The organism is Streptomyces sp. NPDC104226, assembly GCF_055584085.1.
In genome coordinates, this window is sequence record NZ_JBVJMS010000014.1 from 172,056 (window position 1) to 227,659 (window position 55,604).

The following is a 55,604-nucleotide window of genomic DNA, read 5'->3' on the forward strand; positions in this document are numbered from 1 at the left end:
TGTCCATCGGCTTCGAAGACCACAACAAGACCGACGGCAGCGCCCTGGTCATGATGGGGGCGCCCGCCATCCTCAAGGAGGACTGGTGCAAGGTCGACGCCAACAAGGACGGCAAGGAGGAGTCGACCGAGCTGGCGAGCACCGGAACCAAGGGCGGCATGGGTGCGAAGGGCACCGCCGAAGCCGCGTACAACGAGGCGGGCAACTGGGCCTTCGCCGCGTACGCGCAGAAGGCGCCGAAGGGCACCACCAAGGTGACCGAGGCGAAGGAGTACACGACCTCCTCCGGGCTCAAGGGCCACATGGCGACCGCGACCGTCAGCGGCCTGCCCAAGGAGAACAAGTGCTCCACGGACGGCAAGTCCGTGGCCTTCAGCTTCCTCACCACCAACGGTGACCTCTCCACCTGGGTCCTCTACGGCGCCGCCGGTGTCCCGGGCGAAGTGAGCAAGGAGACCTACGAGAAGATCCTGAGCAGCGTCCGCCTCCAGACGAGCTGATCTTCCCCGCGCCCCGCCCCTGGCCGGAAATCCGTTTGGATTTCCGGCCAGGGGCGGGGATAGTCCGGAGGTGAGCTCTCCCTCCCCCTCCCCCCAGGCCACCCGTCCGCCGGCCGCGCGCCGCAGACCCGAGTGGGCCGGCCGCAACTACACCCTGCTGACGGGTGCCGCGGTCATCACGAACCTCGGGAGCCACGGAGCGCTCATCGCGACCGCCTTCGCGGTCGTGCAGGCGGGCGGCTCCGCCGGCGACGTCGGCCTGGTGGCCGCCGCCCGTACGCTGCCGCTCGTCCTCTTCCTCCTCATCGGCGGAGCCGTCGCCGACCGGATCCCCCGCCACCACGTCATGGTCGCGGCCAACGCCCTCAACGGCGTCTCGCAGGCCGTCTTCGCCGTCCTCGTCCTGACCGGCGATCCGCAGCTGTGGCAGATGATGCTGCTCACGGCGCTGTGCGGCACCGGCACGGCCTTCTTCAACCCGGCCGCCGAGGGCATGCTCATGGCCACCGTCTCGGGCCCCCAGGCCACCCGCGCCTTCGCCCTCTTCCGGATGGCGATGAGCGGCGCCGGCGTCGGCGGAGCCGCCCTCGGCGGAGCCATGGTCTCGTTCATGGGCCCCGGGTGGGTCCTCGCCGTGGACGCGGCCGCCTTCGCCGCCGCCGGAGCCCTACGGGCCTTCCTCGACGTCGGCGACGTCGCCGAACGCGCCCCCGGCGGCGGGCTGCTGGCCGATCTGCGCGAGGGCTGGGTGGAGTTCAGGAGCCGTCCCTGGCTGTGGAGCATCGTGCTCCAGTTCTCCGTGGTCGTGGCCGTCATCGGCGCCGCCGAAGCGGTCTACGGCCCCCTGGTCGCCGTGGATCAGCTGGGCGGGGCGGCCCCCTGGGGCGTGGCCCTGGCCTTCTTCGGCATCGGCACCATCGGCGGGGCCGTCCTGATGATGGTCTGGAAGCCGCGCCGGCTGCTGCTGGTCGCCACCCTGTGCATGTTCCCGTCGGCGCTCCCCGCAGCGGGACTCGCCGTGCCGCTGCCTGTGTGGGGCCTGTGCGCGGCGATGCTCGTGAGCGGCGTGGGCCTCGAGCTGTTCGCCGTCAACTGGATGACGACGATGCACCAGGAGATTCCGGAGGAGATGTTCTCCCGCGTCTCCGCCTACGACTGGTTCGGCTCGCTGTCGATGCTCCCGCTGGCCACGGCGGTGGCCGGGCCGGTCGAATCGGCGATCGGCCGCTCGTCGGCCCTCTGGGGCTGCTCGGCCCTGGTGATCATCGCCACGGCCGCCGTCCTCCTGGTCCCGGACGTCCGCAACATGACCCGCAAGCAGCCCGCCTCCCCCGCCGGACGGAGTCCGGTCGAACCGGGTCAGACCGAGTCGGGGCAGACCGAACCGGGTCCGGCCTGCTCCAGCCCCGTGCCGTCCAGCCCCGCCGCCGTGTGAGGTGCGGGGTCCGGGGCAGGGCCCCCGAGCCGCCGGAGGGCCCGCTCAGCCGACGCTGAACGCCCCCTCCGGCGGCTCGGGCGAGGCCACCGCATCGGCGTCGGAGACCGGCAGGGCCCCCCGCATCAGCCGCGCGAGGGCCGCCCCCGCCTCCACCCGCGCGGGGAACGCGTCCCCCGCGCACACCCGCGAAAGCTCCGCCACCGGCAGCTCCCGGTCCGAAGCGAGCAGCACCGCGTTCCCGAACCGCCGCCCCCGCAGCACCCCCGGCTCCGCGATCAGCGCCAACTCGCCGAAGGCCGCCCCGAAGTTCGCGAGCTGCCCCCGCAGAAAGGCGAACGGCGCCCCGTCGGCGAGGTTGGCCGCGTACACCCCGCCGGGCCGCAGCACCCGCGCCACCTCCCGGGCGTACTCCACCGAGGCCAGCGAAGCGGGCACCCGGGATCCGCCGAAGACGTCCCCGACCACCACGTCCGCGCTCGCGTCGGGCGCCCCGGCCAGCCAGGCCCGCGCGTCGGCGACGTGCACCGTGATGCCGCTCCCGGCCGCGACCGGCAGGAACTCCCCGACCAGCGCGACGAGCCCGCCGTCGAACTCGACCACGTCCTGCCGCGACCCCGGCCGGCCGGCCGCCGCGTACCGCGGCAGGGTCAGCGCGCCGCCGCCCAGGTGCAGCAGGTCCAGCGCGGCCCCCGGCTCGCCCACGCAGTCCAGGACGTGCGCGAGGCGGCGTACGTACTCGAACTCCAGGTGCTCCGGATCGTCGAGGTCCACGTACGACTGCGGCGCCCCGTCCACGGTGAGCAGCCAGGCCCGCTCGCGGTCGATGTCCGGCATCAGTTTGGCGGTGCCCTGGGCCACGTCCCGGATCACCGGGATCTGTTCGTCACTCACCGCACCATTGTCAGGCCCCCGGAGCCGCCCACACCTCGCGCGCCTGCTCCACGTGCTCGGCGGCCTGCTCCAGCCCTGCCCGCGCGGCGGGATCGCGGCGCGCGGGGTCCAGTACGTTGCGTCCGAAGATCTTGCGGGCCTGCGCCGACGGGGTGATCAGCAGCACCTTCGCCCCGGCCTCGCGCAGGCGCGCGGCCTGCGACGCGGGCGAGGGGATCAGCCCGGCGCCGGTGGCCATGGGCGCGAGGATCACCACGCGCCCGTAGCCGGAGGCGAGATCGGCGTTGGTCGCGGAGCGGATCCCGCCGTCGACGAACCGGCGTCCCGCGACCGTCACGGGCGGCCACACCCCGGGGACGGCGCAGCTCGCCGAGACGGCGTCGACCAGCCCGGCCTCGCTGCCGCGCTCGAAGGCGGCGAGTTCGCCGGTCAGCGCGTCCACCGCCGCGACGACGAGACGCCGCTCGGGCCAGTCGTGCGACACCAGGCGGGCTTCCAGCACCTTGCGGCGCACGCCCTCCGGCTCCGTGTCGGCGGCCAGGGCGAAGGCGCCGATCCGGCGCCGGTAGGACTTCGCGTCGCGGGAGCGCACCATCGCGACGGCGTACCGCCCGATCAGGGAAGCGCCCAGTTTCGCGGGGAGTTCCCCGCCGGGGTCGCCGAGCTGGCGCTCGTACAACTCCTGCGGGGTGAGCAGTCCTGAGGTGAGCTGCGCGCCGACGACGGAGCCGGCCGAGGTCCCGACGACGAGGTCGGCGCCGGTCAGGTCGACGCCCGCGCGGGCGAGCCCGTAGAGCATCCCGGCCTCCCAGCCGACGCCGGTCAGCCCGCCGCCTCCGAGCACCAGAGCCGTGCCCTTGTCCGCGCCGCCGCCTTCGCCCGCGCCGCCACTCGCGCTGCCGTCCTTCACGAACCGCTCCCTCCCCGCATGCCTGTGGTGACGGCAGTCTGGCGCAAGCCGACCACCGCCACCACAGGGGGTACCGCCCGGCCGCTGCCGGGCGGCTCTACCCGACCTCGGTCACCGTCCCGGCCCCGACGGTGCGTCCGCCCTCGCGGATCGCGAAGCCGAGCCCGCTCTCCAGCGGGACGTCCCGCCCGAGCTCGACGGTCATGGTGACCGTGTCGCCGGGCCGGGCCGGGTCCGCCCCGCCCAGGTCCACGTTCCCGACCACGTCGGCGGTGCGGATGTAGAACTGGGGCCGGTAGCCGGTCGCCACCGGCGTGCTGCGGCCGCCCTCGCGGGCGGACAGCAGGTACACCCGCGCCGTGAAGCGGCGCCCCGGTACGACGCTGCCGGGCGCGGCCACCACGTCCCCGCGGCGCACCGCGTCGCGGGGCACGCCGCGCAGCAGCAGCGCGACGTTGTCGCCGGCCTCGGCGGACTCCATCGGCTTCCCGAAGGTCTCCAGTCCGGTGACCACGGACTCCACGGCCGCACCCGCGCCTCCGCCTCCGCCGCCGCCGAGCAGGGCGACGCGGTCGCCCATGGCCACGGTGCCGCGCTCGACGGCGCCGGTGACGACGGTGCCGCGACCGGTGATGGTGAGGACGTTCTCCACCGGCATCAGGAACGGCGCGTCGGTGTACCGCACGGGCATGGGCACGTACGTGTCCACGGCGTCGAGCAGGGCCTCGATGGACGCGGTCCACTGCGGGTCGCCGTCCAGCGCCCCGAGCCCGGAGACCCGTACGACGGGCGCTCCGTCCCCGCCGTAGCCGTGCGCGGTGAGCAGCTCGCGGACCTCCAGCTCGACCAGGTCGGTGAGCTCGGGGTCCCCGGCGTCGGCCTTGTTCAGCGCGACGACGATGTGGTCGACGCCCACCTGCCGGGCGAGCAGCACGTGCTCGGCGGTTTGCGGCATGACCCCGTCGAGCGCGGAGACGACGAGGATCGCCCCGTCGAGCTGGGCCGCACCGGTGACCATGTTCTTGATGTAGTCGGCGTGGCCGGGCATGTCGACGTGGGCGTAGTGCCGGGTGTCGGTCTCGTACTCGACGTGGGTGAGGTTGATGGTGATGCCGCGCCGGGCCTCCTCGGGGGCCCGGTCGATGCGGTCGAACGGCACGAAGGAGGCGCCGCCGCGGTCGGCGAGGACCTTGGTGATGGCGGCGGTCAGCGTCGTCTTGCCGTGGTCGACGTGACCCATGGTGCCGATGTTGAGGTGCGGCTTGGTGCGTACGAAGGCCGTCTTGGCCATGGTGTCTTCCCGTGTGATCCGAAGCTGGAGAACGGGACCCCCGAGCGAACCGACCCTCCCCCTGTGGGGTCCGCCGGACGATCCGGGAAGGGTCAGCTTCGTGCGCCGCCGAATGCGGGTGCGAGTGCGCCCGCGGCGAGCTGTGCGGGGACGGCAGCCTTCGGCGCGTCCGCGACTGCGGACGGCGCTACGGGGAAGGCGTGCCTGGACATGCGGTCGATCCTGCCGGAGCGGGCGCGGCAGGGCCAGTGAATTACGCGGAGGGGGGCCCGACTTGGCGCGCGGGGCGCTGCTGGATCCCCGCTGTCCTACGCCCCGCCGGTGTTCTTCAGTGCCTCGCGCACCGAGAGCGGGGACAGCGACTCGCGCTCGGCGGTGACGAAGGCGCGGACGGCGGCGGGATCCGTCTTGGCGTACTCGCGCAGGCACCAGCCGATGGCCTTGCGGACGAAGAAGTCGGGGTGGCCGCTCTGGCGGCGGCAGTACGCGAAGAGCCGGTCGGTGTCGGTCGCGGACTTGTACCGGAGCTGGTGGAGCAGGGCGGTGCGGGCCACCCACAGGTTCTCGTCCCCGATCCAGTCGTCCATGACGGCGGCGAGCGCCGGGTCCGCCGCCACGAGCGGGCCGACGGTGTGCGCGGCGAGCAGGTCGACGGTGTCCCACCAGGGGTCGGTCTCGATCAGGTGCCGGACCACGGGCAGGAAGCCGGAGGAGCAGCGGGAGACGTGCCGGCGCAGGTAGTCGACGGCGAAGTAGCGGTACTCACGCTCCGGAAGCTCCCAGCAGCGCAGCGCGACGGCCGTGCAGTCCGCTTCGGACGGTTTCGGGGTGTCCTTGGTCACGGCCCGGGACAGCTCGCGGCGCAGCGGGGTGGGGATCCCCAGGAAGGGTGAGACGTCCTTCATGTACGCGGCCATGGGCGCGGCCCGGCCCGCGTCGGCCGCGCCGCCGTAGGACTTCGTGAGGCGCGCCGCCAGCAGGTCGGCGAGGTCGCTGTCCGGAACCCGCGGGCGCCTCCGGTCGTTCGACTGCATGAGGCCCAGATTACGGCGCTCGGACAGGGGGGTCGGTTAGTCTCCCGGAATGTCCCTCCTCCTCGCGCCGTGGACGCGGCTCTCGCTGCTCGTCGTGCTGCTCCTCGCGGCCGGTGTCTGCGTCGTGCTGTTCGAGCCCCAGCGCCTGCTCTCGGAGGGCTGGCCCCCGGGGCTCCCGGTGGGCGCCGCCGTCCTGCTCTTCGCCGCGGCGTACGGGGTGTGCACGGCCGCCCTGGTGCCGCGCCCGCTGCTGAACCTGGCCTCGGGGGCCCTCTTCGGCTCCCAGTTCGGCCTGGTCGCCGCGGTCGGCGGCTCGGTCGTCGGTGCGGGGATCTCCTTCGGGCTGGGCCGGATGATGGGGCGCGACGCCCTGCGTCCGCTGATCCGCGGGCGTTGGCTGCAGGCGGCCGACGACCAGCTGGCCCGGCACGGCTTCCGTTCGATGCTCGCGGTGCGGATCTTCCCTGGTCTGCCCTTCGCCGTGGCCAACTACGCCGCCGCGCTGTCCCGCTGCCGCTGGGTCCCCTTCCTCCTCGCCACCGCGATCGGCGTGGTCCCGAACACCGCCGCGTACGTGATCGCGGGGGCCAGCGCCTCCTCCCCGACCTCCCCCGCGTTCCTCGCCTCGTTCGGCTTCATCGCCCTCTCCGCGGTGGGGGCGGCGGTCGTCGCCTGGCGCAAGCGGCACCGGCTGGCGCCCGTACGGAAGCCCGAGCCGAGGCCCGAGCGGCCCGTGTCCGCACGGGAACTGACGGCCGTACACCCCCCTGTGGTCACGGCCGCACCTCACGGGCCCTAGCATCGGACGCGAACTGCCCGACGATCACAAGGACGAGCGCACCCCGACATGAGCTGGTTCGAATCCCTAATCCTCGGTCTCGTCCAGGGGCTTACGGAGTTCCTCCCGATCTCCTCCAGCGCCCACCTGCGGCTGACCGCGGCGTTCGCCGGCTGGCACGATCCGGGAGCGGCCTTCACCGCCATCACGCAGATCGGCACCGAAGCCGCCGTACTGATCTACTTCCGCAAGGACATCGCGAAGATCATCTCCACGTGGTTCCGCTCGCTGTACACCAAGGCGCTGCGCTCCGAGCAGGAAGCCAAGATGGGCTGGCTGGTGATCGTCGGCTCGATCCCGATCGGTGTCCTCGGCCTCGCCTTCAAGGACCAGATCGAGGGCCCGTTCCGCGATCTGCGACTGATCGCCACCACCCTCATCGTGATGGGCGTCGTGCTCGGCATCGCCGACCGGCTGGCCGCGCGCGACGAGGAGGGCGGCCGGCACCGCGCCATCCGTGAGCGCAAGACCCTGAAGGAACTGGGCGTCAAGGACGGCCTCATCTTCGGTCTCTGCCAGGCGATGGCCCTGATCCCCGGTGTGTCCCGGTCCGGTGCCACCATCTCCGGCGGTCTGCTGCTCGGCTTCACCCGCGAGGCGGCCGCCCGCTACTCCTTCCTCCTCGCCATCCCGGCCGTACTGGCCTCGGGCCTGTTCGAGATCAAGGACGTGATCGAGGACCCGGGGCACATCGCCTGGGGGCAGACCATCTTCGCGACGGTCATCGCCTTCGTCGTCGGCTACGTGGTCATCGCCTGGTTCATGAAGTTCATCTCCAGCAAGAGCTTCATGCCGTTCGTGATCTACCGGATCCTGCTCGGCATCCTGCTGTTCGCCCTGGTCGGCATGGGTGTGCTCAGCCCCCACGCGGGTGAATCCGGCGGCTGACAGGGCGGTGGGATACCCCCCACCACGACGTACCGGGACGACAACACGCTGCCCTGCACCCCGATCGGGGTGCAGGGCAGCGTGGTCGGTCGTCGTGCTCTCAGGACTCCCGTGTGCCCTGCTCGGCCCGCGCCTGATCGATCAGCTCCTGGTACGGGACGCCGTCACCGGCGTCGTCCGTCCCGGTGGAACGGTCGAGCAGGCTGACGGACCAGGGAACGGGGCACGGCGGCGCGTGCTCGGGCTCCGGGCACAGCAGCCGCGTGATGCGCTCCTTGATTTCCTCTGCCTGTGCGGGGGTGGCATACAGGCCGAGGCGGATCTCGTGGACGCGTGGGGTCTCGGATGTCATCGGGTCGCTCTCTTCCCGGTGGGCGACGGGCGCGACTCTGGTGGTCCTACCAGATGCGCTTGGTGTCGCAGTGGCGCTTGTAGTGACCGGACGGGACGGGGATGTTGCGGGCCGCGTCCGTGACGGCCGCCTGCTCGGTGTTGCCCTGTCCGTCGGCCCGGTCGTATCCAACGACATTGTTGTCGCTGATGCGCACGATCTGGCACTGGACAGTGGCGTGCCAGAGCTTCTGTATGCCGAACTTCGCCTGCGAGGCCTGGGACACGGACACCGTGGCAGGGGAGTCTCTTCGGCACGTGCTACCACACGACTCTCGCGGCCGCACTCGCCGCGGCGGTGACCCTGCGCTCCGTCCCACCCGGGCCGGACCCCGGAGTCCCGATGCCCCGCGCGAACCGTACGGAGATGCTCGCCTGGGCCGACGAGGTCCGCACGCGCCCCGCAGCTCGTGACGCGTGGCGCGACCAGCTCGACCCCCTCCTGGTGATCGCCGTGCAGGATGCCGACCCGATGTTCCTGGACGCGATCCTGCACGCCGCCGAACACCTCGGGTTGCAGACCGCGCCCCTGCCCCGTTCGGCAACCGCGCTGCGCCTCGCCGTCGCTCGGGACCGCCCCGAACCGTGACCGCCGTACGAACGGCCCGCTCACCGGTTCGCGTGAATCGGAGGCCGCCCGGGAACGTTGCCGGGCGGCCTCCGCGTCGTTGTGGAGGGAGAGACCTGAAGACGAGCAGCAGGGGGTGTCCCATGGGTCGAGTGGTGTTGGAGCGGTTTCCGGCCGGAAGTCCGAGGGGGAGTTGGCCGGCCGAGGAGTACGCGGCGCAGCGGATGCGCGAGGGCGTGCCCGCGGAGGTGGTCATGGATCTGGCGAGCGACGCCTACCTCGTGGTGGTCCGTCCCCGGGAGGCGCGTTCCGGTCACTGATCCGGCGTCCGGACATCCGGGCCGCGCACGCCCCTTGGCCTTCGCGGCCCGCGCCCCCACACTGACCCGATGACGCAGCGTGTGGACCTTGCGGGCGTGATGGACCGACTGGCGATCGACGAGCTGGTCACGGGATACGCCATCGCCGTGGACGACGGTGACTGGGACGCCTACCGCGCCCTGTTCGCTCCGGGCGGGCGGGCCGACTACGCCTCGGCCGGCGGGATCGAGGGCCCGGCCGGGGAGGTAGCGGACTGGCTCGCGGAGACGATGAAGCTGTTCCCGGTGCGCCAGCACCTGATCGTGAACCGGCTGATACGGATCGCGGACCCGGGCGGCTCCCCCGGTGACACGGCGGAAGTCCGGGCCGACTTCCTCAATCCCATGCGGCTCGCCGGGGAGGAGCCCGACGACGGCGGGCCCCCCGTGACCGCGCCCAACTTCGTCGCGGCGGGCCGCTACACCTTCGCCGTCACCCGTACCGCCCGGTCCGGCTGGCGGCTCTCGCGGGTCACCGTCCACGAGAAGTGGCGGCACATGTCGTTCTGATGGTCCGACGGCCAGCGCAGTTCCACACTGGAAGCGGAGGCCCTTCATGACGCTCGTGGTCCCGGCGTTCCCGAAGCGGGTTCCGGGGTGGCGCGCGGCGGCGGCGGTCACCTCGGGGGCCCTGCCCTGCCTCGCCTTCCCCGCCCCCGCGCTGTGGTGGTTCGCCTACGTGGCCCTGGTGCCCTGGATCCTGCTGCTGAGGTCGGCTCCCACCGGCCGGCGCGCCGCCCTGGAGGGCTGGCTCGGCGGCGCCGGCTTCGTCTTCGCCGTCCACCACTGGCTGTTGCCCAGCCTGCACGTGTTCCTGTTCGTGCTGGCGGCGCTGCTGGGCCTGCTCTGGATCCCCTGGGCCCTGCTGGTACGGGAGTTGCTGGGCGGACGGCCCGGCGGGGCCCGGGCGGGCGCCGCGCTGCTCCTCGTGCCCGCGGGCTGGCTGCTGTCGGAGCTGGCCCGGTCCTGGCAGGGGCTGGGCGGGCCGTGGGGGCTGCTCGGCGCCAGTCAGTGGCAGGTGGCGCCCGCGCTGCGGCTGGCTTCGGTGGGCGGGGTCTGGCTGGTCGGCCTGCTGGTCGTGGCGGTGAACTGTGCGGTGGCACTGCTGCTCACGGCGCCGGGGGCGCGGGTTCCGGCGCTGGCCGGGGTGACGGGCTGCGCGGTACTGACCGGGGTGGTGTGGCTGTGGGCGCCCCGCCCGGAGGTCTCCGGGGTGCTGCGCGTGGCCCTCGTACAGCCGGGTCCGGTCGAGGACGGTCCGGACAGCGCGGAGCGGCGGTTCGCCGTCGGGGAGCAGCTGACCGCAGCCCTGGCCGGGCCCTCGGCCGGGCCGCGCCCCGACCTCGTGGTGTGGGGCGAGAGCAGTGTCGGCGAGGACCTGACGGCCCGCCCGGACCTGTCCCGGCGGCTCGCCGCCCTGTCGGCGCGGGTGGGGGCTCCGCTGCTGGTCAACGTGGACGCGCGGGCCGCGGACCGGCCGGGGATCCGCAAATCGGCGGTGCTCGTCGGTCCCGCGGGCCCGACCGGTGACCGGTACGACAAGATGCGCCTGGTCCCCTTCGGGGAGTACGTGCCGGCCCGCGAGCTGCTGGGCTGGGCCACCTCGGTCGGCAAGGCGGCGGACGAGAACCGGGTTCCGGGCGACGCACCGGTCCTGATGGACCTGCCCGGGCGGCCGGGCGTCCGGCTCGGGCCGCTGGTCTGCTTCGAGTCGGCGTTCCCCGACATGAGCCGGCGCCTGGTCCGCGACGGGGCCGCCGTGCTGATCGACCAGTCGGCCACGTCCACCTTCCAGGACGGCTGGGCCCCGGCCCAGCACGCCTCGCTGTCCGCGCTGCGGGCTGCGGAGACCGGGCGGCCCGAGGTGCATGCCGCCCTGACCGGGGTCAGTGCGGTGCACGGGCCGTCCGGCGAGCGGATCGGTTCCGAGCTGTCCACCTCGGCGCGGACGGCGCGGGTGTACGAGGTCCCGCTCGCCCGGGGCACGACCCTCTACGTCCGCTTCGGGGACTGGGCGGTGGGCGCGGCGCTGGCCGCCCTGGCCGCGTACTGCACGGTCGCGGGCGCCCGCTCCGTACGGCTCCGGCGGCCCCTGGGGCAGCCCCTCGGGGCGCCGGCCGGGGATCCGGCCGGGGCGCCCCCGGGGGAGTCGCTCAGGACGCCTGCTCCAGGGCCGAGCGCACGACCCGCTCGCACAGTTCGTGGGTCAGCAGCGCGTCGCGCGCGCTGAGGGTCGTACCGGCGGCGACGGCTTCCAGGAAGGAGTCGACGACCTGCTCGATGCCGCGCTGGCGGGCCACCGACACCCAGTCGCCGCGCCGCCGCACGGTGGGCTGGCCCTTGTGGTCGATGACCTCCGCGAGGTTGACGACCTGGCGCTTGGTGTCCTGCCCGGAGACCTCCAGCACCTCCTCCGTGGAACCGGAGAGCCGGTTCATGATGCCGAGCGCGGTGAAGCCCGTACCCGACAGCTGGAGCACCACCTGGCTCATCAGGCCCTCCCGCACCACGGCCCGTACGTCGACCTGGTCGGCCTCTCCGGGCAGCAGGAAGCGCAGCGTGTCGACGACGTGGATGAAATCGTCCAGGACGAAGGTCCGCACGTCCTCGGGCAGGCCGACCCGGTTCTTCTGCATGACGATCAGCTCGCGCGCGTGGTCGGCGCACTGCGCGTAGCCGGGCGCGTGGCGGCGGTTGAAGCCGACGGCGAGGGAGACCCCGCGCTCCTCGGCCAGTTCGACCAGGCGGCGCGATTCCGCGAGCTCGTAGGCGATCGGCTTGTCCACGTAGGTCGGGACGCCCGCTTCCAGCAGCCGTTCCACGATCTCGGGGTGGACGGCGGTCGGGGCGTGCACGAAGGCCGCGTCGAGCTTCTGCGCGAGGAGCGAGTCGAGGTCGGTGTGCAGGCGTTCGGCGGGGACGCGGTGCTGGGCTCCGACCCGTTCGAGGGTGGCCGGGGTCCGGGTCTGCAGGTGCAGTTCGAGCCCCGGGCGAGTGGTCAGGACGGGCAGGTACGCCTTCTGCGCGATGTCGCCGAGTCCGATACAGCCGACCTTCACCGGGACCTCCAGGTTCGTTCCTTGTGGGAGTACGCAGCCTAATCGGTGGTGACCAAGGACGTGTTCGACCAGGATGGCACGCATGACGATCAGCGACGGATCCCACCGTTCCGAACCCTCCACCACGGCCGGCGAGCGCGAGATGCTCGACGGCTGGCTCGACTACCACCGCTCCACCCTGGCCTGGAAGTGCGAGGGACTCTCCGAGGCGCAGCTGCGCTCCACCCCGCTGCTTCCGTCGGAGCTGAGCCTGCTGGGGCTGGTGCGCCACATGGCGGAGGTGGAGCGGTACTGGTTCCGGGAGATCATGCTGGCCGCGGACCTGCCCGAGCTGTACTGCACCAGCGAGGACCGGGACGGGGACTTCCACTTCACCGAGGAGGACACCTGGGCCGAGGCCGAGCAGACGTGGCGCAACGAGATCGAGCAGGCCCGGAAGGCCGCGGCCGGCCGGTCCCTGGACCTGGCCTCCAAGGCCGAGAGCCACCACCGGGGCGAGGTGTTCAGCCTGCGCTGGGTCTACAACCACATGATCGAGGAGTACGCGCGCCACAACGGCCACGCCGACCTGCTGCGGGAGCACCTCGACGGCGCCACGGGCGAGTAGCCGTCACCCGTGCGGGGTGAATATCGGCTCCGGGTTTTCGCAACGGGGTCTTCGCACAGCAGAGTTGTGTGAGTGCATCCAACCCGAACCACGACAAAACTGCTGCTCGGCGTCGCCTGTGCGGTCTCGGCCGTTTCTGGCTGCGTGAACGTGACCCCGCCCCCCGTCCAGCCGGCGCCCGCCCCCGGCACCCCGGGCGCGCCGCCCCGGCACGAGCCGCGCGGCGGGCCGGGGGCCGCGCCGGTGGTCGTCCGGGCACCCGCCCTGGAGGCGCTGGAGGCCGTGGAGGCGCTGCCGGGCCGGCCTGCCGGGCCGGCGCCCTCCACGTCCGGCCGGGCCGCCGTCCCGCGGGCCGGGGAGCCCGCCGCGGAGGCGGCCGGGAACGGGCGGTCCGCAGGCCGCGGAGCCCCGGCGGCCGCTGCGCCGGTCCCGGACATCCCGGAGCCCCGGCAGCACGGCGGGCAGCGGGACCGCGCCGACGGGGGTCCCGGCGGGCAGCACCCCGGGCGGCCCGGGTCCGAGGGCGCCGAGGTGCCGCGGGAGCTGGTGCAGGAGCTGCCGGTGCGGCCGGCCGATGTGTGCGCACTGGGCCGACGGCACGGGCGCTGGCATCCGGACAGCCCGGAGGCCCGTATCTGCGCGGGCGTCCAGGGCGGCTGACGGCCCGGCTCCGGTTCGCGGCCCGACTTCCCCGGGTCCGCTCCCCCGGCTCCGCTACTGGTTCTGCTCCGGGAACGGCCGGGGCTGCTCCCCCGGCTCCTCCGCGAGCCGGCGCTCCAGCCGGGCGATGGCGGCCCGTACGCCGTTCCCGTACCCGTCGTCGGCCAGGGCCCCGGTCGCGGCGCGGGCCCGCGCCAGGTGGATCCTGGCCGCCTCGGGGCGTCGTAGCTTCACGTAGTCGGCGGCCAGGCTCAGGTGCAGCGACGGGTAGAAGACCCGTACGGCCGAGGGCGGGCCGGGGCCGTCGGAGTCGGTGTGCGCGGCGGCCAGGGCCCGCAGGTCCCAGGCCAGCTCCTCGGCGGGGTCGTCCTGCGCGTCGGCGAGGTAGTGGGCGAGCGTGCAGCGGTGCAGGGAGTCGCCCTCCGCGCCGATCTCGGCCCAGATCTCGCCGAGCCGGTTGCGGGCCTCCTCGCGGTCGCCGACGTGCAGCAGGATGGCCGCCTGGCCGATCCTGGTCATGACGGCGTCCTCCGACGCCTCCTGCTGCTCCGTCAACGCGGCCTCCGGCTCGTTCCCGTCAGACCTGCTCCGGTCCGATCATCAAGACGCTAGCCGGAGGCACCTGCAATGCCGCCGAGGCGCGGTCGGTCAGCGGCCCAGGTCCGGGATCCGCCAGTCGATCGGCGCATGGCCCTGGGCGGCGACGGCCTCGTTGATCTGGGTGAAGGGCCGGGAGCCGAAGAACTTCTTGGCCGACAGCGGCGAGGGGTGGGCGCCCTTGACGACCGCGTGCCGCTCCTCGTCGATCAGCGGGAGCTTCTTCTGCGCGTACGCCCCCCAGAGGACGAAGACGGCCGGGTCGGGGCGTGCGGCCACCGCGCGGATCACCGCGTCGGTGAACTTCTCCCAGCCCTTGCCCTTGTGCGAGTTGGGCTCGGCCTCGCGGACGGTGAGGACCGCGTTGAGCAGCAGGACGCCCTGCTCGGCCCACGGCATCAGGTAGCCGTTGTCCGGAACGGGCGTGCCCAGCTCGGCCTGCATCTCCTTGTAGATGTTGCGCAGCGAGGGCGGGGTCTTCACGCCGGGCTGCACGGAGAAGCACAGGCCGTGGCCCTGGCCCGCGCCGTGGTACGGGTCCTGACCGAGGACCAGCACCTTCACCTCGTCGAACGCAGTGGCCTCCAGGGCCGCGAAGACCTGCTCGCGGGGCGGGTAGACCGGCCCGTTCGCCCGCTCCTTCTCGACGAACTCGGTGAGTTCTTTGAAGTAGGGCTGGTCCAGCTCCCCGCCGAGGACGGGGAGCCAGGACTCGGGCAGCATCTGGGTCACGGCGAAAACCTCCGGTACACGTTGTTCGAGACGACTGGTCCAGAACTTACCGGGGGCCACTGACAACCGGGCGCCCGCCCGCCCCGCCCGGGTGGGCGGCGCGGGCGGGCGCGGCGGCGTACGGGCCTGCTACCAGCTGGTCTTGCGGTACAGCTCCCACACCTGCATGACGGTCTGCGGGTCGAGCGCCCGCTCGGCGCCGGCGATGTCGTCGCGGGCGGCGACGTACAGCTTGCCCTGCCACAGGGGCAGCAGCCGGACGTCGTCGGCGAAGATCTGCTGGGCCTTCTCGAACTCGTGGATGCCGGCCGACCGGTCGCTCTCGCGGCGGGACTTGGGCAGGATCACCTTCAGGATCTCGTCGGACTCGTACGGGGTGCCGACCGCGTTCTCCTTGCCGACGAACGGCGCGATGAAGTTGTCCGGGTCCGGGAAGTCGGGGAACCAGCCGCGGCCGAAGACCGGGTACTCGCCCTTCTTGTAGCCCTCCTGGAAGGTCTTCCAGGGCTGACCGCGCAGGGTGATCTTGAAGAGCCCGCTCTCGTCGAGCTGGCGCTTGAGCTCGGTGAACTCGTCCGCGGTGGAGGCGCCGTAGCGGTCGGTGGTGTACCAGAAGGTCAGGTTCACCGGCGTGGGGATCCCGGCGTCCTTCAGGGCCTTCTTGGCCTTGGCCACGTCCGGCTGGCCGTAGGAGTCGTAGAACGGCGTCTTGTGGCCGACGACCCCCTTGGGGACCATCGAGTAGAGCGGCTCGGCGGTGCCCTGGTAGACCTTCGAGACGAGCGCCCCGCGGTCGACGATCTGCGCGATCGCCTGCCGCACCTCGACCTTCGCGACCTGCGGGTCCGTGGGGTTGAAGATCAGGTAGCGGATCTCCGAGCCGACGTTCTCGACGACCTGGACGCCCGCGTCGTGCGAGGCGGGGGACTGGAGGTCCTTGACCTCGTCGGCGGAGAGGCCGCGGTAGGTCGCGTCGATCTCCTTGCCCTTGAGGGCCGCGATCATCTTCTTGGAGTCCGCGAAGTAACGGATGGTGACCCCGCCGTTGCGGCGGTTCGCGAAGCCGTTGTAGCTCCCGTTGCGGTTCAGGACCGCCTCGCCGGCCTCCTTGTACGACTCCAGGGTGTACGGGCCGGAGCCGGTCACCTTGTCGCCCTGGCGCAGCTTGTCGGCCGGGTACTGCTTCGGCGAGACGAGCGAGGCGGCCGGGGAGCCGAGCACGAAGGGGAAGGTGGCGTCCGGGGTGTTCAGGTGGAAGACCACCGTCTGCGCGTCCGGGGTCTCGATCTTGTCCAGGCTGCCGAAGAGGGCCTTGGGGCCGGACGGGGCGTTGATGGTCCTGATCCGGTCCAGGGAGTGCTTGACGGCCTTGGCGTCGAGCGGCTCGCCGTCGGAGAACTTCAGGCCCTTGCGCACGGTGCAGCGGTACGACTCGTTCCCGGAGTCGGTGAACTCGCAGTTCGAGGCCGCGTCCGGCTGGGGCTTGGTGGCACCCGTGGGGAAGGCCAGCAGGGTCTGGTAGACGTTCCGGTAGAGCTCCCAGGAGCCGTCCCAGGCCGCGGCGGGATCGAGGGTCGTGGGTGCGCTCGTCGTTCCGACGACAATCCGCTGTTCTCCATTGCCGCCGTCGTCCGAGAACAGGCCGCATCCTGAGAGCAGGGATATGGACGCAAGGGCCGCAGTGATCTGCAGGCATCTGGTCCGGTTGAACACGTGCACGCTCCTCGATCAGCCAGGGGTGCGGCAGACCCTACCGCAGAGCATCACGAATCCAATGGATAGGTTTCGTGCGGCACTTGACCGATTACGTGCCTATTCGGTACGCATTTGCCTCCCCTTAGGAGGCAAATGCGTCCGATTATCGGTCAATGCACTCCGGCATTGAGGAACATTCCCCCGTCGACGACGAGAGTTTGTCCCGTGATCCATTCCGCTTGTGCAGATGTAAGAAAGGCCGCGGCCCCTCCGATGTCCTCCGGGACCCCCAGCCGGCCCAGCGGATAGGCCGCCGCGGCCTCCTGCTCGCGGCCCTCGTAGAGCGCCTGCGCGAACTTGGTCTTGACCACCGCGGGCGCGATCGCGTTGACCCGGACCCCCGGCGCCATCTCGTGGGCGAGCTGCAGCGTCAGGTTGACCATGGCCGCCTTGCTCATCCCGTACGCCCCGATGAAGGGCGAGGCGGAGACTCCGGCGATCGAGGCGATGTTGACGATCGCCCCGCCGTTCTCCTTCTGCCAGGCGTGCCAGGTCCGCTGGGCGAAGCCGAGCGCCGAGATCACGTTGGTCTCGAAGACCTTGCGGGCGACCCCGAGGTCCAGGTCGGCGATCGGTCCGAAGACCGGGTTGGTCCCCGCGTTGTTGATCAGGAAGTCGACGCGGCCGAAGGCCTCCATCGTGCGTTCCACGGCAACGGCCTGGTGGGCCTCGTCGTGCGCCTTGCCCGCGACCGCGATCACGCGGTCCGCGCCGAGCCGCTCGACGGCCTCCTTGAGGGCCTCCTCGTTCCGGCCGGTGATGCAGAGCCGGTCACCGCGCGCCACCAGGGCCTCGGCGATGCCGTAGCCGATGCCCCGGCTCGCACCGGTGATCAGCGCTACCTTGCCGCTGTCCGTTCCGTCGTACGTCATAGCGTGCGCCTGCCTCTCGTCAGCTGAGCGGGCCGCCGGCCACGTACATGACCTGGCCGGAAACGAAGCCGGCGTCCTCGCCGGTGAAGAAGGCGATGGCGTTCGCCACGTCGTCCGGGCGCCCGACGCGCTGCACCGGGATCTGGGTGGCGGCCGCGGCCTGGAAGTCCTCGAAGTCCATGCCGACCCGGGCGGCCGTGTGGGCGGTCATCTCGGTGACGATGAAACCGGGGGCGACGGCGTTCGCGGTGATGCCGAACTTGCCGAGCTCGATGGCCAGGGTCTTGGTGAAGCCCTGCAGGCCGGCCTTGGCCGCCGAGTAGTTGGCCTGGCCGCGGTTGCCGAGCGCCGAGCTGCTGGACAGGCTCACGATGCGGCCGAACTTGGCCGCCACCATGTGCTTCTGACAGGCCTTCGACATCAGGAACGCACCGCGCAGGTGCACGTTCATGACGGTGTCCCAGTCGGTGTCGCTCATCTTGAAGAGCAGGTTGTCGCGCAGCACGCCCGCGTTGTTGACGAGGACGGTCGGGGCGCCGAGCAGGGTCACCACGCGCTCGACAGCCGCCTCCACCTGCGCGCTGTCGGAGACGTCGCAGCCGATCGCCACGGCCGTGCCGCCGGCCGCCGTGATCGTCTCGACGGTGTCCTTGCAGGCCGCCTCGTCCAGGTCGAGGACGGCGACCGCCCGGCCTTCGGCGGCCAGGCGTACGGCAGTGGCGGCGCCGATGCCCCGGGCCGCCCCGGTCACGATCGCGACGCGCTGCTCGGTGGTGGACATGCTGGATCTCCTCGCCCTCGGAAAAGCGGCCCCTCAGGGGTGAGCAACCGCTTAGTAGCTTCAGCTGAGGAGACGCTAGGAGCCCTGGCACTCCGTGTCAACGGGGAGCAGATCCAGCCGACTACCGGACCAGCAGGTCCAGCAGCCGCTCCACCTCGGCGGCGGGGTCGGCCGTCAGGCCGGTGTGCACCGGGCCCGGCTGCACGACGGTGCTCCGCGGGGCGATCAGCCACCGGAACCGGCGCCCGGCGTCGTCGCCCGCCGCCTGCCCGGCGGAATCGCCGCCCGTGCACACTCCCTCGACCCCGCGCAGGGCGGCCCGCACCCCGGCCACGTCGGCCTTCGGGTCCAGGGCGAGGAGCTTGGCCTCGTCGAGGTGGGTGCGCGCGGCCACGTACCCGTGCGCCCGGCAGTAGACGATCACGCCGGCGTTGAAGCACTCGCCGCGCTCCATGCGGGGCACCACACGCACCACCGCGTACTCGAACACGTCCCGCTTGATCACTCGCTGTCGCTCTTCATCTTCCGGGGACGGGGGTCGAGGCGGTCGGCGAGCCAGCCGGGCGGACCCGACCGGACCTTCACCTCGGCCTCCATCGTGATCCTCTCGTGGATCGTGGCCGCGCGCGGCAGCAGGGCCTCCACGTAGGCGCGGCGCAGCGCGTCGGTGGAGTCGAAGCCCGGCTCGTCGACCAGCCACTCGTCGGGCACGTCCGCCGCGACCTCGGTGAGCAGCTCCTCGGTGACCAGCGGGGCGAGCGCGGCCGCCGCCGCGGCGATGTCCGGGCCGACCGGGGCCAGTACGTGGTCGGAGGCGTTGTACGGCTTGGCGGCGGCGCTCTCGGCGGTGGGCCAGTTGTGGTGCCAGATCATGGTGGCGCCGTGGTCGATGAGCCAGAGGTCCCCGTGCCAGACCAGCATGTTCGGATTGCGCCAGGACCGGTCGACGTTGTTGATCAGCGCGTCGAACCAGACCACGCGCCCCGCCTCGACCGGGTCCACCTGGTAGGCGAGCGGGTCGAAGCCGATGGAGCCCGGGAGGTAGTCCATCCCGAGGTTCAGCCCGCCGCTGGCCTTGAGCAGTTCCTGGACCTCCTGGTCGGGCTCGCCGAGCCCGATGACCGGGTCGAGCTGCATCTGCACCAGCCTGGGCACGCGCAGCCCCAGCCGCTGGGCCAGGCGGCCGCAGATGACCTCGGCGACCAGGGTCTTGCGCCCCTGGCCGGCGCCGGTGAACTTCATGACGTACGTGCCGAGATCGTCGGCTTCCACGATTCCGGGGAGCGAGCCGCCCTCCCGCAGAGGCGTGACGTAACGGGTCGCGATCACTTCTGTGAGCATTTCCCCAGGCTAACCGGCCGCCCGGCCATGCATCCAAGGCATATCCGCTCACCCCCGCTCACCCCTGCAGGCACCATTCGGTGAACCCCTCGATGCTGTCGTCCACGCGCGCGTCCTCGTCCGCCACGGCGGCCGTGCGGAAGAACCGGACCTCCTGGAAGTGCAGCTCCATGGCGCTGACGAGGCTCCGCAGACGCAGCACCTCGCAGAGCCAGGTCCGCGCCTCGCTGCCGTCGAGGCCGGCCGGTACCAGGCCGTGCTCGGCGAGCAGGTCCGTCTTGCTGATCGCGACCGCCAGGCGGGCGCGCTTCAGCGGGGCGCCCATCGCGGCCACCGCCTGGACCGACCGGGCGAAGACCTCCTCGGGATCGACCGTGGAGCCGAGGGTGCGGTCCAGCCGGGTTCCCGCCGCCGGGTCCGCCGCGGCCCAGAACTCCTTCACCGCCATCGGGTCGAGGACGAAGACGAAGGTGCGCGCGGCCCGCGCGTAGCGCAGGGCGTCCGTCTCCTCGCGGTCGACGAACCGCTCGCCGGCCGTGTCGAAGAGGTGCACCAGCCGCTGGGAGCGGCCGCCGCCGAGGACGAACGAGTGCGCCCGGGGCAGGGCCTTCTGGGTGGCGCGCGTGTTTCCGCGCATCCGCAGCACCTCGCGCAGCACCTGGTAGTTGGCCTCCGACTCCTCGTCGGCGAGGGTGAGCGCCGCCCCGCCGTTCGCAGCCGCGCGCTCCAGGGACAGCAGCATGGCCGCCATCAGCTGCGTCTTGCCCGCCGCCCGTCCGCCGATCAGCGGTATCACCACCTCGGGCATGTGGCCGGCGTCCGTGTTCATCGGCTTTCCGCAGGAGGGGTGGACGCAGTACGCCCGGAGCCGCGCGTCCCGGCTCATCAGCATCAGCAGGGTCGGCATGCGCTGTCCGCACTGGCAGCGCCGCCGGAAGATGCCGTACGTGCCGGGGCGGATGTCCGCGTGCCGGCGCCGGCAGGTGGGGCGCGGGCATTCGTACGCGGGATAGGGGACGCGTTCGAAGCAGTGCGGGCACAGCATGCCCGTGCGGAGGTGCTTCACCCACAGCACCGCCCGGTCGACGGCCCGCAGCGCGCCGGCGAGGAGTCTGGCCCCGCCCGCCAGCAGGGCCAGCACGGACGCGTGCAGGGCCATCAGCAGGGCGACCGGCGGCAGGGCGGCCACCAGGCCCGTGCAGAGTCCGAGGTAGAGCGCCAGCCCGTACGGGACGGTGAAGGCCCGGTTGCGCGCCGGAGCGGTGAACTGCCGCGTGGTCACGGCCCTGAAGGAGTCGCGGACCGTGGTGGCGTACGACCGGCGCTCCAGCACGAGGATCTGGCGCAGGTCGCGGGAGGCCGGTCCGAAGAAGTAGTTGCGGTACGCCTTCACCTGCTCGTCCTGCGGACGGTACGGGGCGATCGTCCGGAACTCGGGGGTGCGCCGGTGCACGACGCCGACCACCGTGCGTCCGTACCCGGCGAGCACCTGCATCACCAGGGCGAGGCCCCGCAGGGCGGCGATGACCGGGACGAAGGGCAGGAACAGCCCGAGCCCGACGAGGTAGAAGACCGGGACGAGGACGAAGGTGATGATCTCATCCATGGCGCATCACTGTCCCTTCTTCTTCCGGGGCTCCTCGGAACTCTTCTTCCGGGACGCGTCGGCTTTCCCCGCGTCGGGCGCCGAAGGCGCGGACGCCCTCGGGCCGGGAGGATCCGCGGCTTCGGGCTCGGTGTGGCGGCCGAAGGGCCAGACCCTGCGCGGCCGGCGCTGCGGGCTGCTGCGCCGGGCCTCGGCGTACTCGGCGTACTGGTCGGCGAGTCCGGGCTGGTGGGGCCGTACCGCGGCCTCCAGCCGTGCCAGGTCGGCCAGCCGCCAGTGGGTGGCGGGACGGGCGCGGATCGCCGTCACGAGCTCCAGCTGGGCCTGGGTGCGCAGGTTCCGCCGCGTCAGGGTGGCGGCGGTGGCCACGTGGCTGAGCAGGGCGTCGCCGATCCCTTCGCCGCCGCCCGTGACCCTGCGGTGCACGTCCGACAGGTAGCGGTCCAGGTCGCGGTCGCTCAGCTCCTTCAGCCGGCCGTGCAGCCGCGCGGTGTCGGCGGGCAGCCACAGCATGGCGGGCACCAGGCACAGGTTCGTGAGCGCGAGCGTCGCGGACCACCGGAGCTTCGGTGGGACGTCGAAGGCCGCGAGGAGTTCCGTGGCCTCGACGGCCTCACTGAGCGCCCTGTTCAGATCGAGGGCGCTGCGTACGCGCTCCCCCACGTCCGCGGGCAGCCAGGCGAAGCGTCCCGGCTCGGCGAGCAGCCCGCACAGGCGCAGACAGGCCGTCAGCGACTCCACTTCCTGGATGTCCTGGCCCAGCGCGCGGCGGAACCATGCGCCGACCGCCTCGTCCACCGGTTCCCCTGCGGGCAGCAGCCTGGCGATCCAGGCCGCTTCCTCGTGGGACCAGGTCCGCGAAGGGCGCCAGAGGGCGCTCACCAGCTCCTCGTCGGGCGACGTGCGCCCCCGGATCTTCAGGATCTTGAACATGATCGGAACCGTGTCCGAGGGCATCCGCTCGGCCCTGGCCCGCAGGTAGTGCTCCAGGACCAGGGGGCGCTCCGCCAGGTCGGCTTCACGCAGGAGGTTGGCGGGGAACAGCGACATCAACTGCTCCTGGCCGGAGCGTCCCTCCAACACCTCCTGCACCGCCGAGGCCAGGGACTCGCGCATCACCGGCAGGACGCGCAGCAGTTCGGACACCTCGTCGAGCAGGTCGTCGGCACTCGAAGCGAGCAGCGCGTGGGCCAGGCCCAGGGTCTCCCGCTCCTCGGCCTCCCGTGTCAGGGAGAGCCGGGCGCCGACGGCCCAGAGCAGCAGGCGGGTCCGCTCGCGGGGGGTCCGCGCCTCCGCCGCGAACCGCTCCCACAGGGCGGTGGCCCGCTCGCGCGTCGCCGGGTCCTCGATCGGCACCGGCGGGGCGGCGTTCCGGGCGGAGCGGAGGTAGGCCCGCATCCGCGACGCGTGCAGCTTCCCCTCGATCTCCCGGTGGACACCGATGTCGCCTCCGGCCTTCGCGGCCGCGCTCAGCTTGGCCAGCCGGCCGTCGTCGAGGTTGCGGTGCTTGCGGTGGATGTCGTCCGCGACGGTCGCCCCGAGTGCGCCCAGGTGGTCGGCCCCGGCCAGCCAGTCGACCACCGCGTGGGCGTCGGCCTCGGTGAGCGCGATGCCGCCCGCGCACGCCGCCGCGGCGACGGGGGCGTGCCAGTCGTCCGGCGTCTCCTCCCCGCCCCGCGCGTAGTCGGCCGTCCAGGACCAGACGAGCCGGACGGATTCGACCCCGATCCGGGTGAGGAGGCGGACCAGGTCGCCGACCGGCACCTCCGGGAACACGCCCCGCGAGAAGTCGAAGACCGTGTAGGCCGCTTCGTCGTCCGTGCCGAAGGCGAGCTGCGCCTCCGGCACGGTGCCGATCAGGTGCAGCCGGCTCCGGGCCGGGCGGAAGACGTAGGTGGCGAAGGAGAGCCCGCGGGCGAGCGGGGGCGGCAGCAGGTAGGAGACGGCGGCGAACCAGCGCGCGATCCGTTCGGTGTCGCGGTCGACCACCACCACCGAGCCGTGTTCGGTGAGCGCGGCGAACACGGCGGCCAGCAGCTGGGGCAGCCGGGCCGCGTGGGGATGCCCGCGCAGGAACTCGGCCACGGCCCGGACACCGAGCGGTCCGGGCTCGGGCGCCGCGAGCGCCGGAATCTCCGTGGCAGGGGCCACCGTACGGGTCCACACGGGCGAGTTCCACAGCTCGATCCCGAGCATCCCGCCCGAGGCCTCCCGGAAGTCCTCGCTGTGCAGGGCGTGGGCGAAGTAGTTGCCGAAGCGGCGGGCCGAGTCGCGGCCCACGTACCGCACGCACAGCGCGGTGGCGCGGCGCCCGTCCCGGTCGTAGGGCCGGTAGCAGAGGTTGACCGGGCAGCGCTCCAGCAGCTCCGGCGTGTCCGACTCCACCAGGGAGCGGGGCGGCTCGTACCCGGCCAGGGCTTCCACGGCCTGCCGGGTGCCGGCGGTGACGCCCGGGCTGACGGCGTTGAACTGGAAGCCGGAGAACCCGCTGAGCCCGTGCTCGCAGGAGGTGTAGTAGAGCTGCTGGAAGTGCTTCATCCCCGGCCCGCCTTCGGCACCGAGCCGAACTCGCTCAGGAGCCACAGCAGGGGGTCGGCCACCCGGTACGGCTGGATGCCGGTGGGGGCGACCCGGGCATCGGTGGTGGGGTGGCGGCCGAGCGCGGAGACTCCGAAGTACCGATAGCGGGAGTAGTGGTTGTCCAGCAGGTGGTCGATCGGCACGCCGTCCCAGTCCTTGAGGAGCCGGCGCACCTCCTCGTGGACGTTGAGGCTGTCGCCGACGTCGAAGCGGTCACGGGCGGGCGCGTGGTCGCGCAGCGGACTGCCGGCATCGAGCAGGTGCCAGAAGGCGTCCATCTTCGAGAAGACGACGGCGATCGGGATGTCTATCTTCTGGGCGGCGCGGCCGGAGTGGCGGGACAGCAGCAGGTTCGTCACCCGGGAGAGGACGCTGATGGGTGGGTCGAGCCCCTCGCTGCCCGGCAGCGGGGTGCCGGGCAGGGCGTTGTCGCGGGCGCCCGGCATCTGCAGCGGGTCGAGCAGCAGCACGATGCCGTCGGCTCCGGCCAGATAGCGGGTGTTGAGTTCCACGTTCTCCCGCGAGTTGAAGTCCTCGCCGGCCGTGTCGAAGAAGGACAGGACGGTGTGCTGCGGACGTTCGCCGAGCAGCGTGCGCCGGCGCAGGCCGAAGCGGAAGACCAGCGGGTCCACCCGGTTGAGGTTGGTGGAGGCCGTCTGGGTGCCGGGGAACATCTGGTTGTCGCGGTAGAGGCGGTCCTCGTAGTCGGAGCTGAAGCGCCGCATCGTCTCGTCGTCCGAGCCCATCAGGGCCGCGCCGAAGGCCTCTCCGACCCGGTTGCGCATCTCGTGGAGCAGCACCGTCATGTAGACGGTCTTGCCGGACGCCTTCGGACCGACCATGGCGATCAGGCGGTTGTCCATCATGCCGAACTGGACGGGCAGTTCGGAGTGGCAGACCGGGCAGATCCGGTAGGTGGTCTCTCCGTCGCAGTCCGGGCAGACGGCCGTGGGCTTGCGACCGTCCGCGGCGAAGTCCGGTCCGAGGTCGTGGCTGCGGCGCGGCCCCTTCCGCTGGTCGAGCACCTGGTCGCGGCGCCGCTCGCACTGCTTTCCCGTCCGGGTCAGCCGGCTGTGGCAGCGGAACCGGATCTCGCGCGGGGCGAAGTTCTCGTAGCAGTAGGGGCAGATGAGGCGTTTGGCCATCAGGTGACTCGCAGTCTGTGCAGCGCCGTCGGGCGGATGTCGATACCGAAGTCGGTGCCCGCGTCCGCGTGCGCCGGGAAACAGACCAGCCAGGACGGGCCGCGCGTGGCGGGCAGCGGGAACTCCACGGTCAGGGGGGTGGCTGCGGACAGCCGCTGGGCGGGCACCTCGTGCAGGACGGTGCCCTCGGCGGTGCTGGTGGGGCGGAAGCGGCCGAGGCTGTGGACGATGCGCAGACCCGGCAGGTCGCAGCCGTCCTCGGTGGTGAAGGTCACCGAGGCCACCCGGCCCGTGAGGCGGCGGCGCACGCTCGGCTCGTACGAGACGACCGTCGGGGCGGCCGGGACCAGCAACGAGGAGGCTCCCTCGCAGTCCTGGCCCAGATCCGCGACCAGGGCCTCCACGGTGAGCGTGACGGCCCCGTTGCCGACGGCCAGGTCGAAGCCGCCGTCGTGCTCGTACACCCGGCGACGGCACACGGTGTCCCCCGCGGCCGCGGCGGTCCCGGAGGTGTTCCCCTCCCGGCGCCAGCGCACCCGAGCGCTCAGGGCCCCCTCCGGCCACGCCCACAGCACGAGGAGGTGGTCCCCGCGCCGGACGTACTGGAGCTGGCCCACCGGGACCGCGTACCGGGGCCGCGGATCGGCGGGAGACCACGGCGGGTCCTCAGCCACGCTGTCGTACGGGTCGCCGGGTGGTGGGGGCGGGGAGCCGTACGAGGGCTCGGGCGCAGGCTCGGGCTCGGGTTGGTGAGCGCTCGGCGGGGGCGGTGGCTCCGGAGGGCCGGGGGCGTCGGTGGGGCCGGGTCCGGCCGTCGGGGGCTCGGCGTACGGGGCCTGCGCGGACTCGGCGGGTGCGGACTCGGCGGGTGCGGACTCGGCCTGCGCGTACGGGGCCTGCGCGGCATCGGCCTGCGCCGGCCCGGCGGCTTCGGGCTCGGGGGCTGCGAAGCCGCCCTCCGACCCGGCAGGGCCGCCGCCGCCCTGCCGCGGGGCGGGCTCGGGGTCCTCCACCGGGGGGCGCCCGCTGCGGGGCTCCGGGTCCGCCTGCGCCGCGCCGGCGGGTTCGGGGTCCAGGAGGGTGTCCACGGAGTCGGGGCCGCCCGGGTGCCAGGTGTTCCCGCCGGCGCGGCCGGTCTCCGTACGCGGGTAACCAGAGTCCCGGCCGGTGTACGCGCCTTCCGCCCGTCCCGGCCTCCCGGCGGATCCGGTGACCACGCGCAGCACTCCGAAGTCCCGCAGCGCCGACAGCCCGAGCACGACGGCGAGTTCGGGACGGTCGCAGCGCACCGTCAGGCCCTGCGCGGCCGGGAGGGCCTCGATCCCGGCCGGCAGCCCGGGCTCGGCGCCCATCCCGCCGGCCAGCAGCACCGTGTCCACGGCCGGTTCCGCCGTGGCGAGCTGGTCCGCGACGGCGGCGAGCAGACGCTGCCGCAGGGGCGCCACCGCCCGCTCGAACCGGCTCCGGTCCAGGGTCACCGCGTGCAGGCCGCCCGCGGCGTCCTCCACGGCCTCGGTGACGGCGTCCGATGCGCCGAGCGCCCGTCGCAGGACCTCGGCCGCGCCGAGCGGGTCCACGCCGTCCGGCAGCCCGCCGGCGAGTTCGGCGGCGATCGCCGCGTCCCAGTCGTCGCCGCCGAGCCGGAGGCTGAGGCAGCGGACCACGTGCACGGTGAGGTCGGGGGCGACGGCCAGGACGCTCAGGTCCAGGGTGGTCGCCCCCTGGTCGCAGACCAGGACCGTGTGGTCCACGCCCTGCGCGACGGCCCCGTAGTGCAGGGCCACGGCCACGGGCTCCGGTACGACGCGTCCGACCGCGAGCCCGCAGCGCTCCGCCGCGTACCGCAGCTCGTCCTCCCGCCCGCCCGACACGGGGAGTCCGAGAGCGGCCGTACGGTCCCCTTCCGCCCCGTGGGCCCCCTCTCCCGGCGGGGCGGATCCGATCAGCAGGGGCAGGGCCCCGACCGGGTCGAGGACGCCGTCCGCACCGGTGAGCCGGGTCGTGGTCACCTCGGGCAGGCCGTCGGGGCCCACCCGCGCGACCCGCCCGAAGCGGTGTCCCAGGTCGATGGCGATCATGACCGTACGCTCCCTTCGCCCGCGAACGGCCCCGCACCGTCGGCAGTGACCCACGGCCGGCCGTCGGCCCCGAGGCCGACCCGGATCCGGCTGCCCGGCTCCGGACGGTTCACCAGCAGATGGCCGACGACGGCCGAGCGCACCCGTTCCAGTTCGTTGCGGATCTGGCGCCCGCCGTACGCCTGGTTCCCGGGGTCCGACATCCGCTCCGTGATCCACGGGTGCAGGGTGTCCGTGTCGGGAACGAGCTCCACGCGGTGGCGTTCGCGGACCGACTCGGCGAGCTCCGCGAGCAGCCGGTCGGCGATCCTGGCGACGTGCTCGGGGCGCAGCATGTCGAAGACGACGACGCCCGGCTTGAGCCGGCCGTAGATCTCCGGCCTGCCGATCTGCCGGAACTTCTCCTCCACGGCGCGGGTGAAGTGCGCCTCCAGCAGGGCGTACGGGAGCGGGTCGCGCTCCTCCAGCAGGCTCCGGATCCGGTCCGCGCCCGTGTTGGAGGTGAAGATGATCAGGCACTGGGAGAAGTACGCGGTCTGGCCGCGGCCGTCGGTGAGCCGGCCGTCCTCCAGGATCTGCAGGAACTTGTCCAGCACCTTGGGGTGCGCCTTCTCGATCTCGTCGAAGAGCAGCACGCTGAACGGCCGTTCCTGCACGCGCCGGGTCAGCTCGCCCCCCTGCTCGTGGCCGATGTAGCCGGGCGGCGCGCCGGCCAGGCGTTCGGCGGCGTGCTCCTGCTGGTACTCGCTCATGTCGAAGCGGGCGTAGGCGCTCTGATCACCGAACATCAACTCGGCCACGGCCTTCGCCAGTTCAGTCTTGCCGACGCCCGTCGGTCCGACGAAGAAGAAGGCGCCCCGGGGGCGAGCGGTCCCCGAACTTCCGAAGTCGACTCCCACGAAGGCGGATTGGAGTGCCGAGGCCACGGCGTTCACGGCGCCGCTCTGGCCGACCACCCGGGCGCCGAGGACCCCGGCAGCGCCCGCGACGGTCTCCCGGTCGAGCTGCGTCCACGGGTCGACGCTCACGTTCAGCCGGTGCAGTTCCAGCAGCTTGTCCGGTTTCCCCAAGGGTGCGTTGCGCATCCACGAGGTCCTGGCGAGGGAGTCGATCTCCCAGCCCGGCATGCCGTCGGTGGCTCCCACGAGGGCTTCGAGATCGGCGCGCGAGGCCTCGTGCGCCCCGTTGAAGGTGCGGAGCAGCCAGGTGAGCCACAGCCGCCGCTCGCTGGGGTCGGGCGGGCCGATGTGGAGTGCGGCGACCCTCGGATCCTCCAGGTGGAACCAGCCGGGCAGCCGCCCGACGTCGCCCACCGCGCACAGCACCGCGTTGCGCGCGTGCGGGGCCGGGCCCGCGGCGGAGCGTGGGGTCACGGCGTCCGTCATCGCGGCGCGCAGCATCAGGTAGCCCAGGTGCGATTCGGGCCGGCCGGGCGGCAGGTGGTGATCGACGTCCTCGAAGACGAAGGCGACCGCCGCGTCGGGCAGGGCCACCAGGCGGTGCACGGTGGCGACGACGTCCTCGAAGGAGCGGGGCCGGCCCGACTGCCGCGGCGCCAGCAGGCGTTCGCGGCCCCGGTCCCGCTCGTCTCCGCGCCGGGCGCGGGCGGTCGCGTCCGGCGCGCCGTCGAGCGGTGCCTCCGCGTGCCCGCGCCCCGGTGACGGCCGCGCTCCCGCCGGGTCCTGGGGCGTTCCGGCCGCGGCGGCCCCGCCGACGGTGGCAGCCCCGCCCGCGGTGCCGGAACCGCCCGGGGTGCCGGAACCGCCCGGGTCGGCAGCCCCGCCCGCGGTGCCAGGTCCGACCGGGGTCCGCGTGCGCTCGGAGGACCGCCCCTCGCGCAGCTCGTCGAAGCGCTCGGCGTGGCCGTCCAGCGGAAAGGTGAGCCCGCCCACCGGATCCCACCAGCCGACCACCTCGGCGCCGCGCGCTTCGAGCAGACCGGCGACCACCTCGCGGAAGGAGGCCGGCCGGTCGGCGAACCACCAGCGGTCCCTGATCTGACCGTTGAGGATCACCTGGCGCCCACGCCTCAGCTCCCAGTCGAGGGAGACCGCCCACAGCGGCATCATGCCGTCCGCGACCACCGGTTGCCCGTCCCCGGCCGGCCGGCCCGCCCGCTCCGTACCCGCGGGGCGTCCCGCGCCGCCGGCATCGTCCAGCTTCACCCACTCGACGGAGTTCACCCGGTCCAATTCCACTCCTCCGCGTGCGGCGCCGGCTCCGCGTCCGGCAGCGTCTTGCCCCGCGAGCCCGGCGGCTTGCCCTGCCAGGTGAGTTCCCCGGGAAGGAAGCCGTCCCCTACGACGATGGCCTCGTGCACCCGCAGCAGGAGGTCCTCGGTGCGGTCGCACACCGCGACCTCCGGATCCGGGCGGAGGGTGACATCGGGCTCGCCGTCGACCTGGTAGACGAGGACGGGGGCGCCGCCGCCGTCCGTGGTGATCGTGGTCTGGTACGTGGCCCCGGTCGGGCGCTCGAAGCTGAGCAGCAGCTCTCCGGCCTGCTCCGCTCCCCCGGTGAAGGCGAAGCCCTCGCCGATCATGGCGTCCTGCAGCGCCTGGGCGAGGTCCATCCGGCGCGCGTACGCCAACTGCAGCTCGTCCAGCCGGGCTTCGGCATCGACGAGCGCGCCCTCCAGCGCCTCGACCGCGGCCAGCGCCTCCGCCGGCGCCCCCGCCGCGAGCGGGCTGGTGACGGCGGTCAGCGCCGTCTCGATGCGCTCGGCGAGCTCGGGGGCGCCGAGCTCCCGGGCCTCGGCCGCCGCCTCTCCCACGGACTGCCGTACGACGCCGAGCCGGTCGGTGGCCTCCGCGAGGACCGCCGCCACGCGCTCCTGCTCGGCCTCCAGCGCGGCCTGCCGTGCCGCCTCCTGCTCGTACTCGTGCTCCTGCGCCCGCAGTTGCTCCTCGCGGGCCCGCTCCGCCCGACGGCGCTCCCCGGCGGCCCGCTCCCCGACGGTCGCGGCATGCCGGGCGAGTGCGTGCTCCGCGGTGCCGAGCAGCGCCTGGAACCGCGTCTGCGCCCCGGGACCGGCCGTCGCGCGCAACTCGGCGAGCAGGTCGAGGCAGCGCCGGTGTCCCTCGGGGTCGCCCTCACGGGCTTGCGGCCCGATCCCGGCGAGCCGTTCCTCCAGCCCGGCCAGCACGGCACCGTGGTCGGCGCTCCGGCCCGAAGCCTCCGCCCCCTCGGCGAGCAGGACGACCCGGCCGCGCAGTTCCTCGATGTCCCGGCCGGTGTCCTCGCCCCGCTCCACGCGGCTCCGGAGCTGGTCCAGGCGCTCGCGCAGCACGCGTACGCCGGAGTCCTCGGCGCGGGCCCGGGCCAGCAGTTGACGTACCTCGGCCAGCCGGCGCGCGTCGGCGTCGCTCTGCTCGCGCCGCACCCCGGCGGCGTGGGCCTCCCGCTGCTCGGACCGGCGCCGGGCGAGCTCCGCCTCCCGGCGCCCGGCCTCCGCCCTGGCCCGCTCCCGGCGGGCGGCGAGTTCCCGGGCCCGCTGGGCGGCGCGCTCGGCCCGTTCCCGGGCACGCTGCGCCTCCAGCCGCCGACGGGCGGCCTCCCGGGCACGGCGCCTTTCCGCCTCGATCCGCGCGTAGGCCGGCGCGACCGACACGATGCTGTACTTCGGTGATCCGCTCATGCTTCCCTCCGTTCCTCGGCGCGCAGGACGAAGCCCCGTGCCGCGAGTCGTTCCTCGAGCCCTTCACGGAAGCCGGGAGTCGGCGGCACCCCGGCCCAGGACAGTGATCCGTCGGCTTCCAGGGACAGTTCGACGCCCGCGCTGTGGTCGGGCTCGGTCCCCAGGTCCGCGTAGCGGCCGGTGAGCGCGATGAGGCGCTGGTTGGCGGAGCCCCGCCAGCGCAGCCCGTGCTGCCGGGACTCCACGTAGGGGCCGTCGACGAGCAGGTCCAGGCGGCGCAGCAGCGCCTGCCGGTCGGGGCCGCCCCGGCGCAGGGCCTCGTAGCGGAATCCGGAGTAGGCCATCGCGCCGAGCTCGGGGCGCCGCGCGCGGACGGCGTCGAGCAGCGAGGCCAGCCCGGCCGCCTGGCTGAAGGGTTCGCCGCCGGAGAGGGTGACGCCTTCGATGTCGGGCAACCCGCAGAGCCAGTCGGCGAGTTCCTCCACGGTGTGGACGGTGCCCCCTTCGAAGGGCAGCGTCTCCGCGGCCACGCAGCCCCGGCACCGCAGCGGGCAGCCCTGCACCCAGATCACGGCTCTGACCCCCGGGCCGAGGACGGTGCAGCGGTCGAGCCGCCGCGCCACCGAGAGCCTGGTCACCTCTGCCACAACGCCCCCTCCGGCCTCTTCACGCCCTTGCCGTCGTTCACGCCCTTGCCGCCCTCCGTCTCCGCCCGCGCCGCCCCGCCCGTACGCGGCTTCGGGTCCGGCTCCGGCCCCGGATAGCCGTCGGCCCCGCGTTCGGCCAGGTCGCACCAGGGGCACCAGGGCCGCTCGGCCGTGTGCACGTGCAGGGCGTTCCTCCGGCAGGTCCTGAGCCGCGCGGGGTCCGACTCCGCCGCCAACGCCTCGCTCCAGACCGCGGCGGAGGGCCGGATCCCGCCGAACGCGGCCCGGAAGAGCGCGGTGAGCCGGCGCGGGAGCAGGTCGAGGGGCGGCGCGGAGCGGGGCAGGTACACCGAGGTCCGGTCGAGCAGCCGGCACCGGCCGTGCAGGACGTTGTCGTCGTACGAGAGGTAGTCGCCGCCTCCCGAGGGATGGCCGGCGAACGGGTGGAGTCCGCACATCAGCAACTGGTGGACGAGGACGGCGAGGACGAACTCGTCGGAGGCCCGGTCCGGTGCGGTGCCGGCCGGTGCGCCGATCCGTTCGGGCGCGGTGTGGCCCGGGCTTCCCATCCGCCCGGGGAACGTCTCGCCCCCGTCCGTGAACTGCCAGGAGTCCACGTCCGCGATGCCGACCCTGCCCTGCGGGTCCACCCAGAGGTTGTCCGGCTTCAGGTCGCCCACCACGTAGTCCTCGGCGTGCAGGTCCGCGAGGAGGCGGGCGAGCGAGAGGGCCGCCGCCAGCGCGGTGGCCCACGTCGCGCGGGGCAGCAGCACCTGGCGGGCCTGCGGGGTGAGCAGGTGCGCGAACGGCTGGTGGGCGTGGCGCATGTCGGTCATCACGTACCCGTCCACGCCGTCGCCGCCCGGCCCGCCGGCCCGGACCCCGGCCATCGGCCAGGCGACCCGCGCGGGTGTTCCCGAGAGCAGCCGGACGGAACGCGGCTGACGGCGCTGCCGGACCAGCCGGGCGATGCGACGCCGGTAGGCGGAGGGGTCGGGCGGGTCGAGGACGAGTTTGGCCACCAGGGGGCGTGCGTCGTCCACGGCGAAGACGACCCCTTCCGAGCCGCTGCCGATCTGCTGTGTGAGGTGCCATGTGCGTCCGCTGTCGGACACCACCGTGAGGGCCATCGTCACCTGCCGTCCGTGAGGGCGCAGAGCACCGTCAGGTCGTCGCCGGTCCGTGCCGCCCCGGGCCCGGAGAGCAGGGCGCGCAGGGGGGTGGCGTCACCGCCGTTGGCGCGGAGCGTGGCCGCGAGGCCGCAGAAGAACCGCTCGGAGGGCAACGGTCCCGCTTCGGGCGGGAGTTGCCGCACGGAGGGGTGGTCGAGCGTCAGGGCCGCACAGCCGTCGGTGGCGAGCACGACCCCGCTCAGCCGCGGCTCCCACACCACGAAGGTCCGTAAGCGCAGGGCGGCTCCGGGCGACGAGAGGAAGACCGTCTCCGGTGCGCCCGGGGCCGGCGGCGGCAGGACCAGATGGCACCGCTCGCGCTCCTCGCGGCCCGGTCCGGGCCCGTCGGGGTCCCGGGTCAGTACCGTCCCGAAGCAGTCGCCGACGGAGAGGAACGCCACCCAGGGCGGCCGGACGACGGCCGCCGCCAGCGTGGCGGCCAGCGCCCCGGCGTCCACCGGCTCCGAGGGCCCGGCCACCGCCTCCGAGGGCGCGGCCACGGCCGACAGCACGGCCTCCACGGCACGCCGGTAGTCCCCCAGAATCCTGGCGCCGGCCGCGGCGATCCACCCGGTCCACGCCTCCGGAGCATCCACCGCCCCGGGAACGTCCTCGGCCAGGATCCGGCAGGCGGCGTCCACGGCGAGGTGCGCGCCGAGCGCGCTGCGCTCCCTGCCCCCGGCGCCGTCCGCGACGGCCAGCACCGCCGTCCCGTCCCACTGGACCGCCTTGAAGGCGTCCTGGCAGCCCTGTCCGCGGGCCAGGTGCGCGGTGCCCTGGACCGCGGCCCCCGCGACGATCACCGGTACCGCTCGTCGAGCAGGCGCAGGCGCCGTTGGCGCTCCACCAGGTCGGCCACCTGTCCGTGGATCTCGTCGGCGGCCTGGACCGCCCCGATCCGGTCCGAGCTCTGGAACAGCAGATCGAGGATCTGCCCGAAGTCCAGGCCCTCCAGCATCAGCGCCCCCTTGGGCGCGAGGACCCGCAGCAGCTCCAGGTCGGCGCCGCTCACACCGATCGCCTGGAGCACGCATTCACCCCGCTCCTCGCCGCGCCGCACCTTCTCCGCCGTACCGGCCAGGGCCGCGGGGTCCATCGGCTCCCCGTCGGCGTCGCTCGGGGCTCCGTCCGTCAGCACCCACAGGAACGGCCTGCGCACCTGGACCCGTTGCTGCTGCAGCGTCCGGTGGCGCGCCCGGCCCAGGTCGAGCGCGATCTCGACGGCCTCCGTCATCCGGGTGAGTCCGGACGCCTCCAGCCGCGGCGGACGCATCCGGTCCACCGGTACGAAGAGCCGGTCGGGCACGGCTTCCCCGACCGGAACCAGCTGCTCCCGGTCCGGGTCGAAGACGCGGACCCGGGAGTCGAAGGTGATCAGGCATACCTCGACCCGCGCACGCAGCCTCGGCTCCGCCCGCACCCCGTCGAACCAGCTGGTCAGGGCGCGGCTGAGCTCGTCGATCCGGGGACTCCCGGCCGGGCGCCCCATGGAGGCCGAGGTGTCGAGGAGCAGCACGACGGGCTGCCGTTCGTCGTTGCCCTGCGCCAGTCCGAAGCCGTACTCACTCATCCCCCCACACCCCACCCTGGTCCGTCCGGGCCGCCTCTCGGGCGACGCGCAGCTGCCGCGAGGCCTCGTACGTCACGACCACCTCCGCGCCCGGCGCCGCTCCCGGGAGCTCCGGGAGCATGCGCAGCAGCACTCCTTCGACCAGGACGTACGCGTCGGGATCGGGCCAGGTGATCACCCGGCCGGTTGCCCCGTGCCCCCACTCTTCCATCCCACCGCTCATGCGCCCACGCTAGGTGACAGATCGTCAACTATGGTCGTGACAAAGAAGATTACCCAGGCCATGATCCCCTCGCACCCCCCTTGTGCGGCCCCGGTGCGCCCCTCGTACGCACCGGGGCGCCCCTCCATTGCACCGGGTCAGCCGGTCGGCCTCTGGTCGTGCGCCGGGCGGATTCCGGCGGCGATGCGCTCCACCACCGCGGCGGCCTGCGGGGTGCGCACCACGAAGTGCACGTCCCAGCGCGCCCCGCGCGCCAGCTCCGCCTCGACCGCCGCCCACACGGCCCCCAGGCTGACCTCGTAGGACAGTCCGCCGCGGCCGGAGCCGATCAGCGGGAAGCACACCGAGCGCAGCGGCGGCACGTGCCGGTCGCGCTCCTCGGCCAGCAGGGCCAGGACCCGGGACGCCGCCCGGGTGACGTCGGCGGGCAGCACGTCGTAGTCGTTGGTGCCGGCCCGGGGCACGGCGATCGCCGCGTGGTAGATGCGCCGTACGCCCTGCGCCGCCAGCGCGCCCGCTCCGGTGGCCGCCACCGTGCCGGGCCGCACCGCACGTCCCGTGGTGCCGTGCCGCTCCGCCCACCTGCGCAGCTCCGTGGGCAGCGGGTCGTCCAGGAGCTCGCCGGTCATCCCGTGCACCGCGGCCGCCCGCCGCAGCGATGCGGCGATGGACGATTTGTAGGCCTCGGGCAGCGCGAAGTGGACGTTGGACGGGGAGACGACCACGTCCACGTCGCGCAGCAGGTCCACGGGGTGCACGTGCACCGTGAGCCCGACGGTCCGGCCGGCCGCCCGGACCTGCACGGACCGGTGGGTGCCCGCCCCGCCCGCGTCCACCGGGCCCGCCGGTACGCCCTGTCCTCCCGGTTCTCCCTGCCCTCCCGGTCGACCCTGTCCTCCCGGTCCGCCGTACGCGGCCGCGGCCGCCTCCGCGTCCGCCGCCAGCCGCACGATCTGCTCGGCGACCTGGTCCAGGACCATCACCTCCTGGTCCTTGCGGAACCGCTCGACGCTCACCCCGTAGACCGAGGCCGCCCGGGCGCGGCGGGAGGACGCCGGCCAGTCCCGGGTTCCCTGGGCCAGGCCCAGGGTGTACTCGGCCGCGGTGCGCAGCGTCCCCGCGTCCAGGCGGGCCACCGCGTTCCGCAACAACGCCTCGATCGGCGCCCCCGACGGACGTGCACCCGCAGCGCCGGACGCGACCGCCGTCGCCGCCGCCTCCAGGCCGGGCAGCGCACGCCCCCGCAGCCGGATCAGCCCCGCGCGCCTGACCTCCTTCAGTTCGGCGAGAAGTGACGCGTAATCAGAAAGAGGTAAGGCCATGGCCTCACGATGACATCACCCTTCACAGCCGGACAAGCCGCGGGCGGACGCCCGACCGGCCTCCGTACGCGGAGTCACCACCCCAGGGGCTCCGACACCTCCGCCCACAACGGGTCGAGGAGCCGGTTGACTTCCTTGAGGCCCGCCGGTGATCCGAGGTCCTCCACACCCCGGTCCGGCAGCACTTCCAGGGCCCGGCCGTGGCGGTCGTCGAAGCGGTCGTGGAAGAGCACCACGGCGTTCTCGGGCCGGTTGCGGCGGGACTGCCACACGAGCCCCGTGGCGTCGGGAGCCTGGGCCCGGATCTCGCTCGCCCAGCGCCGCGCCTTCGCATAGCTCCGTTCGTCGTCCAGGAGCTCGGCGTTCCGGCGTACGGCCGCGAGGTCGGCCTCCCCGATCAGGGAGACCACGGTCAGTGCGCACGTGGTGCGCAGCACGCTCAACGACCGGCCCTGGACCAGGGCGTAGGGGATCACCCGCTTCTCGCCCGTCCAGGGCACGGAGCGCAGCACGCTCTCCGCGACGGCCGTCAGCGCGCTGTCGGCCAGGTACAGGCTCTGGTACGGGTCCAGCACGGTGCCTTCGAAGCGGCCGCCCGCGAAGTGGATGTCCGCCAGGGTGGGATTGAACTGGGTGGGCCGGTACTTGGCCTTGTGCACCCGCCACAGTTCCGTGCCGGCCGGGATCACCTTGAAGTTGGGGTGCAGTTCCTCCTTGATCATGGGGAACAGCCTGATCATCGGCATGGAGTTGCCCCTCATCACTCCCCCTCCACGAGTGCGGTGGCCGCACCGACGAGTTCGTGGTCCCGCATCCGGCCCAGCAAGGACACCGGGGGCCCGCTCAGCCAGCTGTTGCCGCCGTACCACCACGCGGCGGCGCCCCGGGGGTCGACCTCCGCCATGAGCAGCCGGTTGACCTCCAGCACCACCTCGTACGGGGTGCCGCCGCCGGCGGGGAACTGGAACTCCGGGTACCGGTCGCCGTTCGGCGGGTCCGGCAGTCTGATCAGCTCGGGCGGCGGCGCCCCGCCGCAGCGGGCCCTCACCTCGGCCGCCGAGAGGGCCGGCTCCCGGAGCAGCGGGTCGGCCGCACGGTCGCCGCGCCCCGCCGGGCCGGTCGCGGGGGCGGCCTCCGGAACAGCCTGCGGTTCCGGATCCGGGTCCGGATCCGGCGTCCCGCCCGGTGCCGCCAGCAGGTCGACCAGCTTCAGCGCCTCCGTCACGGTCTGCGGCCCGGGAGGTGCGGCAACCAGCCGCACCCCGTCCACCGCGGCGCGCGCCGGATGCTCGCGAGGCAGCGGCCGCAAGGCCAGCCTGACCCCCTGCAGCGCCCTGCGGACCGCCATGCCGTCGTCCGGTGACGCTTCGGCGAGCGCCTTCAGCCGGGTGAGCAGCAGGGCGTGCTGCGCGGCGTCGAGCGCGGTACGGATGGATTCCAGGTGCTCGCCGATCAGGGCGAGCAACGGCTCCGCGGACGGCCCGCGGCCCTCCTCGTTCATGCTGTCCCTTCTGCCGTGTCCGCCGAGCTCCGGCCCGGATGTCCCTGGTGGATGAAGGCGGCCCAGAGCGCGGTCCGTTCCAGTCCCGGCTGTTCCATCTCCCGGAGCAGGTCGCCCCGGAGCGAACCGGGGTTCTTGCGTTCGGGGTCGAGCATCCACAACTGCGCGGCCCTCAGGGCGTCCACGGCGCTGAGCCCGTCGACGGCCAGGTGGTGGTGGAACACCGCCATGAGCAGCGCCGACGCACTGTCCTGGGCCAGCCACCGCGATCCCACGACGTCCCGGGCTCCGGCGGCGGCGAACGCGGTGGTGAGGGTCAGTGCCTCGTCGTGGTCCCGCATGCTCAGATCGGTCTGGCACGCACTCAGCACGACCAACGGCCCGTCGGAGGCCTCCTGTCGGCCCCCGTGGTCGAGCAGACGGGTCACCGTCAGCGGGTCCGGGGTGTACGCGTCGTCGGCCACGAGGTCCAGGGCCGAGACCGTGGGCCGGGTGCCCGCGGACCCGTGCGAGACCACGTGCAGCAGGGAGGTGCCGTCGGCGAGGAAGCCCAGGACGGCGTCGGGCGTGCCGGGCGGCAGTTCCTCGTCGTAGAGCGCGCCGCACAGCCGGGCCTGCGGATAGAAGACGTCGCGCAGGGTGGTGACCTCGGTATCGGCGTACGCCAGGCTCATCATCGGGTCGGCCAGCAGGACGGGGAGGGCGGCCGGGTCCCGGCGTGCGCGCCGTGCCGTGCGAAGGAACTGGCCGCCGGACGCCGCGTAGCTGATGACCGTCGTCTGTACGAGCCGGTCGTGTGCGGCCCCGGCCGGGAGCCTCGCCGCGTGCCACGGCACGATGCCCAGGCGCCCGCAGGGCACGAGGACGATGCGCGGCGGCCCGTCCCGGCCGTCACCGGCTGCCGTCAGGCGCTCCTCGATCTCGCCGAGGAGCGGGCCCAGGGCCTGGAAGGCCCACTCGCACAGCTCCTCCAGGGCCTCTTCCCACGCTCGGGCGAGGGACGGGTCGTGCGGGCTGCCGTCCCGCGCCGCTGCTGCTTCCACGTACCGGGCGAGGGGCCCGTCCTCGGCGTCGCGCAGTTGCGGCAGTGCGCCCGCACCGGCTCCGAGTTCCGGCCCCACCACGATCGCCAGGCCGGGGCCCGCGGTGTCTCCGGCCACCAGGTAGAGGAGCGCGTCCGCACCGGCGTCGGCGAGCCCGTCAGCGAGTTCGTTCAGCGTGGGAGTGCCCAGGAGGCCCCCTTCCCCGCGGTACCCGAGGGCGTCGAGGGCCTCGCGGCGCAGCGTGCTCGGGAGCAGTCCGGGTACCTCGCCCGCGTCGCCGGGGGCACCGTCCCCGGCGGCCGACCGCCAGGCCTCCGCGAGGTCGTGGCGTCCGGCCGCCTCCAGCAGTTCGGGTACGGCCGAGGCGGTGGAGGCCGCCTGCAGGACCAGGGCCCGCCCCAGTTCGAGGGCCGCCACGGCCTCGTGCAGCCTGCCGTACGAGGCCGCCATGCGGGCCGCCCGTACGCCGCGGCTCGCCCCGGTACGGGCAGCCAGCAGTCCGTGCTCGACGCCCGACTGGAGGAGGACGTCGGCGGCGAGCGCCGTCAGCGCCTCCGCGGCGGCGTCCACGACGCCGGTGTCCTCCGGGTCCGGCTCGGCCTTCGCGAGGCGCCGGCGCAGGTGGTACGACTCGGCCAGCTGCCACAGCGCGTCGGCGGCGATCCGCGGCGCACGGCCCTCCCGTACGCCGACCCGGAGCCGTTCGAGTTCCCCGATCAGGGCATCGAGCACCGCCGGGTCGCCGTCGAGGCCGAACCGCATGCCCAGGGAGAGCGTGGAGGTGTACAGATCCTCCATCGAGGCGTCCGGGGCCGGGGGAACGTAGTCGGGTACCGGGCCCTCCCGGTCGCCCGTGAGGGCGGCGCGGATCAGCTCGAGCTCCCCCGCCCACGGCATGGACAGCTCATCGGCGAACGGCAGCCCGCTCCCCTCGGCCCGGGCCATCCCCCGCTCGATGTGGGGCAGGGCCTCCAGCAGGGCCTCCTTGTCCCGGGTCAGCATGCCGAGCGAGGCGTGGACCGTACCGAGTGCCCAGTCGGCGGCGAACCGGAGCGGGACACCCTCCGCGACGTCGGCCCCCAGGGCTTCGGCCTCCCCTACGAGTTGCCGGATCGCGGGGACGTCCTCCGCCTCCCTCGCCTCCATCGCCCGGAAGATGATCTCCATCGCACGGGAGAAGGCCGCGGGGTCCCCCAGCCCCGGAGGCAGCTTTCCTGCCGAGTTCTCCAAGTGCTCGGCGACCGCGCCGATGTGGGCACGGCCGGCCGACAGGTCCTGGTAACTGCCGCCCACGGTGGAACTGATGCTCAGCAGCAGTGCCCGCAGGCTCTCCAGAGCCCCCGCCGCCGACTCCAGGCCCGGCATGGGCAGGTCCTGTAGCGAACGGAGCCTCTGGAGCAGCTCGTTGAGTGCGTGCGGGTCACCGCTGTCGAGGAGGGAGTCGAGCCCATGGCTGGTCGCGTTCACGGCATCCAGGGCGGCGACCATGTTGCGGAAGGCATCGGCGTCGAGCGGGGGCCGCGACCCGGGCTCCGGGCCCGGGACCGCGCTCGGTACAGGGGCCGCCTCGGGAACCGGCTGCGGCTGCGGCCCGGGATCCGGGGCCGGGCCCCGGGCCGGGGCGGGTACCGGGACCGAGACCGGGACCGGCTCGGGAACCGGCTTCGGCTCGGGAACCGCCTTCGGCTTCGGCTTCGGCACGGGGTCCGGCTCCGGGGCCTGGACCGGGTCCGGGATCGGGACCGGGACCGGGACCGGGACCGGCTCGGGAACCGGCTCCGGCTTCGACTCCGGCACGGGGACCGGGGCCTGGACCGGGTCCGGGTCCGGGTCGACGTCCCGCTCCCACACCGGCCCGGGGGCGCGCGCGGCGGAGGACGGTCCCGCCGACGCCATCGCCCCGAGCATGCCCTCGACCATCTGGTTCAGCTGGTCCGCGAACGGCGAACCGGGCGGCACCATGCCCGTCAGCAGATCGGAGAGTCCCTGGGCGGAAGGGGCCGCGAAGAGCGCCTGCCCCTGGCGCAGCGGACCGAGCATCTCCGGCGACAGCGGCAGCTCGGCCGCTTCGTCCATCAGCGTGCCCAACTCCGCCGCCTTGGCCATCATCCCGGCGGCACCCGCTTCCCGGAGCCAGTCGAGGTAGCCGGAGAGGTCCGGCGCCGCCGCGAAGGGTCCCTGCTGCGGTTTGACGGGCGTGACGTGGCTCATGAGGAACAGCGCCGCCCACCGCTGCTCTTCCCGGGTCACCGCCTCCCCCGGCGGCGCCGTACGGTCCCGGGCTTCCCGCAACAGCCGTTCGGCCCGCTCCCGGTCCCCCGCCGAGCCGGCCCCCGCCGCGTCCCGCAGGGTCAGCGCACCTGCCAGCCACACGTTCACCGAGCCGCGCAGGGCCTCGTCGTGGTCCAACAACCGCGCGAGCTGCTCCAGTTCGCCGACCGAGGCCGTGGAGGCGTACGGCGACGGGGGACCGCCGCCCATGCCGGGGAGCTGCCGCTTCACCCGCTCGATCGCGTCCGACACCCAGGTGCGCAGCCCCTCGACGCCACCGCTCTCCTCCCCCGCCACCCGCATCCCCGCCTTCCGGGCCCCCCGTACACGGCCCTCGACCGTCCCCGTCAGCCCCCGACAGCCCTCACCGGCCTTCGACGGCCCGTGGATCACCCCCACTATGCCGACCCCTCGCGCGGTCCCGCACCCCCTCCGACGGCGTGGACATCGGTGCGCCGGCGAGCACGACCGCTGCCGGTGCGGCGGTCGCCCCACCGATGTCCACGCCGCCCCTCCCCCTCGCCCCCCGCACGATCAGCGAAGCATCGGACGGCCCGGCGGTGAAGGCCGCACCCGGTTCTCGCCCGCTGTTCGACCCGTTCCCGCCCCGACGGGCCTTCCGGGGTGCCTTCCGGTCGAATTCAGGTCGGCTGATGGGAAGTTGGCGACGATCAGGTACCGGCGGAAGCCACCGTCCGGCCATCATGGGCCGCAGGGAACGACCGTACGGATTCACCGGGGCGGACGGGGGGCGTGGAGACATGGTGGGCGAGGAGGAGAGCGGCGGGGTCCGGGCACTGCGGGCCTGGGCCGACGGGGCGGCGGAGCGCGCGGCCCGTCTGCTCGGGCCGGAGGACGGGAACCACCTCGCTTCGGCGGAGGAGTTCGAGGCGTCGGTCGCCGAACTCTCCAGGCTCCGGGAGCTCCTGGACCACGACCGGCTGCTGCTCGGCAGGGTCACCCTGATGCTCGGCGGCCTGCTCGCCATACGCCACTTCCAGGCGCGCGGCGTACCGGACGACCCGGAACGGGCCCGGCGCCTCCTGGAGGAGGTACGGGATCCGGCGACGCCCGCCGGGGAGCTGATGACGGACGAGGACAGGCAGTGGGCGGCGACGTTCCTGTTGATGGTGTCGAGCCCCGCCCAGGACCGCTCAGCCGGGGTGCCCACGGACATGTGGTCGCTCATCGACCGCGCCTTGGTGACGGATCCCGCGCAGAACGCCGCCGAGATCGCGCGGATCTCGGCGCTGGCGGCCGAGATAGGCAAGCTGCCGGCGCTGCCACCGGAACTCCAGGGCCAGTTCCAGCAGATGCAGGACATCCTGTCGTACGCGAAGGGCGACCGGTTCGACCCCGACACGCTGCTGAGCATGCTGCCCCCCGATTTCCCGCTCATGGAGCAGTTGCAGGCCATGGCGGGCCTGATCCCGCCGAGCCCCGGCCCCTCGGACCCGCGGGAGCCGGGCACCGTCCCCTCGCCTCCCGAGTCCGCGCCCACGACGGGGAAGGCTGAGGACCAGACCGAACCCGCCGTCACAGCCGCGTTGTTCACCGCCATGGTGGGCCTGACGGAAGCCGTGCGATCCGGCGACCCCGAGTCCGTCAACCAGCTTCTCGAGCGGCTCGGCGGACATCTGGACAGTCTGCCGACGGGGCACGGCCAGGCCTCCGAGATCCAGAACCTGATGCGCATGGTGTTGCAGACGGCCGCGCCGCTCGGGGGCAGCCGGGTCGACGGCGTCGAGGCCCTCCGGCACAGGGATTCCTTCGTCGACCACTACACGCAGAGGGGAACCGCGCACCCCGGAGAGGCGCATCTCACCGTCGCGGCCCAGGCGATCGGCCTGCTGCTCGGCATCCGGGCCGCGCAGGAAGCGCAGGACGTGGACGGGGCGCTGCGGCTGATGCGCGAACTGGACGCGCTCGAAACCTCCGTGCCCGCCGACCATCCGTTCCGCTGGATGGTGCTGCTCGTCCACGGTTCCTCACTCGTATCGCTCGGCGAACTCACTCGCGACGACGAGGCCGTCGTACGCGGCCTGGAGGAGCAGGAGACAGCGCTGACGAGCAGGCCCGACGAGACCGCGTTCTTCCGCGCGGAGGTCGCCACCGTCGTCGAGGGACTGCGGGCCTCCCGGGCCGTGATGAGCCGCACACCGGACCTCATGCCCGGCCCCACCGCGCCTGACGCGCGCGGCACGACGGGTACCCGGTACCTCGCCGCCATGACGGCGGGCCTCCGCTACTCCACCTCTCGGGACCCCGCCGATCTGGACGCCGCCATCAGCGGACTGGAGCACGTCCGCGACGAGGTCCGCCAGGGCCGGTCGCAGCTCTTGGCCTTCTCCGCGCTGTGGCAGCTCGCGGAGTACTACCGGATGCGTCTGGGGCTCACCCGCGACCCGGCCGACCGGGACGCCGCAACGGACACGGCGATGGAGTCGCTGCAGGCGCTCGCCGGTGACGTCGTCCTGCAGTCCGGCCCCGACCACGGCCTGCTGACCGCCCGCACCGGGGCCGAGCGCGGGGTGCAGGCCGCCATCTGGGCCGCTTCCCACGGCCGCGTCGAGGAAGCGGTGGCCGCGCTGGAACTGGGCCGGGCCCTGGTGCTGCAAGCCGCGTCCGCGTCCCGGGCCGTACCGGAACTGCTGGAGGCCCGCGGCCACCACGGCCTCGCACAGGAGTGGCGCACGGCAGCACCGGCACCCGCAGCCGCACCCGCACCCGCACCCGCACCCGAGGGAGCCGCACCGGCGACCGAGGCGCTCCCCCGCGAGCTGCCCAGTTCCCTACGGCGCCGGGCCCTGGAGGCGCTGGGCCACCGCGAGCGGGACGGCGCCCTCTTCCGCACCCCCACGGTCGACGAGCTCAAGGCCGGGCTGGCCGAGGGCGACGCGGACGCGCTGGTGTACCTGCTCGCGGGCGAGGGCGACACACCGGGCATGGCCGTCGTACTGGGCCCGGACATGGGCACGGGCGTACGGGCCCTGCCGCTCCTGTCCGGGGAGAAGAGCGGCCCCCTGGAGCGGTTCCTCGACGCCTCGGCCGCGTACCAGGTCCGGTCCCCCGCGCCCGGGGCCGCGCAGACCTGGGAGGACGCACTGTCCGAGCTCTGCGACTGGGCGACGGAAGCGGTGATCCTCCCGGTGATCACGGGCGTCGGCGAGCGGCTCGCCGCGAACGAGAACCGGCGCAGGGACCGCCCCGGCGGCCCCAGGATCGTGCTGGTGCCCTGTGGCCGCCTGGGTGTCGTGCCCTGGCACGCGGCACGGCTGCCGGCCGCGGCGCCCAGCGACTACGTGTGCCAGATCATGTTCATCAGCTACGCGGCGTCCGGCCGGCAGTTCCTCAACACGGTCCGGCGCGGCAGGCGGGCCCCGGCGGACGCCCCCGTCCTGGTGGCGGACCCGACCATGAGCCTCCCGTACGCGGAGCTCGAGGTCGTGGCGCTCCAGCAGACCCTCTACCCGCGGGCGCGCCTGTACGGGGAGTTCTACGAGCCCCCCGTCACCCCCTCCGCGGCCGGCACGCCGAGCAACCTGCTCGCCGCCCTCGCCGGGTCCCCGTCCCTGCTCCACGTGGCCTGTCACGGTTCGGCCGGTACCAACCCGACGGCGTCGGCGCTGCGCCTGGCCCCCGAGACGGGCGGGCCGGAGGGAGACGGGAGCAGCGATCTGCTGACCGTCGCGCGGCTGCTCGATCACCCGGCGGGCGAACAGCACGCCCCCGATGGCCCCCTGGTCGTACTCAGCGCCTGCGAGACGGACCTGAGCAAGCGCGACCACGACGAGGCGCTCACCCTGACCAGCGCCTTCGTGGCGAACGGCGCGCGGGACGTGGTGGGATCCCGGTGGGCGACCAGGGACTCGGCCGCGGCCCTGATGATGGCCGTGTTCCACCACTACCTGACCGTCGAGGGACTGAGTCCCGTGGACGCGCTCCACTCGGCCCAGAGCTGGATGCTCGACCCGGAGCGCCGGAACCCGGGCTCCCTCGACGACAGCCTCCTCGAGGAACTGGCCGGCGGTCCGGAGCTGGACCACCCGGCGGTCTGGGCCGCCTTCGTCCACCAGGGCCATCCGGGCCCGTCCCGGGTCGGGAACCGGGCCGGCTCGACTTCGTGAACGCGGCGCGGGCGAACCGCCCGGAGCGGCCGTTGCGGTAGCGGTAGCCGTACCAGTACCGCCAGTTGAAGAACGTGCCCGGGGTGCCGGGCGGGGTGTGCGGCCCGCCGTAGCGGCAGGTGACGCGCAACTCCCGCATGCCCGGGGGCATGTCCACGGGGACGTACCCGAAGTCCGGGCGCCGGGCGGCATCATGCCGACGGATCGCGCCCGGGGTCTTGCGCGACACCCCGTTCCGTTCCTACTCTCTCCGCCAATGGTTAGGAACCATTCCTAACCATTGGCGGAGAGGCCGACCCGAGGCCGACCCGAGGCCGACCCGGCCGCTCCCCCCACTCGCGCAGCACCCACCCGAGGACGCCCGATGTCACGAGCACATCAGCAACGCCCCGCGTACAGAGACCGCCGCCCCCACTGGCACCGCCCCCTGGCGGGCGTCGCCGCCCTCGCCGCCGCCATGGCCGGCCTCAGCGGCCTCGGCGCCCCCGCGGCGACGGCCGCCGTGGCCGGCGTATCGGCCCGCGCGACCGCGGCCGCCGCCCCGGTGCTGGTCTCCGCAGGAAAGCCCACGACCGCATCCTCGGTCGAGGCGAGCGGCTTCGAAGCGGCCAAGGCCGTGGACGCCAACTCCTCCACCCGCTGGGCCAGCGCTGAAGGCGTGGACCCGCAGTGGATCCGCATCGACCTCGGAACGGCGCACACCATCAGCCGGGTCAAGCTCAGCTGGGAGGCCGCGTACGGGAAGACGTACAAGATCCAGACCTCGAACGACGGGACGAACTGGACCGACGTCTACTCCACCAGCACCGGGAACGGAGCGACCGACGACCTGACGGTCAACGGGACCGGCCGCTACGTCCGCATGCACGGCACCGCGCGGGGCACCGCGTACGGCTACTCCCTCTGGGAGTTCGAGGTCTACGGCTCCCCGGTCTCCGGCGGCTCCGACACCACCGCCCCCAGCACTCCGGGCAGTCTGCGCGCGACGGCGACCACCTCGAACAGCGTCTCGCTGGCCTGGAACGCCGCCACCGACAACGTGGGCGTCACCGGCTACGACGTCTACCGCGGCGCCACGCAGGTGGGAACGGCCACCGGGACCTCGTACACGGACACCGGCCTCACGGCCTCCACCGGCTACGCCTACACGGTCAAGGCGCGGGACGCGGCGGGCAACACCTCCGCGGCGAGCAACGCCCTCAGCGTCACCACCCAGCCCGCGAGCGGCTCGGGTCCGGCCGTTCCGTTCGGCAGCCACACCCGTCCCTACACCGCCGGGACGCTGAAGCCGACCGGCGCCCAGGGCACGCTCGACCAGAAGACCATCGACTACTACACCCACTGGAAGTCCGCGTTCGTCCGGCAGAACTGCGGCAACGGCTGGTACCAGGTCATCTCCCCCGACGCCGACCACCCCTACGTGGCCGAGGCGCAGGGGTACGGCATGGTGATCGCCGCGACGATGGCCGGCGCCGACCCCGACGCGAAGAAGATCTTCGACGGTCTGACCAAGTGGACGATCGACCACCCCTCGTCGGTCAACCCGGACCTGCTCGCCGCGGAGCAGGACACCTCCTGCCGGAGCGTCAACGGCGGTGACGGCGCGACCGACGGCGACATGGACGTCGCGTACGGGCTGCTCCTCGCCGACAAGCAGTGGGGCAGCGCGGGCACGTACAACTACAAGGCCCTCGCGATCAAGCACATCAACGCCATCAAGAAGGACGAGCTCAACCCGTCCACCAACCTGCTCAAGCTGGGCGACTGGAGCAGCTCCGGCGACCAGTACTACTACATCACCCGCACCTCGGACTGGATGGTCGACCACTTCCGGGCCTTCCGCACGGCGACGGGCGACTCCACCTGGGACACCGTCCGCACCGCGCACCAGAACCAGATCACCAACCTGCAGGCCTCCTACGCGCCGAACACCGGGCTCCTGCCCGACTTCGTCGTCAACACGAACAGCACCCCCAAGCCGGCCCCCGGCCAGGTCCTCGAGGACCCGAACGACGGCGCCTACTGGTGGAACGCCTGCCGGACCCCGTGGCGCATCGCGGACGACGCGGTGACCAGCGGGGACGCCAAGTCCCTCGCGGCGGCCCGCAAGGTCAACACCTGGATCAAGGCCAAGACGGGCGGAGACCCGAACAAGATAGCCATCGGCTACAAGCTCGACGGCACGCAGATCTCCGCCGGCAGCGAGGCCGCGTACTTCGCCCCGTTCGCCCTGGCCGCCATGACCGACCCGGGCAGCCAGGCCTGGCTGGACGCGCTGTGGAACAAGATGCTGGCCGCTCCGATCGACACCAGCAGCTACTTCTCGGCGAGCATCCAGCTCCAGGTCATGATCACCGCCTCCGGCAACCACTGGGTCCCGTAACCCCAGGGGACGTTGCGGGTACGGCCGCGCCGGCGGGCGCGGCCGTACCCGTGGAGGTCAGCGCTCCGGGGCCCACTGGGCGATGAGGGCTTCGGCCGTGGTGATGGCCGCGACGAGGGAGAGGGAGTTGCGGATCACCTCGGCGGTGCAGGTCGCGGGGACGCCCGCGATGGCGTCGGAGGGGACGACGACCTGGTAGCCGAGGTTCACCGCGTCGAAGACGGTGTTCGGGATCGCGATGTTGGAGGAGACCCCGGTGACGACGAGGGTGCGGACTCCGAGGTTGCGCAGCAGGGCGTCCAGGTCGGTGCCGGCCATCGGGGAGAGTCCGTGCAGCCGGCGCACCACTAGGTCCTGCTCGGCGACGGTGATGGGCGCGGCGACCTCCACGGCCGGACTGCCGGTCAACTGGCGCACCGGCAGCTTCCCCGCGGCCCGGAACAGCCGGGCGTTGGCATTGGCCCCGAGCCCGTCCGGCCGCCGCTCGGCCACCGCGTGCAGCACCTGCACCCCGGCCCCGCGCGCGGCTTCGACCAGCGCGGCCACCCGGTCCAGCATGCCGGAGTCCCGCGCCTCCTTCGCCAGTTCCGGGAGGGCGCTCTCCTCCCCGACGACACCGTTCTGGCACTCGACGGTGAGCAGTGCGGTGGTGGCGGGATCGAGATCGGGCATGGCTCCCCCTGGCGTGGTGACGGAAGAGCACGCATGATTCCTGACACATAGTCAGATGTGAAGGGGCGCGGGCCATATGGACAGCACACCGGTGGACGGCACACTCGTGAACGGCACACCCACGGACCAGACGTCCACGGACGGGGCGTCCGCGGGCAGGCCGCAGCGGCGGGGCCGCCGCATCATGATGACCGGCGAGGAAACCGACGCCTTCCTGCGCGAGCAGCGCACCTGTCGGGTCGCCACGGTCTCCCCGGACGGGCGCCCGCACGTCGGCGCCCTCTGGTTCGTCTGGGACGGCACCTCCCTGTGGCTGTACTCGATCACCCGCAGCCGCCGCTGGTCCGACATCCGCAAGGATCCCCGCATCTCGGTGGTCGTGGATGCCGGCGAGGCCTACGACGAGCTGCGCGGGGTCGAACTGTCCGGTACGGCCGTCTTCGTGGGCGAGGCCCCCCGTACGGGCGAGCCGTGCGAGGAACTGGCGGAGCCGGAGCGGCTCTTCCCCGTCAAGAACTTCGGCATCACGGAGATGCCGCACGACGGCCGGCACGCCTGGATCCGGCTGACACCGGACTCGATCGTGTCATGGGACTTCCGCAAGATCTAAGCCGCCCCGCCGACCGCCCCGGCGGCCGTCCCGCCCGCCACCGGGGCCCCGCCGGCCGCGGCGGAAGCCACCCTCCTCAAGGTTTCGACGGCGGCCCGGATCGACGGGCGGCGGTCGGCATCGGCCCGCCAGACGACGTACACGTGGCGCCGTACGCTGTCGCACACCGGCAGCAGCCGGACCCCTGGCGGCACGGGTCCGCGCCCCAGCCGGGGAGCCACGCACACACCCAGCCCGGCCTCGACGAAGGCCAGTTGGGTGTGGTGCTCCTCGGCGATGTGCGTGATCCGGGGCTCGATGCCGGTGCCGCGCAGGGTGGAGACCAGCCACTCGTGGCAGAACTGCCCCTCGGTCCAGGAGATCCAGTCGTCTCCGCCGAATTCGGCCAGGGAGATCCCGGCGCGCCCTGCCAGCGGATGCCCCGCCGGCACCGCGATGTCGATCGAGTCGTCCAGCAGGTGGGCCCGCGTGAGCTCGGCCGGTACCGGCATCCGCTTGCTGTGCCAGTCGATGGCGAGGGCCAGATCCAGGTCGCCCCGGACCACGGCGGGCATGCTGTCCTCCGGCTCCTGTTCCCGTACGCGGGGCCGCAGTTCGGGGTGCTCGGCCCGCAACTGCGCCAGCACCTGCGGCAGCAGCCCCCGCATGGCCGTGGGGAAGGCTCCGATGCGCAGCTCGCCGACCGCGCACCCGCGCCGGGCCTCGACATCGGCCTGGGCGAGCTCGACCTGGGAGATGATCCGGGCCGCGTGCTCGGCGAGGAGCCGGCCGGCATCGGTGAGCCGCACCCCGCGCCCGTTCTTGGCCAGGAGGGGCTGGCCGACCTCCCGCTCCAGTTTGGCCATCTGCTGGGACACGGCGGAGGTGGTGACATGGAGCCCGTCGGCGGCGCCGCTGACGGAGCCGTGGCGGGCGAGGGCATCGAGGGTGCGCAGCCGCTCCAAGTTCAACATGTAAGCGATCCTACGACGTGACACCCAACAACTCTCGCTTGTCCTACGAGGTCGCGAGGGGCGAAAGTGGCTGTCATGAGCGCCCCAAGCACCCCGCTTCCACCGAGCACCCCGTTTCCGCCGAGCACCCCGCCCGCACCCGGCACCCCTGCCCCGCACCCGTCGCCGGCCCCCGCCGACGAGGTGCGATCCACGACCACCCCCCGACTGGACTGGCGCCTGCGCTTCGCGGTCCTCTCGGTGATCTGGGGCTTCAGCTTCCTGCTGATCAAGGTGGGCACGGAGGCGTACGCCCCGTTCCAGGTCGCCCTCGGCCGGGTCTTCTTCGGCGCGCTCGCCCTGCTCACCGTGCTGCTGATCCGCCGCGAACCGCTCCCCCGGGGCCGGCGCACCTGGGCCCACCTGTCGGTGGCGGCGCTGCTGCTCAACACCGCCCCGTTCTCCCTCTTCGCGTACGCGGAACTGAGCATCCCCTCCAGCCTGGCGGGCATCTGCAACGCCACCTCCCCGCTATGGGGCATGGCCCTGTCCCTGGTCGCGCTCTCCGAGGACCGCCCGACGCGGCGGCGCGTCGCCGGTCTGGGCCTGGGCTTCCTCGGCGTCCTGACCGTCCTCGGCGCCTGGCAGGGCTTCTCGGGCCTCGACGCCAAGGGCACCGCGCTCGCCCTGCTGGCCGCGCTCTGCTACCCGATCGGCTGGATCTACGTACGCCGCACCCTGGCCTCCACGCCGGGCTCCCCGGTCGCCCTGACCGGCGCCCAGCTCCTGGTCTCCACCCTGCAACTGGCGGCGGTCAGCGCGGTGTTCACCTCGACCCCCACCTCGTTCCCGCTCTGGCCGACCCTGTCGGTGATCGCCCTGGGCGCCCTGGGCACGGGCATGGCCCTCCAGATGCAGTACGGCCTGGTCACGGAGATCGGCCCGACCACCGCGCAGATGGTCACGTACTTCATCCCGGTCATCGCGACGACGGCGGGCGTCCTCCTCTTGGACGAACAGCTCCACTGGAACACCCCGGTGGGCGCGGCCGTCGTCCTGGCCGGCGCGGCCCTCACCCAGACCCGGCGCCGATAGGCCGATCCCGGGCCGGGGGCGGGGCCGATCGACACGACACCGATCGGCCCCGCCCCCACACCCGCCCCTGACGCCCCGCCGTCAGTCGAGCCGCCCCCCGGCCGCCGGGCGGACGGCCGAGGCCACCGCCTCCGCCAGCCCCGGTACGTCCGCCGGGGACAGCGTCGACATCGTCATCCGCACGGCCGGCCCCGATTCCACCCGGAACCGGGCTCCCGGAGCGACCGCCCAGCCCGCGCCCAGCAGGCGCGTCACCACCGCCGTCTCCTCGGCGACGGGCACCCACACGTTCATCCCGCTCCGCCCCAGCGCGTGCACCCCGCGCCGGGCCAGCGCCGCGACCAGTCCGTCCCGGCGCTCCCCGTAGGACCGCGCGACCGCCGCGTGGTCGACCGCTCCGGCCTGCCACAGCTCCACCGCGGTGTACTGCAGCAGCCTGCTCACCCACCCGGGGCCCAGTCGCTGCCGCCCGCGGACCCGGTCGAGCGTGACCCCGTCACCGGTCAGCACGGCGAGCCGCAGGTCCGGTGCGTACGCCTTCGCGGTGGAGCGGATCAGCACCCAGTGGCGGGTCACCCCGCCGAGCGCGTGGAGCGGCAGGTCCACGATGCCGTGCCCGTGGTCGTCGTCGATGACCAGCACCTCGGGGTGGCCGGCGAGCACCGCCCGCAGCTCCGCGGCCCGCCGCGCGCTCACCACCGCCCCGGTCGGGTTCTGCGCCCGGGCCGTGACGACCAGCGCCCGGAGCCCGTGCGCCAGCGCCCGTTCCACCGAGTCGGGCAGCGGCCCGTCGTCGTCCACGGCCACCGGCACGACCCGTAGGCCCAGCGCGGGGACGAGGTCGAGGACGCTCCCCCAGCCCGGGTCCTCGACCCCGACCGCGTCGCCGGGCCGCAGGTGCGCGGCCAGGACCCGTTCGATGCCGTCCAGCGCTCCCGAGGTGACCGCCACCTCCCCGGCCGGCACCCCGTCCGCGTCGAAGGCGGCTCTGGCGAGCCGGGCCAGCTCCGGGACGACCGGGTCCTGGCCGTAGAGCGTCGGCCCGGCGGCGTACCGGCGGGCCGCGCCCGCCAGCGCCTCGTCCAGCGCGGGCAGCAGCCGTACGTCCGGGTTGCCGGAGGCGAGGTCGCGCACCCCCGCCGGGACCGCCATCCGCAGTTCGTCGCGCGGCGCGGTCGCCGGGCGGGCCCGCACCCGGCTGCCGCGACGCCCGTCGGTCTCGATGACCCCGCGTTCGCGCAGCGTGCGGTACGCCGCCGCCACGGTGTTGGGGTTCACCCCCAGCACACCGGCCAGCTCCCGCATGGGCGGCAACAGCGCTCCCGGCGCGAGCGCGCCCGAGGCGACGCCCGCTTCCACACTCGCGGCGATTTCCGATGCGCGCCGCCCGACGATCAGATACTCTCCTAGCACAAAGCCAAGTATGCACTAATACAACGGAGAACGCGATGAGCGTCACCCCTGTCCCCGAGAACATCACGGGAACGCCGACGGCCGCGGCGGCGCCCCCGCCCGCCGAGCCGTCGGCCGCCGGGTACGCGCCCACCGGCCGCACCGTGCCCAGCCGGTACCGCGACCGCGCGCACTACGACCACGAGACGGTGCACTCGATACTGGACGCGGCCTACCTCTGCCACCTCGGCTTCATCCGCGACGGCGCGCCGGTGGTCCTGCCGACCCTCTACGGCCGGGTCGGCCAGACCCTCTACGTGCACGGCTCCACCGGCTCGGGTCCGCTCCTCGCGGCCGGCAAGGCCGACCCGGGGCTGGCGGTCTGCCTCACCGTGACGCACCTCGACGGCCTGGTCCTGGCCCGCTCCGCCTTCCACCACTCGCTCAACTACCGCTCGGTGGTCGTGCACGGCACCGCCTACCAGGTGACCGACCCGCAGGAGCGCCGGATCGCGCTCGACGCCCTCGTCGACCAGGTCGTCCCGGGCCGCTCGGCCGACTCCCGGCCGGCGAACGCCAAGGAGCTCGCGGCCACCGCCGTGATCCGTCTGGACCTCGACGAGGTGTCCGCCAAGGTCCGCACCGGCGGCCCGGGCGACGACCCCGAGGACGTCTCCCTGCCCTACTGGACGGGCGTGGTCCCGGTCGCGCCGGCGTACGGGACCCCGGTCCCGGCCGCCGACCTCGCCCCGGGCATCCCCGTCCCGGACTACATCACCGCACTCTGACGGCCGCCTCGGCGGCAAGGGCGGGCCGGACCTCCGGCCCGCCCTCCGGCATGTGCGGGTCCCGGACGCCCGCCGGCCGCCGCGCCTCGGCGGCGATCAGCGCCCCCACGGCCGTCAGCAGGAGTACGGTGCCCAGCGCCACCGGTCCGGTCAGCCGCTCCCCGAGCACCAGGACGGCGATCGCCGCCGCGCCGACGGGCTCGATCAGCATGATCACGGACACCGTCGCGGCCCGCACCGCGGCGGCCCCGCTGAAGTAGAGGGCGTAGGCCAGCGCGGTGGGCACGGTGGCCATGTAGGCGAGCAGCCAGAGCACCCGGACGGGCTCCGCGGTGTGCGGCACCAGCCCCTCCACCAGGGCGAACGGCAGCAGGCACGCCGCGCCCACCCCCACCGACCAGACGGTGGTGACCAGCGGCTCCCCGCCCGTGCCGCGCCGCCCGAGCAGCCTGGCCCGCAGGGTCATGGCCCCGTAGCCGGCGGCGGACAGCAGCGCCCAGCCGACGCCGAGCGGCCGCACCTCGCCGCCTCCGCTGCCGAGGACGAGTACGGCCAGCCCGGCCAGCGCCCCGCCGACCGCGAGGATCCCGCCCCGGCCGAGCCGCTCCCCCATCCAGTAGCGGGCCCCGAGGGCGATGAGCACGGGACCGGATCCGAGGGTGACCACGGTGGCCACCGCGAGGCCGGTCTCGCGCACGGCGGCGAAGTACGCGGACTGGAAGAGGGTGAACAGCAGCCCGGTCCCGATGAGCGACCCCACCGAGGCCCGCGCCCGGACGGCACGCCCCGCCGCCCCCGCGCCCCGCGGGCGGCGGCGTACGGCGAGGACCGGGAGCAGCACCGCCAGCCCGCCCGCGCACCGCCAGAACGACAGGGCGAGCGGACCGAGGTCACTGGCGAGGTAGAGCAGCGAGGCCGCCGCCCCCGCCGTGCCCCAGGCGGTTCCGGCGATGACGAGGAAGAGCAGGCTGCGCCCGGTGGCGGGCGCGTGGTCCGAATGGACCGGGTGATCCGACGGGATCGACTGAATCGACACGAGAGGTCTCCGCGCGTGCGTGAAGGATGAAAGGAGCAGGTCATCGCTTCGCGGGCAGCGCGAATCCGCCCGGGTCACGGCCCGGGCCGGGTTCTCCTACGTGGTGGCAGCCGCCCGCGCTAGGCGGCGGGAGGCGGAAGCACGGTCGTCGGCATGATCGAGAGCCTAGACCTTGCTCGGGTCGCGGTCCAGGGCGGCCACCGGTTCCGCGACCCCTGGCGCGGTCTGCCGGGAGGTCTGCGCGATGAAGGCCCCGCCCAGCACGAGCGCGCCGCCGATGATCTGCCAGGTCGAGAGGTGCTCACCGAGGAGCACCCAGGCCAGTACGGTCGCCACGACCGCCTCCAGGCAGGCCACCACACCCGCGACCTGCGGCGACAGCTTGCGCACGGAGACCACACCGGTCAGGTACGCGAACACCGTGGCGATCAGCACCACCCAGCCGAGCAGCACCGGCGCGGGCACGGTCAGGTCGCCGAGGGCCGCGTCGCCGCCCAGTACCTGCCAGTCAATCTGCCAGGGCCGGGCGATCACGGTCATCACGAGGGTGCCGACGATCATGCCGTACGCGATCATGCCCATCGGGTCGGGCACGTCGTCCCCGTCACTGCCCTGGTCGGCGAAGACGAAGTAGAAGGCCTGGCAGCAGGCGGCCGCGAGGCCGAGCAGTACGCCCAGCAGGTCGAGGCTCAGCCCCGCCCAGATCTGCACCACGCAGGCGAGGCCCACGACGGCCACGGCGGCGCCGGCCGCGGCGGCCCGGGTCACGGGCCGGCGCTGCACGAAGCGGATCCAGCCGAGCAGCAGCGCCGGGCCGAGGTACTCCAGCAGCAGGGCCACGCCGACCGGTATCCGGGACAGCGAGGCGAAGTAGAAGGCCTGGACGCCGGCCACGGCGACGAGCCCGAAGCCCGCGAGCAGCAGGGGTTTGCGGCGTACGAGATCGCGATGGCGCCAGGCCAGCGGGGACAGCACGAGCGCCGCCCCGGCCACCCTGAGCCAGACCATGTGGAGCGGGTCCAGACCCGCCTCGATCAGCGGCTTCGCCGCCACACCCGAACCACCGAACGCGATCGCCGAAATGAGGGCGAGGCCCAGTCCGGCATGTCTCCCTGACGCTTGCATTCGGACATCATGGCAGGCCGCGTCAGGAGCGACAGACGCGTGACACCTGTTGAGACGCTCCCGAGACCGACCCGACACCGGCGGGGTCCGCATCCACCCCGCCTCCCAGAATCTGACAGGTCGTCAGTCTTGAATGTTGCGTCCGCCGGGACTACCTTCCGCCGCACGTACCTGACGAGAAGGGGTGGTCGCATGGCTGAAGTCACCGCGGAATCACGCATCGAGGCGTCCGCCGCGAAGCTCTGGTCCCAGCTGACCGACTGGGACGCTTACGGCCAGTGGAGCATGACCCACACCAACTTCCCGAAGGGCGGCCCCGAGACCCTGGCGGTGGGATCCACCTTCGCCGAGAACATGAAGATGATGGGCTTCCCCGCCGAGGTCCTCTGGACGGTCTCGGAGCTGGAGGACGAGCGCGTCTTCGCGATCACCGGCAAGGGCCCTATGGGCGTCGCCGTCCTGACCCGCTACACCCTGATCCCGGACGGCGGGGCCACCACGGTCCGCATCGACGGCGAGTTCTCCGGCGCCGCGGTCGCCCTCATGGCGGGCAAGCTCAAGGACTCGGCCACCGCCGCCCTGAACGAGTCGCTCCGCAAGCTCTCCGGCCTGGTCGCCTGAGCCCCACCCCCGAACGAGCAGGCCCGTACCCCCACGGACACGACGGCGCGCCCCGCGAGGAATCCCGCGGGGCGCGCCGTCGTACCGGAGGATCCTCCCGGCTCGCACTCAGTGCTCGTCGGCCAGGATCAGGTAGAGCTTCTTACGGGCGTCGTTGATGACGGCGAGGGCCTTCTCCCGCTGCGCGGGCGTGCCGGTCTTGAAGACCTGCCCGAAGGCCTCCATCAGGCCGAAGCCGGCCGTCCGGACCTCGTTCATCGCCTCGAAGTCGAAGCCCCGGCCGGCCTCCGCCCAGGGGGCGTCGGGGCCGGACTCGGCCTCGGTGCGACCGGCGTCGGTGAGCGTGAACAGCTTCTTGCCGCCCTCGCTCTCACTCGTGATGAGGCCTTCGTCCTCCAGCAGCTGCAGGGTCGGGTAGACCGACCCCGGGCTGGGCTTCCACGCCCCGCCGCTGCGCTCGCCGATCTCCTGGATCATCTCGTAGCCGTGCATCGGCCGGTCGGCGAGCAGCGCCAGG

Annotated in this window: 51 protein-coding genes (2 of these 51 cut by a window edge); 16 read left to right on the top strand and 35 right to left on the bottom strand. The window is 73.4% G+C overall.

Annotation, left to right across the window (positions count from 1 at the left end):
• Together ACZ60J_RS35250 and ACZ60J_RS35255 are read left to right on the top strand one after the other, a co-directional pair.
• Positions 1 to 500, top strand: the final stretch of a protein-coding gene (locus tag ACZ60J_RS35250) for a DUF8017 domain-containing protein (RefSeq protein WP_469688256.1). It extends 562 nt beyond the left edge of the window; the window shows 500 of its 1,062 coding nt (coding positions 563–1,062); the start codon falls outside the window, past its left edge; the stop codon is at positions 498 to 500.
• Between the two features lie 70 nt (positions 501 to 570).
• A complete protein-coding gene (locus ACZ60J_RS35255) occupies positions 571 to 1,935 on the top strand; it encodes an MFS transporter (protein ID WP_469688257.1) in 1,365 nt (454 codons plus the stop codon).
• Between the two features lie 45 nt (positions 1,936 to 1,980).
• Here the strand turns inward: ACZ60J_RS35255 and ACZ60J_RS35260 are convergent, their stop codons facing one another.
• From ACZ60J_RS35260 to ACZ60J_RS35275, 4 genes are all read right to left on the bottom strand, one after another.
• A complete protein-coding gene (locus tag ACZ60J_RS35260) occupies positions 1,981 to 2,772 on the bottom strand; it encodes a spermidine synthase (RefSeq protein WP_469688323.1) in 792 nt (263 codons plus the stop codon).
• Between the two features lie 67 nt (positions 2,773 to 2,839).
• Positions 2,840 to 3,739 (bottom strand): patatin-like phospholipase family protein, encoded by a 900-nt coding sequence (locus tag ACZ60J_RS35265; protein ID WP_469688258.1) that lies wholly within the window; start codon positions 3,737 to 3,739, stop codon positions 2,840 to 2,842.
• Positions 3,740 to 3,836: 97 nt separating this feature from the next.
• Positions 3,837 to 5,030 carry an elongation factor Tu gene (gene tuf / locus ACZ60J_RS35270; RefSeq protein WP_469688259.1) on the bottom strand — a complete coding sequence of 398 codons (1,194 nt, stop codon included), beginning with the start codon at positions 5,028 to 5,030 and terminating at the stop codon, positions 3,837 to 3,839.
• A gap of 308 nt (positions 5,031 to 5,338) precedes the next feature.
• Positions 5,339 to 6,064, bottom strand: coding sequence for a DNA alkylation repair protein (locus tag ACZ60J_RS35275; RefSeq protein ID WP_469688260.1), 726 nt, complete (start codon positions 6,062 to 6,064; stop codon positions 5,339 to 5,341).
• 49 nt (positions 6,065 to 6,113) lie between these two features.
• Here ACZ60J_RS35275 and ACZ60J_RS35280 point away from each other — a divergent pair, with 49 nt between their 5' ends.
• Positions 6,114 to 6,863 (top strand): TVP38/TMEM64 family protein, encoded by a 750-nt coding sequence (locus ACZ60J_RS35280; protein WP_469688261.1) that lies wholly within the window; start codon positions 6,114 to 6,116, stop codon positions 6,861 to 6,863.
• 48 nt (positions 6,864 to 6,911) lie between these two features.
• Complete coding sequence (locus tag ACZ60J_RS35285) at positions 6,912 to 7,790, top strand: undecaprenyl-diphosphate phosphatase (RefSeq protein WP_469688262.1); 879 nt, start codon at positions 6,912 to 6,914, stop codon at positions 7,788 to 7,790.
• A gap of 100 nt (positions 7,791 to 7,890) precedes the next feature.
• On the opposite strand, the gene ACZ60J_RS35290 is transcribed toward ACZ60J_RS35285, so the two are convergent.
• Together ACZ60J_RS35290 and ACZ60J_RS35295 are read right to left on the bottom strand one after the other, a co-directional pair.
• Complete coding sequence (locus ACZ60J_RS35290) at positions 7,891 to 8,142, bottom strand: hypothetical protein (protein WP_469688263.1); 252 nt, start codon at positions 8,140 to 8,142, stop codon at positions 7,891 to 7,893.
• A 46-nt stretch (positions 8,143 to 8,188) separates the two neighbouring features.
• Positions 8,189 to 8,413 carry a hypothetical protein gene (locus ACZ60J_RS35295; RefSeq protein ID WP_469688264.1) on the bottom strand — a complete coding sequence of 75 codons (225 nt, stop codon included), beginning with the start codon at positions 8,411 to 8,413 and terminating at the stop codon, positions 8,189 to 8,191.
• 110 nt (positions 8,414 to 8,523) lie between these two features.
• On the opposite strand from ACZ60J_RS35295, the gene ACZ60J_RS35300 reads away from it, so the two are divergent.
• The 4 genes from ACZ60J_RS35300 to lnt all read left to right on the top strand — a co-directional run bounded on the left by ACZ60J_RS35300 (position 8,524) and on the right by lnt (position 11,337).
• On the top strand, positions 8,524 to 8,769 hold the full coding sequence (locus ACZ60J_RS35300) for a hypothetical protein (protein ID WP_469688265.1): 246 nt from the start codon (positions 8,524 to 8,526) through the stop codon (positions 8,767 to 8,769).
• Positions 8,770 to 8,891: 122 nt separating this feature from the next.
• Complete coding sequence (locus ACZ60J_RS35305; RefSeq protein WP_243339660.1) at positions 8,892 to 9,068, top strand: hypothetical protein; 177 nt, start codon at positions 8,892 to 8,894, stop codon at positions 9,066 to 9,068.
• 69 nt (positions 9,069 to 9,137) lie between these two features.
• Positions 9,138 to 9,617, top strand: coding sequence for a nuclear transport factor 2 family protein (locus tag ACZ60J_RS35310; RefSeq protein ID WP_382979891.1), 480 nt, complete (start codon positions 9,138 to 9,140; stop codon positions 9,615 to 9,617).
• Between the two features lie 46 nt (positions 9,618 to 9,663).
• Positions 9,664 to 11,337 (top strand): apolipoprotein N-acyltransferase, encoded by a 1,674-nt coding sequence (gene lnt / locus ACZ60J_RS35315; RefSeq protein WP_469688266.1) that lies wholly within the window; start codon positions 9,664 to 9,666, stop codon positions 11,335 to 11,337.
• Here lnt and ACZ60J_RS35320 read toward each other — a convergent pair.
• On the bottom strand, positions 11,261 to 12,166 hold the full coding sequence (locus tag ACZ60J_RS35320) for a Gfo/Idh/MocA family protein (RefSeq protein ID WP_469688267.1): 906 nt from the start codon (positions 12,164 to 12,166) through the stop codon (positions 11,261 to 11,263). The two genes, lnt and ACZ60J_RS35320, sit on opposite strands and share 77 nt — an antisense overlap.
• Positions 12,167 to 12,248: 82 nt before the next feature.
• On the opposite strand from ACZ60J_RS35320, the gene ACZ60J_RS35325 reads away from it, so the two are divergent.
• Entirely contained in the window at positions 12,249 to 12,773 is a 525-nt protein-coding gene (locus ACZ60J_RS35325) for a DinB family protein (protein WP_469688268.1), read from the top strand.
• Between the two features lie 72 nt (positions 12,774 to 12,845).
• Entirely contained in the window at positions 12,846 to 13,433 is a 588-nt protein-coding gene (locus ACZ60J_RS35330) for a hypothetical protein (RefSeq protein ID WP_469688269.1), read from the top strand.
• A 54-nt stretch (positions 13,434 to 13,487) separates the two neighbouring features.
• On the opposite strand, the gene ACZ60J_RS35335 is transcribed toward ACZ60J_RS35330, so the two are convergent.
• The 22 genes from ACZ60J_RS35335 to ACZ60J_RS35440 all read right to left on the bottom strand — a co-directional run bounded on the left by ACZ60J_RS35335 (position 13,488) and on the right by ACZ60J_RS35440 (position 40,609).
• Positions 13,488 to 13,988, bottom strand: a complete 501-nt coding sequence (locus ACZ60J_RS35335; protein WP_469688270.1) for a hypothetical protein — start codon at positions 13,986 to 13,988, stop codon at positions 13,488 to 13,490.
• A gap of 93 nt (positions 13,989 to 14,081) precedes the next feature.
• Positions 14,082 to 14,753, bottom strand: coding sequence for a uracil-DNA glycosylase (locus ACZ60J_RS35340; protein ID WP_469688324.1), 672 nt, complete (start codon positions 14,751 to 14,753; stop codon positions 14,082 to 14,084).
• 138 nt (positions 14,754 to 14,891) lie between these two features.
• Complete coding sequence (locus ACZ60J_RS35345; protein WP_469688271.1) at positions 14,892 to 16,475, bottom strand: ABC transporter substrate-binding protein; 1,584 nt, start codon at positions 16,473 to 16,475, stop codon at positions 14,892 to 14,894.
• Positions 16,476 to 16,627: 152 nt separating this feature from the next.
• Entirely contained in the window at positions 16,628 to 17,389 is a 762-nt protein-coding gene (locus ACZ60J_RS35350; protein ID WP_267815894.1) for an SDR family oxidoreductase, read from the bottom strand.
• A 19-nt stretch (positions 17,390 to 17,408) separates the two neighbouring features.
• Positions 17,409 to 18,170, bottom strand: a complete 762-nt coding sequence (gene fabG, locus ACZ60J_RS35355; RefSeq protein WP_469688272.1) for a 3-oxoacyl-ACP reductase FabG — start codon at positions 18,168 to 18,170, stop codon at positions 17,409 to 17,411.
• Between the two features lie 121 nt (positions 18,171 to 18,291).
• The gene (locus tag ACZ60J_RS35360; RefSeq protein WP_469688273.1) at positions 18,292 to 18,675 is read right to left on the bottom strand and encodes a DUF3037 domain-containing protein; all 384 of its coding nucleotides are present in this window, start codon (positions 18,673 to 18,675) and stop codon (positions 18,292 to 18,294) included.
• Positions 18,672 to 19,511, bottom strand: coding sequence for a HipA family kinase (locus tag ACZ60J_RS35365; protein WP_469688274.1), 840 nt, complete (start codon positions 19,509 to 19,511; stop codon positions 18,672 to 18,674). The genes ACZ60J_RS35360 and ACZ60J_RS35365 overlap by 4 nt, the downstream gene beginning before the upstream one ends.
• A gap of 58 nt (positions 19,512 to 19,569) precedes the next feature.
• Entirely contained in the window at positions 19,570 to 21,117 is a 1,548-nt protein-coding gene (locus ACZ60J_RS35370; protein WP_469688275.1) for a TRAFAC clade GTPase domain-containing protein, read from the bottom strand.
• A gap of 6 nt (positions 21,118 to 21,123) precedes the next feature.
• Positions 21,124 to 23,655: a GTPase-associated protein 1-related protein gene (locus ACZ60J_RS35375; RefSeq protein WP_469688276.1), complete on the bottom strand. Its 2,532-nt coding sequence runs from the start codon at positions 23,653 to 23,655 to the stop codon at positions 21,124 to 21,126.
• Positions 23,652 to 24,842, bottom strand: a complete 1,191-nt coding sequence (locus ACZ60J_RS35380) for a TRAFAC clade GTPase domain-containing protein (RefSeq protein WP_469688277.1) — start codon at positions 24,840 to 24,842, stop codon at positions 23,652 to 23,654. The genes ACZ60J_RS35375 and ACZ60J_RS35380 overlap by 4 nt, the downstream gene beginning before the upstream one ends.
• The gene (locus ACZ60J_RS35385; RefSeq protein WP_469688278.1) at positions 24,842 to 26,920 is read right to left on the bottom strand and encodes an Hsp70 family protein; all 2,079 of its coding nucleotides are present in this window, start codon (positions 26,918 to 26,920) and stop codon (positions 24,842 to 24,844) included. The genes ACZ60J_RS35380 and ACZ60J_RS35385 overlap by 1 nt, the downstream gene beginning before the upstream one ends.
• Positions 26,917 to 29,103 carry an AAA family ATPase gene (locus ACZ60J_RS35390; protein ID WP_469688279.1) on the bottom strand — a complete coding sequence of 729 codons (2,187 nt, stop codon included), beginning with the start codon at positions 29,101 to 29,103 and terminating at the stop codon, positions 26,917 to 26,919. Before ACZ60J_RS35390 ends, ACZ60J_RS35385 begins: the two co-directional genes overlap by 4 nt.
• Positions 29,100 to 30,557 carry a hypothetical protein gene (locus tag ACZ60J_RS35395; protein ID WP_469688280.1) on the bottom strand — a complete coding sequence of 486 codons (1,458 nt, stop codon included), beginning with the start codon at positions 30,555 to 30,557 and terminating at the stop codon, positions 29,100 to 29,102. The genes ACZ60J_RS35390 and ACZ60J_RS35395 overlap by 4 nt, the downstream gene beginning before the upstream one ends.
• The gene (locus ACZ60J_RS35400) at positions 30,554 to 31,204 is read right to left on the bottom strand and encodes a 4Fe-4S single cluster domain-containing protein (protein WP_469688281.1); all 651 of its coding nucleotides are present in this window, start codon (positions 31,202 to 31,204) and stop codon (positions 30,554 to 30,556) included. The genes ACZ60J_RS35395 and ACZ60J_RS35400 overlap by 4 nt, the downstream gene beginning before the upstream one ends.
• Positions 31,192 to 32,334: a protein kinase domain-containing protein gene (locus ACZ60J_RS35405; RefSeq protein ID WP_469688325.1), complete on the bottom strand. Its 1,143-nt coding sequence runs from the start codon at positions 32,332 to 32,334 to the stop codon at positions 31,192 to 31,194. Before ACZ60J_RS35405 ends, ACZ60J_RS35400 begins: the two co-directional genes overlap by 13 nt.
• A gap of 2 nt (positions 32,335 to 32,336) precedes the next feature.
• On the bottom strand, positions 32,337 to 33,179 hold the full coding sequence (locus ACZ60J_RS35410; RefSeq protein WP_469688282.1) for a protein phosphatase 2C domain-containing protein: 843 nt from the start codon (positions 33,177 to 33,179) through the stop codon (positions 32,337 to 32,339).
• Positions 33,176 to 33,946: a vWA domain-containing protein gene (locus tag ACZ60J_RS35415; protein ID WP_469688283.1), complete on the bottom strand. Its 771-nt coding sequence runs from the start codon at positions 33,944 to 33,946 to the stop codon at positions 33,176 to 33,178. Before ACZ60J_RS35415 ends, ACZ60J_RS35410 begins: the two co-directional genes overlap by 4 nt.
• Positions 33,939 to 34,169, bottom strand: a complete 231-nt coding sequence (locus ACZ60J_RS35420; RefSeq protein ID WP_469688284.1) for a hypothetical protein — start codon at positions 34,167 to 34,169, stop codon at positions 33,939 to 33,941. The genes ACZ60J_RS35415 and ACZ60J_RS35420 overlap by 8 nt, the downstream gene beginning before the upstream one ends.
• Positions 34,170 to 34,306: 137 nt before the next feature.
• Positions 34,307 to 35,491 (bottom strand): macro domain-containing protein, encoded by a 1,185-nt coding sequence (locus ACZ60J_RS35425; RefSeq protein WP_469688285.1) that lies wholly within the window; start codon positions 35,489 to 35,491, stop codon positions 34,307 to 34,309.
• A 74-nt stretch (positions 35,492 to 35,565) separates the two neighbouring features.
• A complete protein-coding gene (locus tag ACZ60J_RS35430; RefSeq protein ID WP_469688286.1) occupies positions 35,566 to 36,237 on the bottom strand; it encodes an RES family NAD+ phosphorylase in 672 nt (223 codons plus the stop codon).
• A gap of 14 nt (positions 36,238 to 36,251) precedes the next feature.
• Positions 36,252 to 36,992, bottom strand: a complete 741-nt coding sequence (locus ACZ60J_RS35435) for a hypothetical protein (protein WP_469688287.1) — start codon at positions 36,990 to 36,992, stop codon at positions 36,252 to 36,254.
• Complete coding sequence (locus ACZ60J_RS35440; protein WP_469688288.1) at positions 36,989 to 40,609, bottom strand: CHAT domain-containing protein; 3,621 nt, start codon at positions 40,607 to 40,609, stop codon at positions 36,989 to 36,991. The genes ACZ60J_RS35435 and ACZ60J_RS35440 overlap by 4 nt, the downstream gene beginning before the upstream one ends.
• A 458-nt stretch (positions 40,610 to 41,067) precedes the next feature.
• Here ACZ60J_RS35440 and ACZ60J_RS35445 point away from each other — a divergent pair, with 458 nt between their 5' ends.
• Positions 41,068 to 44,433, top strand: a complete 3,366-nt coding sequence (locus tag ACZ60J_RS35445; RefSeq protein WP_469688289.1) for a CHAT domain-containing protein — start codon at positions 41,068 to 41,070, stop codon at positions 44,431 to 44,433.
• A gap of 364 nt (positions 44,434 to 44,797) precedes the next feature.
• On the top strand, positions 44,798 to 46,816 hold the full coding sequence (locus ACZ60J_RS35450) for a glycosyl hydrolase family 8 (protein WP_469688290.1): 2,019 nt from the start codon (positions 44,798 to 44,800) through the stop codon (positions 46,814 to 46,816).
• Between the two features lie 57 nt (positions 46,817 to 46,873).
• On the opposite strand, the gene ACZ60J_RS35455 is transcribed toward ACZ60J_RS35450, so the two are convergent.
• Complete coding sequence (locus tag ACZ60J_RS35455) at positions 46,874 to 47,488, bottom strand: cysteine hydrolase family protein (protein ID WP_469688291.1); 615 nt, start codon at positions 47,486 to 47,488, stop codon at positions 46,874 to 46,876.
• 184 nt (positions 47,489 to 47,672) lie between these two features.
• Between ACZ60J_RS35455 and ACZ60J_RS35460 the strand changes: the two genes are divergently transcribed.
• Entirely contained in the window at positions 47,673 to 48,098 is a 426-nt protein-coding gene (locus ACZ60J_RS35460) for a pyridoxamine 5'-phosphate oxidase family protein (protein WP_469688326.1), read from the top strand.
• Here ACZ60J_RS35460 and ACZ60J_RS35465 read toward each other — a convergent pair.
• Positions 48,095 to 49,051: a LysR substrate-binding domain-containing protein gene (locus ACZ60J_RS35465; RefSeq protein ID WP_469688292.1), complete on the bottom strand. Its 957-nt coding sequence runs from the start codon at positions 49,049 to 49,051 to the stop codon at positions 48,095 to 48,097. The genes ACZ60J_RS35460 and ACZ60J_RS35465 overlap by 4 nt on opposite strands.
• Before the next feature lie 75 nt (positions 49,052 to 49,126).
• Between ACZ60J_RS35465 and ACZ60J_RS35470 the strand changes: the two genes are divergently transcribed.
• Positions 49,127 to 50,125, top strand: coding sequence for a DMT family transporter (locus ACZ60J_RS35470; RefSeq protein WP_469688293.1), 999 nt, complete (start codon positions 49,127 to 49,129; stop codon positions 50,123 to 50,125).
• Between the two features lie 81 nt (positions 50,126 to 50,206).
• Here the strand turns inward: ACZ60J_RS35470 and ACZ60J_RS35475 are convergent, their stop codons facing one another.
• Complete coding sequence (locus ACZ60J_RS35475; protein ID WP_469688294.1) at positions 50,207 to 51,538, bottom strand: aminotransferase class I/II-fold pyridoxal phosphate-dependent enzyme; 1,332 nt, start codon at positions 51,536 to 51,538, stop codon at positions 50,207 to 50,209.
• 35 nt (positions 51,539 to 51,573) lie between these two features.
• On the opposite strand from ACZ60J_RS35475, the gene ACZ60J_RS35480 reads away from it, so the two are divergent.
• A complete protein-coding gene (locus ACZ60J_RS35480; RefSeq protein WP_469688295.1) occupies positions 51,574 to 52,305 on the top strand; it encodes a pyridoxamine 5'-phosphate oxidase family protein in 732 nt (243 codons plus the stop codon).
• On the opposite strand, the gene ACZ60J_RS35485 is transcribed toward ACZ60J_RS35480, so the two are convergent.
• Together ACZ60J_RS35485 and ACZ60J_RS35490 are read right to left on the bottom strand one after the other, a co-directional pair.
• Positions 52,292 to 53,341, bottom strand: coding sequence for a DMT family transporter (locus tag ACZ60J_RS35485; protein WP_469688296.1), 1,050 nt, complete (start codon positions 53,339 to 53,341; stop codon positions 52,292 to 52,294). The two genes, ACZ60J_RS35480 and ACZ60J_RS35485, sit on opposite strands and share 14 nt — an antisense overlap.
• Before the next feature lie 165 nt (positions 53,342 to 53,506).
• The gene (locus tag ACZ60J_RS35490) at positions 53,507 to 54,466 is read right to left on the bottom strand and encodes an EamA family transporter (RefSeq protein ID WP_469688297.1); all 960 of its coding nucleotides are present in this window, start codon (positions 54,464 to 54,466) and stop codon (positions 53,507 to 53,509) included.
• A gap of 192 nt (positions 54,467 to 54,658) precedes the next feature.
• On the opposite strand from ACZ60J_RS35490, the gene ACZ60J_RS35495 reads away from it, so the two are divergent.
• Complete coding sequence (locus ACZ60J_RS35495; protein WP_469688298.1) at positions 54,659 to 55,087, top strand: type II toxin-antitoxin system Rv0910 family toxin; 429 nt, start codon at positions 54,659 to 54,661, stop codon at positions 55,085 to 55,087.
• A 108-nt stretch (positions 55,088 to 55,195) separates the two neighbouring features.
• On the opposite strand, the gene ACZ60J_RS35500 is transcribed toward ACZ60J_RS35495, so the two are convergent.
• Positions 55,196 to 55,604, bottom strand: partial view of a PadR family transcriptional regulator gene (locus ACZ60J_RS35500; protein WP_469688299.1) — the 3' portion only. It continues 212 nt past the right edge of the window; only the last 409 of its 621 coding nucleotides appear in the window; its start codon lies off the right edge, out of view; the stop codon is at positions 55,196 to 55,198.

What these genes read in the sequence shown, in the direction of transcription:
- ACZ60J_RS35415 (WP_469688283.1), bottom strand. Translation starts at nt 33,946, where the DNA reads ATGAGTGAGTACGGCTTCGGACTGGCGCAGGGCAACGACGAACGGCAG.
- ACZ60J_RS35305 (WP_243339660.1), top strand. Translation starts at nt 8,892, where the DNA reads ATGGGTCGAGTGGTGTTGGAGCGGTTTCCGGCCGGAAGTCCGAGGGGG.
- ACZ60J_RS35275 (WP_469688260.1), bottom strand. Translation starts at nt 6,064, where the DNA reads ATGCAGTCGAACGACCGGAGGCGCCCGCGGGTTCCGGACAGCGACCTC.
- ACZ60J_RS35385 (WP_469688278.1), bottom strand. Translation starts at nt 26,920, where the DNA reads ATGATCGCCATCGACCTGGGACACCGCTTCGGGCGGGTCGCGCGGGTG.
- ACZ60J_RS35350 (WP_267815894.1), bottom strand. Translation starts at nt 17,389, where the DNA reads ATGACGTACGACGGAACGGACAGCGGCAAGGTAGCGCTGATCACCGGT.
- ACZ60J_RS35435 (WP_469688287.1), bottom strand. Translation starts at nt 36,992, where the DNA reads ATGAACGAGGAGGGCCGCGGGCCGTCCGCGGAGCCGTTGCTCGCCCTG.
- ACZ60J_RS35395 (WP_469688280.1), bottom strand. Translation starts at nt 30,557, where the DNA reads ATGAGCGGATCACCGAAGTACAGCATCGTGTCGGTCGCGCCGGCCTAC.
- ACZ60J_RS35380 (WP_469688277.1), bottom strand. Translation starts at nt 24,842, where the DNA reads ATGGCCAAACGCCTCATCTGCCCCTACTGCTACGAGAACTTCGCCCCG.
- ACZ60J_RS35340 (WP_469688324.1), bottom strand. Translation starts at nt 14,753, where the DNA reads ATGCTGCCCGAGTCCTGGCTCCCCGTCCTCGGCGGGGAGCTGGACCAG.
- ACZ60J_RS35430 (WP_469688286.1), bottom strand. Translation starts at nt 36,237, where the DNA reads ATGCCGATGATCAGGCTGTTCCCCATGATCAAGGAGGAACTGCACCCC.
- ACZ60J_RS35365 (WP_469688274.1), bottom strand. Translation starts at nt 19,511, where the DNA reads ATGCTCACAGAAGTGATCGCGACCCGTTACGTCACGCCTCTGCGGGAG.
- ACZ60J_RS35460 (WP_469688326.1), top strand. Translation starts at nt 47,673, where the DNA reads ATGATGACCGGCGAGGAAACCGACGCCTTCCTGCGCGAGCAGCGCACC.
- fabG (WP_469688272.1), bottom strand. Translation starts at nt 18,170, where the DNA reads ATGTCCACCACCGAGCAGCGCGTCGCGATCGTGACCGGGGCGGCCCGG.
- ACZ60J_RS35280 (WP_469688261.1), top strand. Translation starts at nt 6,114, where the DNA reads ATGTCCCTCCTCCTCGCGCCGTGGACGCGGCTCTCGCTGCTCGTCGTG.
- ACZ60J_RS35420 (WP_469688284.1), bottom strand. Translation starts at nt 34,169, where the DNA reads ATGAGCGGTGGGATGGAAGAGTGGGGGCACGGGGCAACCGGCCGGGTG.
- ACZ60J_RS35370 (WP_469688275.1), bottom strand. Translation starts at nt 21,117, where the DNA reads ATGGATGAGATCATCACCTTCGTCCTCGTCCCGGTCTTCTACCTCGTC.
- ACZ60J_RS35450 (WP_469688290.1), top strand. Translation starts at nt 44,798, where the DNA reads ATGTCACGAGCACATCAGCAACGCCCCGCGTACAGAGACCGCCGCCCC.
- ACZ60J_RS35455 (WP_469688291.1), bottom strand. Translation starts at nt 47,488, where the DNA reads ATGCCCGATCTCGATCCCGCCACCACCGCACTGCTCACCGTCGAGTGC.
- ACZ60J_RS35325 (WP_469688268.1), top strand. Translation starts at nt 12,249, where the DNA reads ATGACGATCAGCGACGGATCCCACCGTTCCGAACCCTCCACCACGGCC.
- ACZ60J_RS35470 (WP_469688293.1), top strand. Translation starts at nt 49,127, where the DNA reads ATGAGCGCCCCAAGCACCCCGCTTCCACCGAGCACCCCGTTTCCGCCG.
- ACZ60J_RS35445 (WP_469688289.1), top strand. Translation starts at nt 41,068, where the DNA reads ATGGTGGGCGAGGAGGAGAGCGGCGGGGTCCGGGCACTGCGGGCCTGG.
- ACZ60J_RS35260 (WP_469688323.1), bottom strand. Translation starts at nt 2,772, where the DNA reads ATGCCGGACATCGACCGCGAGCGGGCCTGGCTGCTCACCGTGGACGGG.
- lnt (WP_469688266.1), top strand. Translation starts at nt 9,664, where the DNA reads ATGACGCTCGTGGTCCCGGCGTTCCCGAAGCGGGTTCCGGGGTGGCGC.
- ACZ60J_RS35465 (WP_469688292.1), bottom strand. Translation starts at nt 49,051, where the DNA reads ATGTTGAACTTGGAGCGGCTGCGCACCCTCGATGCCCTCGCCCGCCAC.
- ACZ60J_RS35480 (WP_469688295.1), top strand. Translation starts at nt 51,574, where the DNA reads ATGAGCGTCACCCCTGTCCCCGAGAACATCACGGGAACGCCGACGGCC.
- tuf (WP_469688259.1), bottom strand. Translation starts at nt 5,030, where the DNA reads ATGGCCAAGACGGCCTTCGTACGCACCAAGCCGCACCTCAACATCGGC.
- ACZ60J_RS35310 (WP_382979891.1), top strand. Translation starts at nt 9,138, where the DNA reads ATGACGCAGCGTGTGGACCTTGCGGGCGTGATGGACCGACTGGCGATC.
- ACZ60J_RS35490 (WP_469688297.1), bottom strand. Translation starts at nt 54,466, where the DNA reads ATGCAAGCGTCAGGGAGACATGCCGGACTGGGCCTCGCCCTCATTTCG.
- ACZ60J_RS35425 (WP_469688285.1), bottom strand. Translation starts at nt 35,491, where the DNA reads ATGGCCTTACCTCTTTCTGATTACGCGTCACTTCTCGCCGAACTGAAG.
- ACZ60J_RS35285 (WP_469688262.1), top strand. Translation starts at nt 6,912, where the DNA reads ATGAGCTGGTTCGAATCCCTAATCCTCGGTCTCGTCCAGGGGCTTACG.
- ACZ60J_RS35495 (WP_469688298.1), top strand. Translation starts at nt 54,659, where the DNA reads ATGGCTGAAGTCACCGCGGAATCACGCATCGAGGCGTCCGCCGCGAAG.
- ACZ60J_RS35375 (WP_469688276.1), bottom strand. Translation starts at nt 23,655, where the DNA reads ATGAAGCACTTCCAGCAGCTCTACTACACCTCCTGCGAGCACGGGCTC.
- ACZ60J_RS35290 (WP_469688263.1), bottom strand. Translation starts at nt 8,142, where the DNA reads ATGACATCCGAGACCCCACGCGTCCACGAGATCCGCCTCGGCCTGTAT.
- ACZ60J_RS35405 (WP_469688325.1), bottom strand. Translation starts at nt 32,334, where the DNA reads ATGGCCCTCACGGTGGTGTCCGACAGCGGACGCACATGGCACCTCACA.
- ACZ60J_RS35440 (WP_469688288.1), bottom strand. Translation starts at nt 40,609, where the DNA reads ATGCGGGTGGCGGGGGAGGAGAGCGGTGGCGTCGAGGGGCTGCGCACC.
- ACZ60J_RS35300 (WP_469688265.1), top strand. Translation starts at nt 8,524, where the DNA reads ATGCCCCGCGCGAACCGTACGGAGATGCTCGCCTGGGCCGACGAGGTC.